Annotated in this window: 30 protein-coding genes and 3 pseudogenes (1 of these 33 running past the window's edge); 18 read left to right on the top strand and 15 right to left on the bottom strand. The window is 67.7% G+C overall.

From position 1 onward, the window contains the following. From Q0379_RS18975 to Q0379_RS18955, 5 genes and pseudogenes are all read right to left on the bottom strand, one after another. Window positions 1-338: pseudogene (locus tag Q0379_RS18975) on the bottom strand (transposase); the annotation flags it as partial. 77 nt (window positions 339-415) lie between these two features. Continuing rightward, window positions 416-1,636, bottom strand: a pseudogene (locus Q0379_RS18970) (TonB-dependent receptor plug domain-containing protein); the annotation flags it as partial. 329 nt (window positions 1,637-1,965) lie between these two features. Continuing rightward, on the bottom strand, window positions 1,966-4,458 hold the full coding sequence (gene galA, locus Q0379_RS18965) for a beta-galactosidase GalA (RefSeq protein WP_299015264.1): 2,493 nt from the start codon (window positions 4,456-4,458) through the stop codon (window positions 1,966-1,968). Window positions 4,459-4,546: 88 nt separating this feature from the next. Further along, window positions 4,547-7,204 (bottom strand): TonB-dependent receptor, encoded by a 2,658-nt coding sequence (locus Q0379_RS18960; RefSeq protein ID WP_299015261.1) that lies wholly within the window; start codon window positions 7,202-7,204, stop codon window positions 4,547-4,549. 118 nt (window positions 7,205-7,322) lie between these two features. Beyond that, window positions 7,323-8,684 carry an arabinogalactan endo-1,4-beta-galactosidase gene (locus Q0379_RS18955; protein ID WP_299015258.1) on the bottom strand — a complete coding sequence of 454 codons (1,362 nt, stop codon included), beginning with the start codon at window positions 8,682-8,684 and terminating at the stop codon, window positions 7,323-7,325. A gap of 352 nt (window positions 8,685-9,036) precedes the next feature. Between Q0379_RS18955 and Q0379_RS18950 the strand changes: the two genes are divergently transcribed. The 5 genes from Q0379_RS18950 to Q0379_RS18930 are packed head-to-tail and all read left to right on the top strand — an operon-like array spanning window position 9,037 to window position 14,618. After that, window positions 9,037-9,969, top strand: coding sequence for an iron-containing redox enzyme family protein (locus tag Q0379_RS18950; RefSeq protein WP_299015255.1), 933 nt, complete (start codon window positions 9,037-9,039; stop codon window positions 9,967-9,969). Window positions 9,970-9,978: 9 nt separating this feature from the next. Next, window positions 9,979-10,191 (top strand): hypothetical protein, encoded by a 213-nt coding sequence (locus Q0379_RS18945; protein WP_299015252.1) that lies wholly within the window; start codon window positions 9,979-9,981, stop codon window positions 10,189-10,191. Continuing rightward, on the top strand, window positions 10,188-12,920 hold the full coding sequence (gene cphA, locus Q0379_RS18940) for a cyanophycin synthetase (protein WP_299015249.1): 2,733 nt from the start codon (window positions 10,188-10,190) through the stop codon (window positions 12,918-12,920). The genes Q0379_RS18945 and cphA overlap by 4 nt, the downstream gene beginning before the upstream one ends. Next, on the top strand, window positions 12,913-13,794 hold the full coding sequence (locus Q0379_RS18935; RefSeq protein ID WP_299015246.1) for an isoaspartyl peptidase/L-asparaginase family protein: 882 nt from the start codon (window positions 12,913-12,915) through the stop codon (window positions 13,792-13,794). Before cphA ends, Q0379_RS18935 begins: the two co-directional genes overlap by 8 nt. Next, a complete protein-coding gene (locus Q0379_RS18930; RefSeq protein ID WP_299015243.1) occupies window positions 13,791-14,618 on the top strand; it encodes a cyanophycinase in 828 nt (275 codons plus the stop codon). Before Q0379_RS18935 ends, Q0379_RS18930 begins: the two co-directional genes overlap by 4 nt. A 10-nt stretch (window positions 14,619-14,628) precedes the next feature. Here the strand turns inward: Q0379_RS18930 and Q0379_RS18925 are convergent, their stop codons facing one another. After that, window positions 14,629-15,363, bottom strand: coding sequence for a Crp/Fnr family transcriptional regulator (locus Q0379_RS18925; RefSeq protein WP_299015240.1), 735 nt, complete (start codon window positions 15,361-15,363; stop codon window positions 14,629-14,631). Between the two features lie 217 nt (window positions 15,364-15,580). Here Q0379_RS18925 and Q0379_RS18920 point away from each other — a divergent pair, with 217 nt between their 5' ends. The 6 genes from Q0379_RS18920 to Q0379_RS18895 all read left to right on the top strand — a co-directional run bounded on the left by Q0379_RS18920 (window position 15,581) and on the right by Q0379_RS18895 (window position 20,258). Then, on the top strand, window positions 15,581-16,321 hold the full coding sequence (locus Q0379_RS18920) for a Crp/Fnr family transcriptional regulator (protein WP_299015237.1): 741 nt from the start codon (window positions 15,581-15,583) through the stop codon (window positions 16,319-16,321). Between the two features lie 168 nt (window positions 16,322-16,489). Further along, entirely contained in the window at window positions 16,490-16,729 is a 240-nt protein-coding gene (locus Q0379_RS18915; protein ID WP_299015234.1) for a hypothetical protein, read from the top strand. A 105-nt stretch (window positions 16,730-16,834) separates the two neighbouring features. Continuing rightward, window positions 16,835-18,199 (top strand): FAD-dependent oxidoreductase, encoded by a 1,365-nt coding sequence (locus tag Q0379_RS18910; RefSeq protein ID WP_299015231.1) that lies wholly within the window; start codon window positions 16,835-16,837, stop codon window positions 18,197-18,199. A 2-nt stretch (window positions 18,200-18,201) separates the two neighbouring features. Further along, the gene (locus Q0379_RS18905) at window positions 18,202-18,978 is read left to right on the top strand and encodes a DUF1365 family protein (RefSeq protein ID WP_299015272.1); all 777 of its coding nucleotides are present in this window, start codon (window positions 18,202-18,204) and stop codon (window positions 18,976-18,978) included. An 81-nt stretch (window positions 18,979-19,059) separates the two neighbouring features. Next, the gene (locus Q0379_RS18900; RefSeq protein WP_299015228.1) at window positions 19,060-19,623 is read left to right on the top strand and encodes a sigma-70 family RNA polymerase sigma factor; all 564 of its coding nucleotides are present in this window, start codon (window positions 19,060-19,062) and stop codon (window positions 19,621-19,623) included. Continuing rightward, on the top strand, window positions 19,620-20,258 hold the full coding sequence (locus tag Q0379_RS18895; protein ID WP_299015225.1) for a ChrR family anti-sigma-E factor: 639 nt from the start codon (window positions 19,620-19,622) through the stop codon (window positions 20,256-20,258). Before Q0379_RS18900 ends, Q0379_RS18895 begins: the two co-directional genes overlap by 4 nt. A 10-nt stretch (window positions 20,259-20,268) precedes the next feature. On the opposite strand, the gene Q0379_RS18890 is transcribed toward Q0379_RS18895, so the two are convergent. Further along, the gene (locus Q0379_RS18890) at window positions 20,269-21,039 is read right to left on the bottom strand and encodes a DeoR/GlpR family DNA-binding transcription regulator (RefSeq protein ID WP_299015222.1); all 771 of its coding nucleotides are present in this window, start codon (window positions 21,037-21,039) and stop codon (window positions 20,269-20,271) included. Between the two features lie 169 nt (window positions 21,040-21,208). Between Q0379_RS18890 and Q0379_RS18885 the strand changes: the two genes are divergently transcribed. The 3 genes from Q0379_RS18885 (at window position 21,209) to Q0379_RS18875 (ending at window position 26,158) form a co-directional block, all read left to right on the top strand. Further along, the gene (locus Q0379_RS18885; RefSeq protein WP_299015219.1) at window positions 21,209-22,753 is read left to right on the top strand and encodes a glycerol-3-phosphate dehydrogenase; all 1,545 of its coding nucleotides are present in this window, start codon (window positions 21,209-21,211) and stop codon (window positions 22,751-22,753) included. A 44-nt stretch (window positions 22,754-22,797) separates the two neighbouring features. Further along, window positions 22,798-25,143, top strand: a complete 2,346-nt coding sequence (locus Q0379_RS18880; RefSeq protein WP_299015216.1) for a TonB-dependent receptor — start codon at window positions 22,798-22,800, stop codon at window positions 25,141-25,143. Window positions 25,144-25,225: 82 nt separating this feature from the next. After that, window positions 25,226-26,158, top strand: coding sequence for an alpha/beta hydrolase (locus Q0379_RS18875; RefSeq protein ID WP_299015211.1), 933 nt, complete (start codon window positions 25,226-25,228; stop codon window positions 26,156-26,158). Window positions 26,159-26,200: 42 nt separating this feature from the next. Here the strand turns inward: Q0379_RS18875 and Q0379_RS18870 are convergent. From Q0379_RS18870 to Q0379_RS18855, 4 genes and pseudogenes are all read right to left on the bottom strand, one after another. After that, window positions 26,201-26,281 (bottom strand): annotated as a pseudogene (locus Q0379_RS18870) (hypothetical protein); the annotation flags it as partial. Window positions 26,282-26,288: 7 nt separating this feature from the next. Further along, entirely contained in the window at window positions 26,289-28,703 is a 2,415-nt protein-coding gene (locus Q0379_RS18865; RefSeq protein ID WP_299015208.1) for a TIM-barrel domain-containing protein, read from the bottom strand. 3 nt (window positions 28,704-28,706) lie between these two features. Continuing rightward, a complete protein-coding gene (locus tag Q0379_RS18860) occupies window positions 28,707-29,954 on the bottom strand; it encodes an MFS transporter (protein ID WP_299015206.1) in 1,248 nt (415 codons plus the stop codon). A gap of 200 nt (window positions 29,955-30,154) precedes the next feature. Next, window positions 30,155-31,402: a histidine-type phosphatase gene (locus tag Q0379_RS18855; protein WP_299015203.1), complete on the bottom strand. Its 1,248-nt coding sequence runs from the start codon at window positions 31,400-31,402 to the stop codon at window positions 30,155-30,157. A 171-nt stretch (window positions 31,403-31,573) separates the two neighbouring features. Here Q0379_RS18855 and Q0379_RS18850 point away from each other — a divergent pair, with 171 nt between their 5' ends. After that, entirely contained in the window at window positions 31,574-33,067 is a 1,494-nt protein-coding gene (locus Q0379_RS18850; protein ID WP_299015201.1) for a putative 2OG-Fe(II) oxygenase, read from the top strand. A gap of 131 nt (window positions 33,068-33,198) precedes the next feature. On the opposite strand, the gene Q0379_RS18845 is transcribed toward Q0379_RS18850, so the two are convergent. Beyond that, a complete protein-coding gene (locus tag Q0379_RS18845; protein ID WP_299015198.1) occupies window positions 33,199-36,126 on the bottom strand; it encodes a TonB-dependent receptor in 2,928 nt (975 codons plus the stop codon). Between the two features lie 588 nt (window positions 36,127-36,714). Between Q0379_RS18845 and Q0379_RS18840 the strand changes: the two genes are divergently transcribed. Beyond that, complete coding sequence (locus Q0379_RS18840) at window positions 36,715-37,446, top strand: 2OG-Fe(II) oxygenase family protein (protein WP_299015195.1); 732 nt, start codon at window positions 36,715-36,717, stop codon at window positions 37,444-37,446. Further along, window positions 37,446-37,994 (top strand): hypothetical protein, encoded by a 549-nt coding sequence (locus Q0379_RS18835; RefSeq protein ID WP_299015192.1) that lies wholly within the window; start codon window positions 37,446-37,448, stop codon window positions 37,992-37,994. The genes Q0379_RS18840 and Q0379_RS18835 overlap by 1 nt, the downstream gene beginning before the upstream one ends. A gap of 23 nt (window positions 37,995-38,017) precedes the next feature. Here the strand turns inward: Q0379_RS18835 and Q0379_RS18830 are convergent, their stop codons facing one another. Next, window positions 38,018-38,935: an MBL fold metallo-hydrolase gene (locus Q0379_RS18830; RefSeq protein ID WP_299015190.1), complete on the bottom strand. Its 918-nt coding sequence runs from the start codon at window positions 38,933-38,935 to the stop codon at window positions 38,018-38,020. A gap of 78 nt (window positions 38,936-39,013) precedes the next feature. On the opposite strand from Q0379_RS18830, the gene Q0379_RS18825 reads away from it, so the two are divergent. Further along, complete coding sequence (locus tag Q0379_RS18825; RefSeq protein ID WP_299015187.1) at window positions 39,014-39,790, top strand: sulfite exporter TauE/SafE family protein; 777 nt, start codon at window positions 39,014-39,016, stop codon at window positions 39,788-39,790. A 3-nt stretch (window positions 39,791-39,793) separates the two neighbouring features. Here the strand turns inward: Q0379_RS18825 and Q0379_RS18820 are convergent, their stop codons facing one another. Further along, complete coding sequence (locus Q0379_RS18820) at window positions 39,794-40,126, bottom strand: metalloregulator ArsR/SmtB family transcription factor (RefSeq protein ID WP_299015184.1); 333 nt, start codon at window positions 40,124-40,126, stop codon at window positions 39,794-39,796. Window positions 40,127-40,157: 31 nt separating this feature from the next. Beyond that, a protein-coding gene (locus Q0379_RS18815) for an efflux RND transporter permease subunit (protein WP_299015181.1) crosses the window boundary here: on the bottom strand, window positions 40,158-41,020 show its final stretch. It continues 2,350 nt past the right edge of the window; the window shows 863 of its 3,213 coding nt (coding positions 2,351-3,213); the start codon falls outside the window, past its right edge — the gene reads right to left on this strand; it ends in the stop codon at window positions 40,158-40,160.

Here is a 41,020-nt window from a genome sequence, read left to right as displayed (position 1 = left end):
GCAGGCGCGTCGGATGCTGACCTGCCAGGCCGCTCGCAGATAATCCACGAGCTGGCGGCGCCGGGCAGGTCCTAAAGCTTTCGCTTGATGACGTCCTGCAGCATCTCCTTGTCGAGCGACAGGTCCGCCACGATCCGTTTGAGCCGGGCGTTTTCATCCTCGAGTTGGCGCAGCCGCTTCATCTCCGACGGCATCAGGCCAGCGTATTTCTTGCGCCAGACGTAGAACGTCGCCTCGGAAATTCCCGCCTTGCGGCAGACCTCGCCAACCGTGGCGCCCTCGTCTGCCTGACGCAGGATAAACGCTACCTGCGCCTCACTGAACTTCGACCTCTTCATGGTCGCTCCTCGCTCCGTGGCCCATGCCGCAAAACGAGAAAATTCTAGCTCAAACCGGTCCAGTTTTTCAGGAGCAGGTCATCGTTGCTGCGATACTGCTGCTCGAAGCCCATGTCCTTGGTGCCGCTCAGCGTTTCCGACAGCAGGACCGCGGTGGCGACGGTGGGGTTGTTGTCGAAGGTGACCTTGTCGAACGGACGGTTGAACCAGTTGGTGCTGTCGTTGCGGCGCTCGAACGACTTGTTCTGCGCGTACAGCACATCGCCCGTGATGGTCAGGCTGTCGGTCGGGCGGAACTGCGCCGTCAGCTGGCCGTTGATCCGCTCACGCTCGCCTTGCGAGAAGTGGTAGCGGCTGTCGTTCGGGATGGCCACCAGGGTCGAGCCGCTGGACGGCGCGTTGGTGATCTGGGTCGCGCCGCCGTTGCGGACGAAGCCGTTGGCCGGATTGATGAAATCCGCGTAGGTGCGGATGTTCCAGTCGTTCGACGTGACGCTGCGGCTGGTGAAGTCGCGCTTCTGGTAGGCGCCGAACAGGGCGACGCCGAACTTCTTGTCGTCGTCGGTCCAGTTCAGCAGGCCCGAGACTTCCGGCGTGATCTTGTGGCCGAAGTCATCGACCTTCTTGTCCATGCCTTGGTCGTAGACGCCCTTGACGCCGATGCTGCCGCTCAGGCCGCTCTCGCGAGCGTCCAGCGGGTGGCGGGTCTTGACGTTGATCGTGGCGCCGATGCCGCCCGACGGAATGGCCGCGCGGCCGGTCTTGTAGACCTCCAGCGTGGTCACGCCTTCCGACGCGAGGTTCGAGAAGTCGAACGAACGGCTGGTGCCGCCCGCGGTGTCCGAAGACTGGTCGCCGCCGACCGTGGCGACGTTGGCCGTCGGCATGGTGCGGCCGTTCAGGGTGACCAGGTTGAAGCCGCCGCCGAAGCCGCGGACCGTGACCTGCGAACCTTCGCCGTTGGTGCGGTCGATGGACACGCCGGTGATCCGCTGCAGCGATTCAGCCAGGTTGGTGTCCGGGAACTTGCCGATGTCTTCGGCGGAGATGGCGTCGACCACGCCGCTGTTGGTGCGCTTGATCTCGATCGAACGCTCGAGCGAGGCGCGGATGCCCGTGATGACGATTTCATCGACGGTGGTGTTGGAAGTCTGCTGAGCCAGAACCGGGCTGGCGAACATGGCCGCCGTGATGGCGACACAAGAGGCAGACGCGTTCAAGCGACGAAGCCGCTTCATAGCCGTTCCCCCTAATAATGCCCTCTCTGGGGCGATGTTATTGTTACGATCCGGAAGCATTTCCCGGCCGCTCTTCTCGTTCTAGCAGCCTGATGGACAACCAGGGCACGAGAGACGAGTTAGCGGTAACATCGGTCCATCACTGCCGCAATGGCAAAATGACAGCGCTAGCAATCTTTTTTCAAGCAGTTTTTGGGGCCATTGTTACGACAAATAACGCCACTTTGACGCGTTGTTCGGCGCCGCCGAACAAGCCCATGCCTCGGCGTTCGCCAACAGGATGACTATTTCAGCACGGAAACCGGTTTCCGTGCGTAGAAACGTATTGAGACGAGCGTCGTGTTCGACGCTCGTCTCGCAAGGGCGTAGTAAATTTTCGCGTTGCGGCGTTATGCCAGCGTAAGCTCCAAGCCCGCGCTCCGGAGGCCGTCAGCGCTGATCACCACGCGTCCGCGCCCTGGCTGATTCTGCCGGGTTCGGATGATCGCCTGGGCGAGACCGTTGAACGCTTTGCGCTGGAACGCGACATCCGGCTCATGGCTGGTGGGGTTCCCGTTGCCGACGCCGATCAGGTCGATCGGACCCGAAAGCTCGAAACGGACCAGATCGTCGGCGCGCGGAACGGGGCGGCCCTTGGCGTCCAGGACCTCGACCTTCAGCACCGCGACGTCCTGACCGTCGGCGCTCAGACGGACCCGATCGGCGGTCAGGCGGAGGGCGGCGGCGGGACCCGCGGTCTCACGGCGCTGGCGCAGGACGACCTTGCCGTTCTTGTAGCCGTGGGCCTCCAGCACGCCCGGGGCGTAGAGCACGGACCATTCGACGTGGTGGTTGGCCTTCACCGCCCGCACGCCCTGGCTCTTGCCGTTCAGGAACAGCTCGACCTTGTCACAGTTGCTGTGCGCCCAGACCGCGATCGGCTGGCCCTCGCGGCCTTCCCAGTTCCAGTGCGGCAAGAGGTGCAGCAGCGGCTCGGACCGCCACCAGGCGCGGTAGTAATAGTAGTTGTCCTTCGGGAAGCCGCACGCATCCAAGGCCCCGAAGTGCGAGCTGATGCTGGGCCAGCGATTGAACGGCGTCGGCTCGCCCCGATAATCGAAACCCGTCCAGATGAAGCCGCCCGCCATCCACGGCCGATCGGCCGCGTGGCTCCACCATTTCTCGGCGGTCGTCGCCCACCAGGGGTGGTCGGTGTCGTAGGCCGGAACGTAGGACTTGGCGTCGTCGCGAACGTACTCGCCGCGCGTCGTCACCACGCTGGCGCTCTCGGTGCCGATGATCGGCACGTTGGGGAAGCGGGCGTGGAAGTCGTCCATCTTCTCGTGGCGGTAGTTGAAGCCCTGGACGTCGATGACCGCGCTGATGCCCTCGCCGAAGCCGCTGTCCATGGCCGCCGTCACGAGGCGGGTCGGATCGAGGCGGTTGACCAGGCGCTTCATGGTCGTGGCGACCTTGACGCCGCGCGCGGTGGCCTGCTGCGGCTCCTCGTTGCCGATCGACCAGAGGATCACCGACGGGTGGTTGCGGTCGCGGCGGACCAGGCGCTCCAGCTCGTCCAGCGAGGTCGGGTCGCTGGACATGCGGCGGGTCTCGTCGATGACCAGCATCCCCAGGCGGTCGCAGGCGTCCAGCAGCTCCGGCGTCGGCGGATTGTGCGCGGCGCGATAGGCGTTGCAGCCCATCGATTTCAGCTGCTCCAGCCGCCAGACCTGCAGCGCGTCCGGGATCGCCGCGCCGACGCCGGCGTGGTCCTGGTGGTTGCAGCTGCCCTTCAGCTTCACCGGCTTGTCGTTCAGGAAGAAGCCGTTGGCCGGGTCGAAGCGGATCGAGCGAACGCCAAAGCGCGTGACGAAACGGTCCACGACCGCGCCGCCGACCTTGGTCTCGGTGACCAGGGTGTAGAGGTGCGGGTTCTCGAGCGACCACAGCACAGGATTGGCCAGGGTCACGGTCTGGGACAGGCTCTGGCGCTCCCAGGCCGGCAGGCGGCCCGCGGCGGGCGCGACAGCCAGGACGGGCTTACCGGCGGCGTCCAGCACCGCGTGCGAGACCTCGAAGGCTTGAGCCGCGTCGGACTCGTTGATCAGGTCGGTGTCGATCTGGACGGTCCCGTCGACCTTGGCGCGGACGAAGACGCCCCATTGCGGCACGTGCACCGGCGCGGTCTTGACCAGCCAGACGTGGCGGTAGAGCCCCGCGCCCTCATAGAACCAGCCCTCGCCCAGGCTGGCGTCGACGCGCACGGTGATCAGGTTGTCGCCGCCGACATTGGCGATGTCGGTGATGTCGACACGGAACGGCGAATAGCCGCTGTCCTCGCGCTCGAGGATGTAGCCATTGACCATCACCAGGGCGTCGCGGAAGACGCCATCGAACTCGATCGACAGGCGCTTGCCCGCGTCGCCGGCCGGCAGGGCGAAGGTCTTGCGGTACCAGCCGACGCTGTTCTCGGGGAACTCGCGGCCCAGCGCCTTGTAGCCGTGGGCGGCGCGCAGGTCCTCGTCGTCCGGCTTGCCCGACGGCTTGTAGTCGGGATTGTTGGCGAACGGCAGCTCGACGGCCCAGTCGTGCGGCAGGGTCACCGGCTTCCAGGCGCTGTCGTCGAAGCCCTTCTGCGCCGCGGCGGCCACCCACCAGTTGGGGGCGTCAGCGCCGGCCTTGGCGTAGGTGCGCTGGTTGGCGCCGAAGCCGAAGTCCTTGTTCGGATCCGAGGCGTGGCCCAGGGCGAAACGCCAACCGAAGTCCAGAGAAGAACGCTCGCGCGGACCCAGGTCGATGCTCGCCGCGGGCGCGGCGGCCGCCGCGACGGCGTGGGACGCATTGGCCAGGAGGGCGGCGCCTCCGGCGGCGGCCAGGGCCTGGCGTCGGTTGATCTGGGCCATGGGACAAGCCTCTCGATAAGTCAAAAAAATGGGGAGGAGGCATGCGGCCTCCTCCCCAGCGCAGGGAACGTCGGGGAGGATCGACGCTCTAGAACTTGAAAGTGACGTCCATCAGGTAGCGGCGACCGTAGGAGTCGTAGCGACCGATCCGGTTCGGGTCGTTGTCGCGATACATCCGCAGCGCTTCGTTGGTCAGGTTGTTGACCTGGAAGCGGACGCTGACGGTCTCGTTGATCTTGTAGGACGAGCTGAAGTCGAGGGTCTTCTCGCTTTCCAGCGTCTGCAGGTCCGAACCGTTCCAGCCGTAGATGACCGTCATCGGCGAGTGGTACTTCCAGCCCAGGCGCGCCTCGACCGGACCGTTGGCGTACCACAGGTCGACCGTGGCGGTGTTCTTGGCGAGGCCGGTCATCCGCAGCGGATTGTTGGCCGGCGAGAACTCCTTCAGGTTCGATTCCACATAGGCGTAGTTCGAGTAGATCCCGAACTTGTCGAACGGACCCGGCAGGAAGAAGAACGGCGTCTGGAAGGTCAGCTCGACGCCCTGGATGTGGCCGCTGCCGCCGTTGGCGGGGCTGGCGACCGTGTAGGTCTGGCCGCCGAACGCGACCGGGGTCTGCTTCCAGCCGATGTAGGAGTCGACGTCCTTATAGTAGTAGGACACCGCCACCAGGGCTTCCGGCCGGAAGTAGTATTCGGCCGAGGCGTCGAACTGGGTGGCCTCGAACGGCTTCAGCTTCGGGTTGCCGGCGCTGCCGGTCCACGGCGCCCAGTTGGACAGGCTGCGGCTGGCGCGCAGTTCGTCCAGCGGCGGACGCGCGATGACCTTGGCCAGGCCCAGGCGCACGACCTTGCCGCCGCCGAAGTCCAGCTTGGCGTTCGCCGAGGGCAGGAAGTCGGTGTAGTCGTTGTCGACGTTCGCCGGGATGAAGGCGCTGGCGGTGTCCTGCTGCAGACCTTCGCTGCTGGTCTCGGTGTGGACGACGCGGGCGCCGATGTTGCCGGTGACCCAGGCGCCGGCCGGGCCGTCGGCGGCGAAGTTCAGCTTGCCGTAGCCTTCGTAGACCTTCTCCTGGACGGTCCAGCGCTCGGCCAGCTTTTCGGTCGCCTTGGAGACGTCGAAGGCGTTCGCGCCGTAGGCGATCGCGGCGATCTTGTCGATGTCGCCGGTCAGGATGGCCGGGACGTTCGCGCCGTCGCTCAGCTTGTAGCTGGTCAGCAGGCTGGCCGGGACCGTCGCGCCGGTGGGTGTCGGAGCGAAGCTGAAGTTGCTGTGGCTCTTCATGCGGTCCGAGGCGCGCGCGCCGAACTGGACGCTCTTGAAGACGCCGCCGGAGAAGTCGCGGGTGAAGTCTAGAGCGGCGGCCTTCAGCTCGTCGTTCAGGTGCTCGGGGCCGTCATACGAACCGGCGAGGTCGGCCGTCTGGCTAAGCGTGGTGTTGTCCTGACCCGTGGTGATGGTCGGGGTGACGCCGGCGCGCCAGTCGAAGCTGGTCCAGGTCGGCCAGGCCTCGAAGCGAACGGCCTTCCAGGCATTGGTGCGCTTGGCCTTCGAATAGGACAGGTCGCCCGCGACGGTCCACAGGTCGCCGGTCCATTTGCCGTTCAGGCCGCTGGCGAACAGGTCCTTGTCTTCGCTGTACTTGGCCAGCACCGTCTTGACCGGGCTGAACGGCAGGCGCGAGGCGGCGACCACCGTGTTGTTGATCAGCGTGTAGGACGCGCCCGGAGCGTTGTAGACGTCGTCGTTCCAGCCGACGTTGTTCGTACCGGTGTTCCAGTTGCCCCACTTGCCGTCGCCCCAGACCGTCTGGTCCTGGACCTCGGTGATCTTGATCTTCGAATAGAGGGCGTCGGCCTTCAGCTCGAAGTGATCGGTGGGCTTGTACTGCAGGCCGCCCGAGATCCCCTTGCGCTTCTGATCGATGCGGCTGGCCGACATCTGGGCGCCCCAGGGCGTGGCGTCCAGCTTGCCGTCGCGGTTCAGGTCGCTTGAGTAGTCGCTCGCCCCCACGGGAGGACGCGCGTTGGAGTCGTTGTAGCCCCAGCCCGTGAACGAGCCGTAGCCGTTCTTCTGGCGCTGGGCGGTCGCGCCCAGGACGATGGCGAGGTCGTCATTGATCTTGTGGACGAACGAGCCCGAGCCGCGATAGCCGGTCGTGCCGTAGTTCGGGATATCCTTGCCGCCGTCATAGAACACGGGACCGGCGCGCAGCACGAAGGCCGGACCGCGGTAGTCCAGCGGGGCGATCGTGTTGATGTTGATCGTCGCGGCCACGCCGCCGGCGATCAGGTCGGCCGACTGCGACTTGTAGACCTCGACGCCCGAGACGACCTCCGAGGGGTAGATTTCCCAGCGGACGTTGCGGTCCGGCTCGGTCGAGGCGACTTCGCGGTTGTTGATCGTGCCGAGCACCAGACGGGCGCCCAGGCCGCGGACCACCGCCTGGCTGTCGTTGCCGCGGTCGCGGGTGGCGTTGACGCCTGGCAGGCGGGCGATCGACTCGGCGATGGTCACGTCGGGCAGGACGCCGATGTCCTTGGCCGAGATCGCTTCGACGACCTTGTCGGAGCCCTGCTTCACGGCCAGGGCGTCGCGCAGGCTCTTGCGGACGCCGGTGACCACGACCTCCTCGACCTGGGCGGAGTCCGTCGCCGGAGCGGGAGCGGTTTGAGCGTGCGCGCCGGCGGCCACGAGCATGGCGAAACCGCTGGCGGCGGCGAAGAGCATGGGATGACGAGTCATGGTTTCCCCCCTGGAGGAGCGGCGCCACGCTTCGTTCGGCGGGACTGCCCTCGGGATCAGAACGAGTTTGAGCGGCTAATTATCATATCAATCTGACATGACAACCGGCTTGGTTCCATCAGTCGAGCGGAATGACCGAGGCGCGCTTGCCGACCACCGCGCTCTTGGCCTTAGCGTCCGCCACCGCCGAGACCTCGGTCGCGGTGGCGGCCGTCACCGAGGCGCCCGGCATCAGTCGCGTGCGGTAGACCCACGCGCCGCCCTCCAGCGTCATCGGTCGAGGTCCGACGCCGCCGAGGAAGTCGCCGTCGATGAAGCGCGTCGCCTCCCCGTGGGCCGTCACCTGGAACATCACGTCCACCGGCATGACGTACGGGGTCTTCAGCCAGTCGACGCTTTCCAGCGCCTGGCCCTTGAAGTCGAACAGCGCCGCGTTTTCCCAGTTGGAGCCGACGCCCCAACGGGTCTTGCACTGGGTCGAGAGCCACGCCGGCTCCCAATAGACGACGCCAACGCCGCCATTGGCGAAGACCAGCTGGGTCAGATCGGTCAGGTACTTCTTCTGACCCGCGGGCGTGGCCGGATAGCCGGCGATGAGCGAGTCCTCGCCCAGCAGGTTGGGCGAGCCGTCGGCGCCGTCGTTGGTGAACGGATAGGCGGTCTCGACCACGACGACGTCGGCCGAATAGGTATGGCGCAAGCGATTGATGGTCTGGCCCAGCTCCGCCATCGAGCGCTTGGACCACTTGCTGTAGTAGCTGATCCCGATCAGGTCGAAGTCGGTCACGCCCGCCTTGGCGGCCGCTGCGAACCAGGGCTCGACGTTCTCGGGCTGGGCGATGTGCAGCATGATCCTGGGCTTGGTCGTCGAGGCCGCGCTGGCGTCGCGCACCGCCTTGATGCCCGCGTTGAAAAGCAGGGCGTTGCGCTCCCAGTTGATCGGCTCCTTGGCCTTTTCCAGGCTGGAGACGATCTCGCCATTGGTCTCGTTGCCGACCTGGACCATGTCGGGCGCCAGGCCCTCGCGATCGAGCTCAGCCAGGGTGTCGCGGGTGAAGGCGTACAGCGCCTTGGCCTGGTCGGGCGTCGACAGCTTGGCCCAGGCCTTGGGCGCGATCTGCTTGTCGCCGTCGGCCCAGTCGTCGGAATAGTGGAAGTCCAGCAGCACCTGCATCCCAGCCTTCTTGGCCTTGGCGATGCTGCGCTTGACGTCCTTCAGGTTCGAATAGGGCGTCCAGTCCGGATTGTTCCAGATCCGGATGCGGGCGAGGTTGGCGCCGGACTGCTTGAAGAAGGCGTAGGGCTCGACGGTCCTGCCGCCCGCGCGATAGACCGCGCCGCAGTCCTCCATCTCGTTGGCGTACGAGATGTCGACGCCCAGATAGGTTTTCGGCGCCGCCCAGGCCGAGCCGAACGGCGCGGCGAAGGACAGGGCCAGCGTTGAAACGAGGGCGGCGCGGCGCAGGTTCGAGACAGACATGTTTCCTCCGTCGCGGCCACTCGACGGCCGCACAGCTTAGAATATTATTTATCGTATAATTTGGATGCAAGGCGGATCGTCTTCCGCCTGAGCCATGGCGCGGCCAAGCCGGCCGGGCGCGCGCTATCAAATGAAGAAGGCGGATCGCCGCGATTTGGCCCGCGCGCATGAATTTCCACGCGTTCTCGGCGCCTTCGAGAAACCTTCACCGACCGGCATGGAACGGCGAAGGGAGCGCCCTCGTTTGAGGTGCTCGCCGCCATCCCGCGGCCCATCCCCCTTTCCGGGAGAGGCGATCATGGTCCCGCTACGACCCGCCCGCCCCTCCCCGTCCACGCTCGGAGCAGTACGCATGTTTGGTGGCGATCGCCTTTCGCGCCTGGGTCACTTCAGCCCGCAGTTCCCCGACGCCGAAGCCCTGCACAAGGGTCTGGCGCACTGGAACCACGCCCGCCTCGCGCCGACCGCGCCCGTCGACGACTGGCGCGAAGATCTCGACCGCGAGCGCCTGATGAAGCGCCTGGAGGGCGAATTCATCGAAGCATTTCGCGCCCATGTCGCCTCGCTGGTCGACAAGCTCCCGGAGGATCCGGAAGGCTTCGTCGCCTGGTTCGAGGCGCTGAAGGACCACGGCCCAGGCCAGTGGGACCCGCTGTTCGACTGGCTCGAAGGCGAGGCCTCGCTGGAGGACATCAAGTGGTTCCTGACCCAGGAGGCCGCCGGCGAAGCGGGCTTCGACGATCTCGTGGCCATGACCCAGGTGAAGATCCCCGACCGCGCCAAGCTGGAGCTGGCCCGCAACTACTGGGACGAGATGGGACGCGGCAACGCCCACGGCATGCACGGCCCGATGCTGGAGCGGACCACCGCCACGCTCGGCCTGACGCCGACCATTGACACCACGCTGTGGCAGTCGCTCTGCCTGGCTAACACCATGACGGCCTTCGCCACCACGCGTCGCTACGTGTGGCATTCGATCGGCGCCTTGGGCGTCGTCGAGCTGACCGCCCCGACCCGGGTGTCGTGCGTGGACGCCGGCCTCAAGCGCGTCGGCGTCTCGCCCGAGGCCCGCAAGTACTTCGCCCTACACGCCCAGATCGACATCGAGCACTCCAAGGCCTGGAACGCCGAGGCGCTGATCCCGCTGGTGGCCGAGGACCCGTCGCGCGCCCGCTTCATCGCCGAAGGCGCTGTCATGCGCCTGATCTGCGGCGAGCAGTGTTTCGACACCTACCGCGCGCACCTGTGGGCCCACACCCACCCGCTCGTCTACGCGGCCGAGTGAGCGCGCGTCATGGGTGAGGACAAGCTGCTCCGGTTCGCTATCGCACCGACGACGGGCGGCGTCTGGCTCTGGCGAACGATCGAGCGCGACGGTCGCATCCGCGCCCAGGGCATCGCGCCCAGCAGGAAACTGGCGGCCGCCCTGGTCGTCCAAGACATCATCGCGGCGCGGCTGGACCAGCCGGAGCACCTCGCCGCCCCTCTCCCCGCAAAGGCGGCATGATGCGCGTCACAGAGACCGCTGTTTACAAGGGGCCCCACCTCTACGCCTCGCGGCCGATGGTCCGCATCCAGCTGGACCTGGAGCAGCTGGAGCATTGGCCGACCAATCGGATCGGGGGCTTTACCGACCGACTGCTGGCCGCCCTGCCCGGCCTCGAGGATCACGGCTGCTCCTACCAGACTCATGGCGGCCTGGTGCTGCGGATGCGGGAGGGCACCTGGCTGGGCCATGTGATCGAGCACGTCGCGCTGGAGCTTCAGAAGCTGGCCGGGACGCCGGTGACGCGGGGCAAGACACGGTCCGTCAAAGGGCGGCCGGGCGTCTACAACATCCTCTACGCCTATGACGGAGCCGGTCTGGGCCGGGCCGCCGGTCGCGCGGCGGTCGAGCTGGTTCACAGCCTGTTGCCGCGCGAGCTGCAGGGCGTCGACGGCCTGGAGCGCATCGCCGAGCCGCTGCTTGATCTTGCGCCGCCGCTATTCGACCTGCCCCGAACCCTGGAGCGTCTGAGCGCCATCGCCCGTCGCGAGGCTCTGGGTCCGACCACCCGCTCTCTCGTTCTGGAGGCGCGGCGGCGCGGCATTCCCGTCCAGCGGCTGGACGAGCACAGCCTGATCCAGCTGGGCTGGGGGGCGCGGCGCAAGCTGATCCGCGCCAGCATCACTGGCCAGACCAGCCACATCGCCGTCGAGACCGCCGGCGACAAGGCCCTGACCAAGGCGCTGCTGTCCGAGGTCGGCCTGCCGGTCCCGCGCGGCGCGGTCGTGCGGGCGGTGGAGGACGCGCTCACGCAGGCCAGCCGCATCAACGGGCCGGTGGTGCTAAAGCCGCTCGACGGCAACCACGGCCGAGGCGTCAGCCTTGACCTGCGCACGCCCGAACAGGTTCGCTGGGCCTTCGAGCAGGCGATCCAGCACGGCCGACGCGTGATCGTCGAAGAGCAGTTCGTCGGTCGCGATTACCGGATCCTGGTGGTCGGCGGCCAAGTCGCCGCCGTGGCCGAACGGGTTCCCGCGCGCGTGGTCGGTAACGGCGAGAGCACAGTCAAAGAGCTCATCGAGGCTGTGAACCGCGATCCGCGTCGCGGCGTCGGTCACGAGAAGGTCATGACCCGCATCGCCATCGACGACCAGACGCGCGACATGCTGGCCCGCGCGGGTCTGACCCTGGACGATGTCCCGCTTCCCGGCGCGGTCGTCGTCCTGCGGGCCACGGCCAACCTTTCGACCGGCGGCTCGGCGATCGACCGCACGGACGTGATCCATCCCGACAACGCCAGCATCGCCCGGCGCGCGGCGCTGACCGTGGGCCTGGACGTCGCCGGCATCGACTTCATCGCGCCGGACATCAGCCGGTCGGTCCGCGAGACCGGAGGCGGCATCGTCGAGGTCAACGCCGCCCCCGGCTTCCGTATGCACCTGGAGCCCTCGGAAGGCGCGTCGCGCGACGTCGCCAAGGCCGTGGTCGCCGACCTCTTCCCGCCGGGGACCCGCAGCCGCATCCCGATCGTCGCCGTCACCGGCACCAACGGCAAGACGACCGTGGTCAGGATGGTGGCCCGCATCGCGCGCGAAATGGGCAAGACCGTCGGCCTCACCAACACCAGCGGGGTCTACATCAACGACGAGCGGGTCCTGGCCGCGGACGCCAGCGGCCCCAAGAGCGCCCGCATGGTGCTGCGCGATCCGACGGTCGACGTCGCCGTGCTGGAGACCGCTCGCGGCGGCATGCTGCGCGAGGGCCTCGCCTTCGACCGCTGCGACGTCGGCATCGTGCTGAACGTCACCGCCGACCACCTGGGCCTGAAGGGCGTCGACACCCTGGAGGACCTGGCGGCCGTGAAATCGATCGTGGCCGAGTCCGTCTCGCGGCGCGGCGTCGCGGTGCTGAACGGCGATGACCCGCTGACCCTGCGCATGGCGCGCCACGCCGGCGGCCGCGTCGCCTATTTCACCCTGAGCGGCGGCCCGGAGATGAGCCCCTTCCTGCAGAAGCACGCGGCGCAAGGCGGCCTGCTGGTCGCCCGGGAGCCGTCGATCCACGGCGGCGAGCTGGCGCTCTACGATCGGGGCCGGCGCTGGTCGGTGATCGAGGCGGACGAGATCCCCGCGACCCTGCGCGGCCTCGCCGGCTTCAACATCGCCAACGCCCTGGCGGCGATCGCGGCGGGGCACGGCCTGGGGGCAAGCCCCGAGGTCATGGCGCGGGCCCTGCGGGCCTTCACCTCGTCGCACGCCGAGAACCCCGGACGCTTCAACGTCCACGACGCCCATGGATTCCGGGTGATTGTCGACTACGCCCACAATCCCGGCGCGATGCGAGCGATCGGCGAACTGATCGGCCGCCTGCGCTCGGACGTCGGTCGCGTGATCGGCGTGGTCAGCATTCCGGGCGACCGCCGCGATGAGGACATCCTGGAGATGGGCGCGCTATCGGCCGAGATGTTCGACGAGCTCATCTTCCGCGAACGCCCGGATGGTCGCGGCCGCCCGGCCGGCTCGGTGGTGTCGCTGCTGACCGAGGGCGCCCTGAGCGCCGGCTTCCCCAGCGATCGGGTGCACCGGATCCTAAGCGAAGCCCGCGCCGTGGAGACGGGACTGCGCATGGCCCGGCCGGGCGATCTGGTGATGGTCTTCCCGACCTCGGTGGACGCCGTCTGGAAGCAGGTGGTGGATTTCAAGCCCGCCGCCACCGCATCGATTGAGCCGGGAAAGGACGCCTATGTCTGATCGACGCTGGGCGATCATCGTCCATGGCGGAGCCAAGGACATTCCTCCCGAGCGCTGGCAGATCCACCGCGACGGCTGCCTCGTCGCCCTCGCGGCCGGCCAAGCGATCCTGGAGGCCGGCGGCTCGGCGCTGGACGCCGTCGAGGCGTCGGTGCGCACGCTGGAGGACGATCCGACTTTCAACGCAGGCTATGGCTCGGTGCTGAACGCCAAGGGCGAGGTCGAGTGCGACGCGGCGATCATGGATGGGCGGACCCTGGCCGTCGGCGGAGTGGCGGCCGTGAAGACGCTGCGCCATCCGATCTCGGTCGCCACGGCCATGCTGCCGGAGCGTCCCGTCCTGCTCGTCGGCGAGGGCGCGGAGTGCTTCGCCCGCGAGATCGACGCCGAGCTCTGCGATCCTCGCGATCTGATCGTCGAGCATCCGGAAGCCTACGATCCCGGCTGCGACACCGTCGGCTGCGTGGCGCTCGATATCCACGGCGACATCGTCGCCGGCACCTCGACTGGCGGCTTGAAGGGCGCGCGCGCTGGGCGGGTCGGTGACTCCCCCCTGCCCGGCTGCGGCCTCTATGCCGACAACGCCATCGGCGGCGTTTCGCTGTCCGGCGAGGGCGAAAGCCTGATCCGCGTGACGCTGGCCTCGCGCCTGATGCGCGCGCTGGAAAGCCTGCCGCCCGGCCCGGCGATCGAGACGGCCCTCCCCGCCCTCGCCCGCGTCGGGGGCGAGGCGGGCCTGATCGTCATCGACGCCGAAGGGCGCGTCGACTGGGGGCACAACAGCGCCCAGTTCGCCGTCGCCCACGCCACCTCGCACCGCCCGCCTCAGGCTTTCGTCAGCCGGGCCGAAGACACCGCCAAGGACGCCGAATGACCCTCGCCCACGCCAATGCCGAAGGCCCGTTGATCATCATCGGCGGCCACGAGAACAAGGATGGCGACAAGGTGATCCTGAAGGCCGTGGCCGAGCGCCTCAAGGGCGGGCGGCTCGTCATCGCCACCGTCGCCTCGCACAATCCGGAAGGCTATTTCGAGACCTACCAGAAGGCGTTCGAGCCCCTGGGGATCAAGGAGCTGGTCGAGCTCTATGTGGAGGATCGCGCCGAGGCGCACGATCCGGAAAAGCTGGCCCTGCTGGACGATGCGGCCGGCGTGTTCTTCTCGGGCGGCGACCAGCTGCGGATCAGCAGCCAGATCGGCGACACGCCGATCGAGGCCCGCATTCGCGAGATCTGGCGCGCCGGCGGCGTGCTGGCCGGCACCTCGGCCGGCGCCTCGGTGATGAGCGACACCATGATGGTGCGCGGCGCCAGCAGCGAGAGCCACCGGATCGGCGACCTGCAGATGGCGCCCGGGCTTGGCCTGGTCCGCGACGCGATCATCGACCAGCACTTCGCCGAGCGCGGCCGCATCGGCCGCCTGCTGGGCGCGGTCGCCCAGAGCCCGCGCGTCCTGGGCCTGGGCATCGACGAGGACACCGCCATCATCCTGGAGGGCGACGACTTCGACGTGATCGGCAGCGGCGCGGTCTATGTGGTGGACGCCGAGGGCGTCAGCGCCTCGAACATCGCCGAGGCGCGGGCCGAGCGAGCCTTGTCGATCTTCGACGTCCGCATGCACGTCCTGGCCCACGGCGACGGCTTCAACCTCAGGACCCGGCGGCCGCACGGCCACCCGACGCCGCCGCGAGAGAACTAGGGACGCAGTCTCAGACCGCGTCGCTCTGCAGGCGCAGATAGGTCGGATCGAACAGGGCGAAGTCGGCCAACCGGTCCCAGTCGGGAATGGTCACCTGGACGCCCTTCCACTCGATCAGCCCCTCGCGGCGCAGCTCCATCAGAACCCGGTTCACATGGATGGGCGTCAGGCCCAGCACGTCGCCGAGATCGGTCTGGGTCATCGGGATCTTCAGCTGCCCGTCGCTGGCCAGGCCCGCGGCCTCCAGCCGCCGGTAGAGCTCGCAGACCAGGTGCGCCAGACGGCTGGCGGCGTCCTGCTGGCCCATGGTCACCAGCCACTGGCGATGGATCGCGCCGTCGATCACGGTCTCCAGCCACAGCAGCCGCCCCAGGTGCGGATGCTGCTCGGTCAGGCGGCGCAAGTCGGCATGAGAAGCCGGAGCGATGACGCAGTCGGCCAGGGCCACGACTCCGTGATCCATCTGGCGCATGAGCAGGCTGTGCAGGTCGACGAAGTCGCCGGCGACGTTGATCTCGGTCAGCTGTCGCCCACCCGCCGCCGTCAGGTTGAAGCGCGCGCAGAAGCCGCTGACCAGGAAGGTGCTGTAGCTGGGCCGGTCGCCCGGCGCGATCAGGACACCGCCCGCCTTGACCGCGCGCTCGGGACCTAGAAGGCCGCTGAGCACGTCCCGCTCGACGGCGGACAGCGCGTCGCGCCGCGCCAGCTTGGTCACCAGGGGAGCGATGTTTTGCGATGAGGGCATGGCGGACGCGGCAGCTCCTTTCGAGTTCGACTGGAGCCCGCGACCGATCAAAAGATGGCCGCGGCTAACCTAGGTTAGGGTGGGACTTCGCGGGCGCGCCTAAGGCATGGCGCTCTCGCGGAGATTTTGTATTGCCGAGTTCCACCGCTCCCCGCCTCAACGAACGAGACCGCCATTTCGTTGTCGCCGCTGTCACGCCACGCTCCGGAGCATCGGCATGAACCGGCTGCTGATCGCCAGCCTCGACCGGTTCGGCCCGCTGCGCGACAGCGTGCGGGACGATCTCATGACGTGCTCGCAGGAGGCGGCGCGGTTCGAGCCCGGCCAGGTCATCGTCCCCGCTGGCGCGCGCTCGCGCCTGAGCCTGCTGGCGCGGGGTCTCGCCGTGAAACAACAGGTGCTGTCCGACGGCGGCCGGCAGATCTTCGGCGTCGCCACCCCCGGTGACGTCGTCGACCTGGGCGGTCTCTATGTGGGTCTCGACCATGAAGTCCGCGCCCTGGGCGCCTGCGAGGTGCGGATGACCACCGCGCACGAACTCCGTACGATGTTGCGCGCCCATCCCAACCTCCTGGCGGCGCTGTGCCGCGCGGTGCTGACCGAGGCCCAGCATCAGCGCAACTGGATGGTCGGCCTGGGCCGCCGCACGGCGCTGGCGCGGGCGGCCAATCTGTTCTGCGAGGTCTATTGGCGGCAAACGGCGCTGCGCTTGGCCGGCGACGGCAAGTGCGACTTCCCCGCCGTCCAGGCCGATATCGCCGACGCCCTGGGCCTGTCGGTGGTGCATGTGCATCGCGTGCTCCGCACCCTGCGCGACGACGGCTTGGCGACCCTGCGCAACGGGGTGCTCAAAATCAGTGACTGGGACGCGCTGGCCCGACTTGGCGGCTTTGACCCCGAGCGGCTGCGTCCGCAGCAGGACCCGTCGGACATCGCCTCGAGACCCGCCAGCGCCTGATCCGCGCCCTCGATCAATTGATCGGAAACAGGGCCACGGGAAAGCGCCCTCCGGCGCTGAAAGACGCCTTCATCGCGCATTGCCCACGCGCGCTCGGAACACCGGCTCCGAACCGGTCCTTGATCTGGCGTGAGATGGTCGCCCGGCGACAGTGTGCGTGGTGCGCGGATGAAGACCTACCACTTCGACATCAAGAGCGGCGCGGCCGAGACCCAAGAGGTCCTGATCGCGGACGACGATGCGACCGCCGTTCGCCAGGCGGTTCTTCTGCTTTCCGAAATTCTGCGCGACCACGCGCTGGTGGCCAAGGGCGACATCGAGGTGCGCATCCGCGTCCGCGACAGGGTTGGCCGAACGATCTGGGACGGCGCCTCGTCCCTCCACGCTATGGCCCCGCCATCCCAGTAGCGGCGCCGCCTCGAAAAACTTCACCGGGGACACGCATCCGCTCGGAGCCCTCCACCGTAGCTAGGAGCAAGCGCGCGTTTTGCGCCGAACTCCAGGAGACCGTCGATGAGGCCCTTGCACGGAGAGTTTCCGGCGAATCCTGAAGGCGTTCCCCTGCGAATCGCCGTGATCGGCGCCGGGATTTCGGGCCTCTCCAACGCCTGGCTTCTGAGCCAACGTCACGACGTCACCCTGTTCGAATCCGCCGACCGCCTGGGCGGCCACGCCCACACGGTCGAGGTCCAGACTGCCAAGGGGCCCGTCCCGGTGGACATGGGCTTCATCGTCTACAACGAGTTCAACTATCCGAACCTGACGGCGCTGTTCCGGCATCTGGGCACGCCGACCAAGCACGCCGACATGTCGCTGGCCATCTCGCTGGACGACGGCGACCTGGAGTATGGCAGCAAGAGCCTGGCCTCGCTGTTCGCCCAGCCCAGCGCGCTGCTGCGCCCGCGCTTTTGGTCGATGCTGCGCGACCTGAACCGCTTCTACCGCACCGCGCCCGGACACCTGGCGACGCTCGACCCGGTCGTCTCCCTGAGCCAGTACCTGCGCGACAACGGTTACGGCGCGGCGCTCAGCCAGGACCACCTGCTGCCGATGGCGGCGGCGATCTGGTCGGCGACCATCGAGGGCGCCGGCGAGCACCCCGCCGCGGCCTTCATCCGCTTCTTCGAGAACCACGACCTGCTGCGCTTCGTCGGCCGCCGCACCTGGCGGACGGTGGACGGCGGCAGCCGCGCCTATGTCGACGCCCTGGGCGCGGCCTTCAATGGAAAGGTTCGCCTGTCGGCGCGGATCAAGGCCGTGACGCGCTCCGACGCCGGCGTGAAGATCGTCGAGGCCGATGGGGGCGAGAGCACCTTCGACCACGTGGTGTTCGCCACCCACGCGCCCACCACCCTGTCGCTGCTGGCCGACGCCGACGCGCGCGAGCGTTCGGTGCTGAGCGCGTTCCGCTACACGACCAACGAGGTCGTGCTGCACCAGGACAAGCGCCTGATGCCGCGCCGGCGTCTGGCCTGGGCCAGCTGGAACCACCTGGGCCGGCGCGACGATCCGGCCAGCGGCTGCGTCAGCTACTGGATGAACCACCTGCAGAGCCTGAAGGGCGCGCCGCCGCTGTTCGTGACTCTGAACCCGCATATCGCGCCGCGCGAGGAACTGGTCCGCCAGGTCCGCAGCTTCGAACATCCGCACTTCGACGCCGGCGCCCTGACGGCGCAGAACGATCTTTGGAGCCTGCAGGGCGTGCGTCGGACCTGGTTCTGCGGCGCCTATTTCGGCGCGGGCTTCCACGAGGACGGCTTGCAGTCGGGCCTTGCCGTGGCCGAGCAGCTGGGTGGCGTCCGCCGCCCCTGGACCGTGGCCGACGAGAACGGCCGCATCCCGCTGCGCGCGCCGCAACGGCTGGAACAGGCCGCGTGACGATGAGCGCCTCGGCGATCTACGAGGGGGTCGTGACGCACCGGCGGTTCTCGCCCGCCTCGCATCGCCTGCGCTATCGCATCTTCATGCTGCTGCTGGACCTGGACGAGCTGTCCTGCCTGGCGGCCAGGCTGCGGGTGCTGAAGTTCGGTCCGTTCGGGCTGATGTCGTTCCGCGCCGCCGATCACGGCGACCGCTCGGGCGGCGACCTGAAGGCCTATGCTCGCGCGCGCCTGGCCGAAGCGGGCATCGAAGCCGACGGGCCCGTGCGCCTGCTCTGCATGCCGCGTATCCTGGGCTACGGCTTCAATCCGCTGAGCCTGTACTTCTGCCACCGGGCCGACGGCGAGTTGGCCGCGATCCTCTACGAGGTGCGCAACACCTTCGGCCAGCGCCACAGCTATCTGGCCGCCGCGCCCGAGCCCGGCGTCGCGCCGGTGCGGCAGAGCGCGCCCAAGCGCTTCTTCGTCTCGCCGTTCATGGACATGGACCTGACCTACGACTTCGACATCCTCCCGCCAGGCGAGGCCGTCGTGGTCAACGTCTCGGCCCGTCGCGGCGACGACGCGGTCCTGACCGCGCGATTCGGCGGAGAGCGCCGCGGCCTCACCGACGCCAATCTGCTGAAGGCGTGGCTGAAGCATCCGCTGCTCAGTTTCAAGGTCATCGTGGGCATCCATTGGGAGGCGATCCGGATCGTCGCACGCGGCATCTGGCTGCGCCCCCGCCCGCCCCTGCCGCCCGAGCCCGTCACTCTCGGCGCCGCGCCCCAAAGCTAGAGTCATCCAAACAGAGCCATTCGGCGTATCATGGACATGCATGCGACTCAGGCCGCCCAACCCAGCTCTCGACATCGCGCCGTGACGACCACGTCGCGCGACTTTGACGACTGCGTGCTGCGGATCGCGACCGATCGCGACCGCGAGGCCTTCGCGACGCTGTTCGACCACTACGCGCCGCGCGTGAAGGCGCTGCTGATGCGCAGCGGCTCTCCAGCCGCCGCCGCCGAGGAACTGGCGCAGGAGACCCTGCTTAGCGTCTGGCGGAAGGCGCACCTGTTCAACCCGGAGCGCGCCTCCTCGGCCGCCTGGATCTTCACCATCGCGCGCAACCTGCGCATCGACAGCCTGCGGCGCGGCGACGCCAGCGTCTACGCCGCCGACTTGGCGCTGGCCGCGGACGAACCCGAACAGCCCGATGCAATCCTCAGCGGCGCCCAGGACGCCGAACTGGTCAGGGCCGCGATGCGGACCCTGAATCCGGACCAAGCCCGAGCAATCGAGATGGCCTTCTTCCACGAGCAAACCCACACCCAGATCTCCCAGGCCCTGGGCGTCCCCCTCGGAACCGTCAAGGCGCGGATCCGCTTCGGCATGATGAAACTGCGCGCCTTCATCGAGCGCGACGGCGGAGGCGCCGCATGAGCCTGCGTCGCCAACCCAGCGAAGAACGGCTGCTGGCCTACGCCGCCGGCACCCTCAGCGCGCCCGAGGCCGTGGTCGTCGCCACGCACCTGGCGCTGAAGCCCGAGACGCGTCCCTGGGCCGATCTGGGCCGCGCCGTCGGCGGGGCCCTGCTCGAGGACGCCGAACCGATCGCGCTTGGCGCCGGCGCCCGTGATGCGGCGCTGGCTCTGCTAGACGCGCCGGTCGAGATCGAGACACCGGTTTCGCCGAAATCCGCTGACCCGTCCCTGCCCGCGCCCCTGCGCGACCTGCCGCTGGGCCCCTGGCGCTGGGTCGGCCCTGGCGTGCATGTGCGCAATGTGATCGGACCGCGCGATGGCGACTGCCGCGTGATCCTGCTGCGGATCGCGCCGGGCCAATGCGCGCCGCGTCACACCCATGGCGGCGTCGAGCTGACCTGCGTGATCAGCGGCGCCTACGCCACCGAGGACGGCGTCTTCGCCGAGGGCGACTTCGAGGAAGCCGATCCGAAGGTGACGCACCAGCCCCGCGTGGTCTCGCCCGAGCCTTGCCTGTGCGTCGCGGCGCTGGACGGCCAGATCGTGCTGCCCGGGCGCCTGGGTCGGTGGCTGGCGCCGTTCGTCAAGCTCTAGGACGCGCTGTTTAGCGGGGCGACGCCTCGATCACCCGCACGCCCTCGACCTCGCACTTCGCCGCCAGCTCTGGGCTGTCCAGCCGGTCGGTGACGAAGACGTGGACGTCGCCGATGTGACCGATCCGCACCGGCGCGGGACGCCCCAGCTTCTGGCTGTCGGCGACCAGGATCACGCGACGCGAGCTCTGGATGATGGTCTGCGAGACCTGGACCTCGTTGATGTCGAAGTCGAGCAGCGACCCATCCTCGTCCATGGCCGACGCGCCGATGATTGCGAAATCGACCTTGAAGTTGCGGATGAAGTCGACCGCGAAGGCGCCCACAGAGGCGCGATCCGCGCTGCGCACGCGCCCGCCGACGACGATGACTTCGATCCCCGGCGAGGCCGCCAGGATATCGACGACGTTGAGGTTGTTGGTGATCACCAGCAGGCCCGCGCGCCCTTGAAGCGCCTTGGCGACCTCTTCGGTCGTCGTGCCGATGTTGATGAACAGCGAAGCCTTCTCGGGGATCAGCGCCGCCGCGGCCGCGCCGATCGCCTCCTTGGCCTCGCGCGCCAGCACGCGCCGCGCCTCGTATTCCAGGTTGTCGACTCCCCCCGCCCCGATGACGGCGCCGCCGTGCACGCGGTTCAGCAGGCCCTGGTCGCACAGGTCGTTGAGATCCTTGCGGATGGTCTGGCGCGAGACCTGAAGCTGGTCGGACAGAGCCTCGACCGTTACCCGCCCGCTCTTCCGAGCGAGGGCGAGAATCGCCTCGTGCCGCTCCTCGATAGCCATCAACGCACCTCCAATCCTCGCTTAGCGCGTGGACGTCGTCCTTGACCAGCACGCCTTTCGGAACTTTCGCTTTCTCGCGCGCTTCTTCACATTAGGTTTCGTTTTGAATTTCGAAATTGCGACTTCGAAAGCAATACGCTAACCACACGAAAGGCATAAGGAGCCAGAGATGGAGTTCGACCTTCTGGTGGTCGGCGGGGGCGTCAACGGCGCGGGCATAGCCCGGGACGCGGCGGGACGCGGGCTGTCGGTGCTGCTGGTCGAACAGAACGATCTGGCCAGCGCGACGTCTTCGGCCAGCACCAAGCTGGTGCACGGCGGCCTGCGCTATCTCGAATATTATGAGTTCAAGCTGGTCCGCGAGGCGCTCGAGGAGCGCGAGACGCTGCTGGCGATGGCGCCGCATATCATCTGGCCGCTGCGTTTCGTGCTGCCGCACGCCCACGCCACCCGTCCCGCCTGGCTGGTGCGGCTGGGCCTGTTCCTCTACGACCACCTCGGCGGCCGCAAGCGGCTGCCGGGCTCGCGCGGCCTGAACCTGAAAGGCGCGCCCGAAGGGGCGTCGCTGCGACCGGACTATCGCAAGGCCTTCGTCTATTCCGATTGCTGGGTCGATGACGCCCGGCTGGTGACCCTGAACGCGCTGGACGCCTACGAGCGCGGCGCGACGGTCGAGACCCGCACCAAGCTGGTCTCCGCCCGCAGGGTGGGCGCGGCCTGGGAAGCGCGGCTGAAGCCCGTCGACGGCCCCGAGCGCACGGTCCGCGCCCGCGCGATCGTCAACGCCGCCGGCCCGTGGGTTTCGGAGGTTCTGACCGGCGCCTTGGACGTGAAGACCGGAAGCGGCGCGCGCCTGATCAAGGGCAGCCACATCGTCGTGCCGCGCCTGTTCGAGGGCGACCAGGCCTACATGCTGCAGAACCCGGACCGCCGGATCGTCTTCGCCATCCCCTACGAGGACCGGTTCACGCTGATCGGCACGACGGATGTCGCGTGGGACGCGCCGCCCGGGCCGGCCAAGATCTCGGCCGAGGAGGTCGATTATCTCTGCGCGAGCATCAACCGCTACTTCGCCCGCCCGATCGCGCCCAGCGACGTGGTCTGGAGCTATGCGGGCGTGCGCCCGCTGTTCGACGACCACGCCGACAACGCCTCGGCGGTGACCCGCGACTATGTCCTGGAGGTCGATGCGTCGAACGGCGAGGCGCCGGTGCTGTCGGTGTTCGGCGGCAAGATCACCACCTATCGCCACCTGGCGGATCAGGCGATGAGCCGCCTGGCGTCGTTTTTCCCCAAGGCGGGTCCGTCCTGGACGCAAGGCGCCGTCCTACCGGGGGGCGACCTGCCCGATCTCGACCGCGCCGCCCTGGCCCGGGCGCTCCGCGCCGAGTTCCCGTTTCTTCCGGAAGACCTGGCCGCACGCTGGGCGCGATCCTACGGGACGCGGGCCCGTGCGATCGCCGCCGACGCCAGGAGCCTCGCCGATCTCGGCGAGGCCTTCGGCGCGGGACTTTATGCCGCAGAGATCGACTATCTCGTCTCGATAGAGTGGGCCCGCACCGCCGAGGACATCCTCTATCGACGCACCAAGCTGGGCCTGCACCTGCCACCCGATGGCGCCGCGCGCGTGGAGGCCTACCTCCGCAAGCGCCGCCCGGGGAGCTGTTTGACCACTTCTCAAGATTGGCTTGACCAGACGGAAATAACGGTTTAGCCAGTCCACAACAAAATAAAAATCAACAACTTAGGGAGGGTATTATGCGTAAGCTGATCCTGCTTGCGAGCGCGGCGTCGTGCGTCCTGGCCGCGCCGAGCCTCGCGGCGGCGCAAGACAAGAACGAGACCACGGGCCTTGAGGAAATCGTCGTCACGGCGACCAAGCGTTCGGCCAACCTGCAGAGCGTGCCGGTGGCGGTCACCGCCCTGACGGGCGAGACGATTCAGAACCAGCGCATCAACGAGTTCGCCGACCTGACCCGCGCGGCCGCCTCGTTGACCTTGAGCCAAAGCACCGCCTCGCCGAACAACGCCATCATCCTGCGCGGCATCGGCACTTACGCCTTCTCGATCGGCGTCGAGCCCTCGGTGGCCGTCATCATCGACGACGTGCCGGTCGTCCAGCAGGCCCAGGCTTTCGACAACCTGACCGACGTCGAGCGCATCGAAGTGCTGCGCGGCCCGCAGGGCACGCTGTTTGGCAAGAACGCCAGCGCCGGCGCGATCAATATCGTCACCCAGGAGCCGTCGGTCGTCTTCAGCGGCCGGGCCTCGGCCACGGTGACCACCGACAACGGCTACAAGGCCGACGGCGCGATCTCGGGCCCGATCAGCGACAAGACCGGCTTCCGCCTGGGCGCCTACTACAATCACTGGGACGGCAACGTCGACAACCTGGCCAACGGCCACAAGCTGAACGACAACACCTCGTACGGCGTGCGCGGCAAGCTGCGGACCGAGCTGACCGACAAGCTGGTGCTGTCGCTAAACGGCTCCTACGCCAAGTCCAAGTCGGACGGCACGGCCGCCACCCTGCGCTTCATTGACCTGAACTACCTGCCGGCCGGCGCGACCACACCGGTCATTCCGAAGTACAACGGCGTCTCGATCCTGCCCGCCCTGGCCGGCATCACGCCCGGCGCGGCCAACCGCAAGACTCGCGTCGACAACGACGGCTTCACCGAGAACAAGCAGGCCAGCTTCAGCGGCAAGCTGACCTATGACCTGGGCTTCGCGAACCTGATCTCGGTCACCTCGTACCAGGACTGGAAGTATAACTTCTCGGCCGACGTCGACGGCACCAACCTGGCGGTCAACGGGACCGCGCCGAACGTGACCACCCCGATCGCGCCGGGTCTCGGGGTGAGCAATTCCGGCCCCTATCACTCGACCTCGTTCACCCAGGAAGTGCGCCTGACGTCCAAGGGCGAAGGCCCGCTGTCCTACGTGGTCGGCGCCTTCTACGCCGACGCCAAGACTACCCGCGACTTCCAGCGCGGCCCGGCCCTGATCCTGGCCAAGTGGACCGGCTGGCAGAGCACCCGCAGCGTCGCGGCCTTCGCCGGTGTGGACTACAAGTTCCCGACCAACACCACCGTCAGCGGCGCGGTGCGCCTCAACAACGAGCGGATCGAGGACAGCTTCGTCAACCTGCTCTCCAACGCGACGGTCTATGTCTCGCCGACCAGCATCGGCACCTGCGGCGCGGGCAGCCAGTTCTGCGCCGGCAGCAACGAGGACACGGTCGCCACCTGGAAGCTGTCGCTGAACCAGGAGCTCGCGCCGCGCGTCTCGGTCTACGCCAGCGCGGCCACCGGCTATAAGGGTTTCGCCTACGACATCTCGTCCGGCTACACCCCGCTTCGCACCCAGAACCCGGTGCAGCCCGAGAAGTCGAAGTCCTACGAGGCGGGCCTGAAAAGCCGCTTCCTGGACAACCGTCTCCAGCTGAACGTCGCGGCCTTCTACACCGACTACGACAACTTCCAGGCCCAGTCGTCGCAGTACATCAACGGCGCCCTGCAGCAGAAGCTGAACAACGTCGGCAAGCTGCGCACCAAGGGCCTCGAGGTCGAAGCCCAGGCCATGCCGGTCGAGTGGCTGCGCCTGGACGCCTCGGCCGCCTATACCGACGCCAAGGTGATCTCGTTCCCGAACGCGGCCTGCTATCCCGGCCAGGCCCAGACGGGGACGGGCTGCGCGCCCTCGACCAATCCGGTCGGCCTGGGCAACGTCCAGGACCGCTCGAACACCCAGCTGCCCAACAGCCCGAAGTTCAAGGTCAATCTGGGCGGCACGGTCACGCGTGAGCTGGCCAGCGATCTGACGGGCGTCTTCACGGTCAACTACCAGTACCAGAGCAAGGTCAATTTCGACCTGCTGGGCAACCCGCTGGCCGAGCAGAAGGCCTATGGCGTGCTCAACGCCTCGGCCTCGGTCGCGCGCGGCGACGTCAAGGCGACCCTGTTCGTCAACAACCTGCTGAACGAGCACTTCGTCACCGGCATCGGCGACGGCTTCGGCTCGTACGGCGTCCACTTCGTGACCCAGGTGCTGTCGCGCGACAGCGACCGCTACTTCGGGCTCAAGGTGGAAACCAAGTTCTAGGCCGTCCTCCCCGGACGAACCTCTGCGATGGGGAGCGGGCTTGGCCTGCTCCCCTTTTTTCTCCGCGCTTCAGGAGCCCCGTATGCATAACGCCCTCTCCCGCCGCCTGTTTGGCCTGATGGCCGGCGCGTCGGTCTGTCTCGCGGCCCTGGGCGCCCACGCCGCGCCGGGCGACTGGGTCAACGGCGTCTTGCCAATCGCGCCCCCGAAGGAGCCGCCGGCCTTCGCCCTGACCGTCGCGACGCCGCTGGCGAACCCGGCGCGCGAAGCCTGGGCCCGACAGGATCCCAAGCAGCGCCTCGTCTACAACGTCTCCAAGCCGACGCTGACCCTGATGCCGGGCGGCCCGACCGCAGACAAGGATGCTCCGGCGGTGATCCTGGTCCCCGGCGGCGGCTTCCAGTTCCTGGCGATGGACAACGAGGGCTACGACGTCGCCAAGCGCCTGGCGCCGCTGGGCGTGCGGGTCTTCATCCTGAAGTATCGGACCATCCCCCTCCCCGACAGCTTCGACGGCTTCAAGGCCGCGCTGGCCGGAACCTTCCAGCGCGGCGAAGGCGCCGAGGCGCGCGATCGGCAGGCGCCCTACGCCGTCGCCGACGCCCAGGCGGCGATCCGCGCGGTCCGCGAACACGCGGGCGAATGGCATGTCGATCCGAAACGCGTCGGCGTGCTCGGCTTCTCGGCCGGGGCGATGACGGTGCTGGGCGCGCTGCAGGCCAACGCGTCCGACGCGCGCCCGGACTTCGCGGGCATGATCTATGGCCCGACACAGTCCAGCGTCGTTCCGTCCAACGCACCGCCGCTGTTCGCTGCCCTGGCGGCCGACGACCGCTTCTTCCGGTCGCAGGACTTCAGCCTGATCCAGAACTGGCGCGCCTCGGGCGCGTCGGTGGAGCTGCACCTCTACAGCGCCGGCGGCCACGGCTTCGCCTCGCAGCCCCACGGCACGACCAGCGACGCCTGGTTCGACCAGTACGCGCTGTGGCTGAAGGCGATGAAGTTCGCGCCGTAAGGCTACTTTTTCAGTGTCATCCCGGAAGCCTCGCAGAGGCTATCCGGGACCCAGGGGCCGCCGCACTGCGGTTACCCCTGGGTCCCGGCTCTCCGCTTCGCTACGGCCGGGATGACACGCGGTGTGGGGGTTAGAGCTTCCAGCCGACGACGAGACGTTGGACGCCAAGGACCGACCCAGGGTCGGCGGTGACCATCGCGCCGTTCAGCGAAATCCGCCGCGTCTCGTCGCGCGGCAACACGATCCGCAGAGCGTCAGCGGGCGGAGGCGTGGGCCCCGTCCAGGCAGCGTTGATCGCCAAGCGCTCGGCGCTGGCCTCGACCTCCAGCGTCCACCCCTGCGGCTCCGCCGGATCGCGCGGCGCGGCGTTGGTCTCGTCGAAACCGCTCCAGGTCATACGGCCCGCGACGGGCGGGTACAGCAACACCGCTGGCTGCGGCTTGGCCGCGGCGAAGCCAGCCGGCGCCAGATCGACGAACACGCCCGAGCCCTCCTTCGCCAGCATCGGCGGCAGGCCGCTGAGCGGCGCGGCGAGGTCGTGCTCGACCCCGCCCGCATAGGCCTTGTCGTCGCGCAGGTCGCGCCAGGTCGCGTAAACCGGCAGGTAGGCGCGCACCGTATCGACGCCCTGGTCCAGCGCCGGCGCGACCAGCACGTTCGGCCCCAGCAGATAGGCGTCGCCGTCCTCCCAAGCGCGGGGATCTTCCGGGAAGTCCAGCCACAGCGGCCGGGTGACGGGCTCGTAGTCAGCGTGGTGGCGCCACAGCAGATCATGAAGAAGGGGCTGCAAGGCCCGCCGCAACTTCATCATGCCGACGATCGCGGGCGTGACCTCCGGATACATCCAGGGCTCGTTGACGGTGCCGTCGGTGTTCCAGCTGTGGATCGAGAAGCGCGGCATCACGATCCCGGCCTGCACCCAGCGCAGCAGCAGCTCGGGCTCGGGCGCGGGGCCGGCGAACCCCCCGATGTCGTGGCCGGTGTTGGAGACGCCCGACAGCGCCATGCCCAGCCCCATCTTCTGATTGAAGCGCAGGGTCTTCCAGGCCGTGTAGTTGTCGCCCGACCAGGTCTGGGCGTAGCGCTGCATGCCGGCCATGCCGCTGCGGGTGACCACATAGGGCCGCTCGTCCGGACGATAGGCGATCTGCGCCGCGCGGCTGGCGCGCATCATCAAGAGGGTCTGGACCGGGCGCTCGGCCGCCGCCGCGCGCGGGCTTCCGAAGCCGGCGATGCGCGCCCGCTGGTCCCAGATCTCGTACTCGTTGTTGTCGTTCCAGGTGGAGCGAATGCCATAGGCCAGCAGCTGCTCGGTCACCTGGTCGCGCCACCAGGCGGCCGCGTCCGGGTTGGTGAAGTCGACATAGCTGCCGACCTCGTCCCAGAACTGACAGACGATCGGATCGCCGTCGGTGTCGCGGACGAACCACCCCTTGGCCGCCAGCTCGGCGTAGCGGGGATGGGTGACCAGCAGGGCCGGCTTGATGTTCGGAACCAGCTCGACCCCGGCCTCGGCGTAGCCGCGCACGAAGCCCTCGACGTCCGGGAACTTGTCCCGGTTCCAGTGGAAGACGTAGCGCCGGTCGCCGATCGAGGTGTAGCCGGACGACAGGTGGAAGGACTCGCACGGGATGTCGTGACGGCTGACGCCCGCGATGAACTCGCCCATCCGCTCCTGGGCGTTCGGGGCGTCGGTATAGGTCATGGTCGAGCCGGAATAGCCGACCGCCCAGCGCGGCATCAGCGCCGGTCGCCCGGTCAGCCAGGTGTAGCGCCGCGTGACCTCGCGGGCGTCCGGGCCGGCGATCATGTAGTAGTCGAGGTCGCCGCTGGCCGCCCGCATGTAGCGGTAGTGCGGATGGTAGTTGTCGTGCTCGTGGCCGAAGTCGAACACCGGGTCGGCCGTGGTGTCGTAGAACACGCCGTGCGCCGCGCCCTCGGCGTCGACAACCAGGACATAGGGGATAGACTTGTACAGCGGATCGTCGGCCGAGGCGTCGTAGCCCATCGGGTCGAGATTGGTCAGGCGGAAGCGCCGCCCGGCGCGGTCCATCGCCCCGGCCCGCTCGCCTAGGCCGTAATAGCGCTCGCCCGGCGCCCGCTTGACGTAGTGATAGACGCCTTCGTCCCACCAGCCGAAGTTATAGGCCTGGGTCGGGCGATCCTCGGCGATGACGCGCCAGCCGCTCGGCGTTGACTGGGACCAGCGGCAGAAGAAGCCGTTCAGCGTGATCTCCAGGCGCAGGCGCGCGGTGGACAGCGTCAGGACCTCGCCGCTCTCCTCCAGCGTGAAGGCCGGCGCGGAAAAGCCCGAGACGTCCAGACGGTCACGGCCTGGTTCGGCGATGTCCGCCTGTCCGGGCGCCACGGCCCAGCTGGGCGGCGAGGTCACCGCGCCTTCGGCCAGCAGCAGGACGCGGACGATGTCCTCCTCCAGCACGAAGACATGCGCCACGGCGCCGGTATCGGCGCGCAGGGTGACGCGCGGACCGTCGCGCTCGGCCAGGGCGAAAAGCGGCGGCTGGGCCAGGGTGGCTTTGCGCATGGCTCAGGCCTCCTTCACGATGAGATGGCGGCGCATGGCGAACAGCCAGATCGCGCCGATCAGGTCGAAGACGCCCAGGCAGGCGAACAGCGGGGCGAAACCGATCCTGTCGGCCAGTTGGCCGATCGCCAATGAGAACAGCAGGCCGCCGGTCCAGCCGGCCATGCCGACCAGGCCGTTGGCCTTGGCGATGTCGCCCTTGGGGAAGACGTCCGCCGACAGGGTGTTGATCAGCACCGAGATCACCTGGTGGGCGAAACCGCCGATGGCCAGGAGGGCGATCGCCGCCATCGGATGGCCGACCAGGCCGACGAAGCCCGGCGCGATCATCAGCACCGCGCCCAGGGCGACGCCGGCGATCCGCGAGCCCTCCAGGGTCATGCCCCGCCACTTCTGCAGGAACGGCGCGAGGTAGCCGCCCAGGATGCCGCCGGCGTCGGCGGCCAGGAACGGCATCCAGGCGAACAGGGCGATGTGGGTCAGGTCCATGCCTCGCTCCTTGGCGAGGTACAGCGGGATCCAGAACGAGAAGGTCTGCCAGGCCGGCTCGGCCAGGAAGCGCGGCACGGCGATGGCCCAGAAGCGGGGCGTGGCGGCGATCGCCTTCAGGGTCGTGGCGCTGGCGACCACCGGGCGCTGGCCCTGCTCGATCTCGGCGCGCTCGGCGGGAGAGACGTAGGCCGCCTTGGCGGGCGAGCGGTAGTAGCGGAACCAGACTCCGGCGAAGACCACGCCGATCAGGCCCGTGACAAAGAACGCCGCTTGCCAGCCCCAATGTTTGGCGACCAGGGCGACCAGGATCGGCGCGATCACCGCGCCCAACGAGGTGCCGGCGTTGAACCAGCCCACCGCGACCGAACGCTCGCGGTCAGGGAACCACTCGCCGATCGACTTCATGCCGGCGGGGATCGCGGCCGCTTCGGCCATGCCGAGCAGGCCGCGGAAAGCGGCCAGGGAGAACCAGCCCTTGGCCGCGCCGTGCAGCATGTTGGACACGCTCCAGGCCAGGGCGAACAAAGCAAAGCCCGCCGTCAGCCCGATCTTGTCGATCAGCAGGCCCGCGATCGGCTGCATGACGGTGTAGGCCAGCTGGAAGGCGCCGACGATGTAGCTGTACTGCTCCGTCGTGATGTGAAGGTCTTGCTTCAACTGCGGGGCCAGCACGCCCAGGGAGTTGCGCGCGATGTAGTTGATGATCGTGCCGACGATCACCAGCAGGAGGATGCGCAACCGCGCCGAGCGCCAGGTCATTGTTCGTCCTACCCTTTTTTATTCTTATTCTGGGCGACGGGCCTTTGCCGGCGCCGGTCGCTGTCACCCCGCTTCATCCATGGCCAATGCAGATTGGCCTGTCAATTTCCAAAGAGTGGTAAGACCAATTTTGGATCGCCCACACGGAAGGCTCGGCGACCCGCGGGCAGGCCGCCGTCCTTCTCGCAGGCTCGGTAAGGTCAGCGCGTGGGCAGGTTCTTTAGCTTCCCGCCGACCATCTTCTGGAAGGTTTCCAGCGGACAGAGCGTCGGCTCGCCCGCGACGCGGCACCCGGGAATTTGGATGTACGAGAACGACGGCGGATTGCTGAAGGTGAGCGGCTGGAGCTCGCGCAGCTGGTCCATGGTTTGGGCCGTATAGAACGCCCGGACGTAGCGTTCGCCGCTCGCGGCCTTCAGAAGCTCGAAGCCCATGGCGCCGCCGGGGGGCGGGTCGTTGCGCGGATAATCGGCCGCGGTGAACTCCACGCCGAGGAAGCCGCGCAAGGCGGCGATATTGGAGTCGTGACCGACCAGCATCGTCACCTTCGGCCCTTGGTCGCCGCTCAGGGCGTCGAGAATCTTCTGGGCGACCGGGGCGGCGTAGCGCTCGGCGACATACGGCGCGCCGAGTTCGTAGTGGAATTTCAAGGTATGGAACCGCAGCATCGCCTGAATATCGGCCTTGGAGGCGCGCCCCCAGCCGACCTCGCTCATCGGCTTGCCCTCAAGATATTGGAGCAGAACCGTCTGGCCGCCCGTCGAGGCGACCGACAGGGCGCCCTCCAGCTCGGGCGTGTCGTTCTTGGCGGCTTCGAGATGCGACGGCTTCTTGGCGATGTCGCAGCCGGCCTTGGTGACCGGATCGCAGCCCAACACGCGTTGCAACACGGCGAACTCAGCGGCGCGCAGCCGCGGCTCGGCCGCGAGGCCCGGCTTCTGGCGCAGGGCGGCTTGCAGGGCGATATCGCCGTCGATGCCTTCGGACGGGTGGAAGATCAGGTCGTTGTCTTCGCTGTCCGGACGATCGACCTTCACGCCGCACCCCGGCTGCAGACCCTCGACGAACAGTTCGGCGGTCTTGATCGCCCGCTGCTTGCTGCTGGCCAAGGCGATCACGTCGCCCCCGGCCGCGCAGCCGTCACGCGGCAGCAGGCCGCGGCCGCTCAGGAAAGCGCGGTAATAGACGCCCATCAGCCGCGCGCCCTCCCCTCCCCGAGGCGTCAATTCGCCATAGGGCGAGCTCCAGCCGACCCAGGGTTGAGCGGTCGTGCCCGCGGGCGTCGCCGCGGCCTTGGTCGACGGGCGGATGCCATGACGCATCATCATCGCCACGCGCTCGAGCTTCAGGCCTTCGGTCGGGCCGCCCGCCGACGCGGCTTGCGCGACGCCCGCGCTCGACAGCGCCAATAGGCTCAAAGCCGCCACGCCCGCGTTTCGAAGCCCCATCGTCCGTTCCCCAACCGCCGATATCGAACCCATGTGTCTAGGCGCCATGCGCGACATGATCGTGACAAGAGTCGAGGCCGTCGTCGTCCCCAACGGAGGCGGCCAAGGCTTGGCTGTTGTGGTTCGCTTCCGGCGGAGACAAACAAGCATCGGACACAGCAGCGGCGCGTCATGAAAGATTCTCTGACCAACCAGGCCTGGACGCTCATCGACAGCGGCAGAGCCGCCGACGCCCTGCGCCTGACGAGCCATCACGCCCAGGCGCACCACGCGCCGCCAAGCCTGTTGATGGCCCACGCCGCCGCGCTGAAGGCCGTCGGGCGAACGGACGAGGCGCTGACCTTCAACCGCCGCGCCGCCACCGTCGCGCCCGGCGATCGCTTCGCCTGGTACAACCTGGCGGCCACCTTGGGCGACCTGACCTTGCACGCCGACGCCGAGGCCGCCGCGCGCAGAACCCTCGCCTTGGGACTCGACGTTCCCGAGGTGCGGTTGGTGCTGGGCAAGGCCTTGCAAGGCTTGCACCGCTACGACGAGGCGGAACAGGCCTTCGAAGCCGCCCTCGCCGCCCGCCCCGCCGACGCCACCGCGCACCTGGAGCTGGCCCAGCTGCGCTGGATGCGCACCGGTCGGACAGACGCCGCCCTGGCGCGTCTGGATCAAACCATCGCTCGCCAACCGACCGCCGCGAACCTGCGCATGATCCGCGGCGCGGTGCTGACCTTCGCCGGCGACCACGCTGGCGCCGACGCCACGCTGGAGGACGCCTTGGCCAGGGCGCCCGACGATCTTCTGGTCAGGATCGCCGCGGCGCGGTCGGCCGGGGCCCGGGGAGACCGCGCCCGGATGCTGCGCCACGCCCAGGAAGCGCACCGACGCGCCCCGCAGGCCGGCGAGACGCGCGCCGTCCTCTGCGAGGCGCTGCTGGCCAACGGCGGGGCCGACACCGCGGCGCGGGTCGCCGAGGAGATGGTCGCGGCCGCGCCGGACGATCAGTACGCCCTGGTGCTGCGCAACACCGCCTGGCGAATTCTGGACGATCCGCGCGGCGCGCCTTTCCGAGACTACGGCGCCCTGGTGCGCACGGACCGGCTGGACACGCCCGACGGCTGGCCAAGTCTGGATGCGTTCCTGGACGCCCTGCGCGATCGGCTCCTGGAGCTGCACGACCTGACGACCCATCCGCTGCACCAATCGCTGCGGGGCGGCACCCAGGTCCCGTCGCTGGACCGCTCGCAGGATCCCTTGGTGCGCGCGTTTTTCGAGTCCGCGCGCAAGGCCGTGAGCCGTTATGTCGAGGCGCTGGGCGCGGGGCAGGATCCGATCCGTCGCCGCCGAACCCAGGACTTCGCCTTCGCGGGCGGCTGGTCGGTGCGCCTGAAATCGGCCGGATTCCATGCGGACCACGTCCACCCGCGCGGCTGGATTTCCTCGGCCTTCTATCTGGATCTGCCCGGGCGTTTCGACGACGAGACCACGCGGGCCGGATGGCTTCAGTTCGGGCGTCCCGGATGCCTGACCGAGCCGGCGCTCGAGGCCGAGCACTTCATCAGGCCGGAGCGTGGGACTCTGGCCCTGTTCCCCTCATGTCTATGGCATGGAACGCGGCCCTTCTCGGACACAGGCCATCGGCTGACGGTCGCCTTCGACGTGATCCCCCGCTGAGGCCTCTCCAGTCGCCCTGAGCAACAGCAAAAGCAAAGCCCGCCCCGAATGAACGAGGCGGGCTTCCTATCGAGCCAGTCGCGAGCAACCTCCCCGTCGCCGAAGGCGATGGGGAGGCGCTCAAGTCTCGATCAGTAGCGCAGGCGGGCGTTCAGGAAGAACGTCCGGCCCAGCACGTCGTAGGTCGCGGGGTAACCGCTGTTCGACGGCGAGGCGTTGCCGCCCAGGATCGGATAGGCTTCCTGGGTCAGGTTACGAACACCGGCCGTGAAGGCCAGGCTGTCGGTGACATTCCAGTCGCCCGACAGGTCGATGTAGTTCTTCGCGCCGATGCGCTCGACGGTGTAGGTGCTGGCGGGGTTGTCATCCAGCACGTCGTCCAGGTGGTTCCAGACCAGGTTCACGCCGAACTGGTTCATGGTCCAGTTCACCGTGCTGCGCAGCTTGTGGCGCGGGGTCGGGTTGCCGCAGCGCGTGCCGAACTTGTCGGCGCACTTGATCGGAGCCGAGATTTCGTCCGGCGTATTCGTCCACTCCCACGTGTTGGTGTAGAGCGAACGGAACGCGAGCGAACCCCAGTCCGGCAGGCCAAGCTTTTCAAGCGTGGTGCGATAGGTGACGCTGATGTCCAGGCCCGAGGTCTTGATCGAGGCCACGTTCTGCGCGGTCAGCGAGATGTAGTCGATCGAACCATTGGGCAGGCGCCGGATGGCTTGGCAGTACGGCGAGTTCGGGTTGCCGTTGACCAGCGAGCCGTAGCAGACGTTCATCACGTTCGAGGCGCTGCCGCCGAAGCTGGCGATCGCATCGGTGATCTTGATGTCGAAGTAGTCGGCGGTCAGCGAGAAGCCCGACAGCCACGAGGGCTGGTAGGTGAAGCCGGCCGTGAACGTCTTGCCCGCTTCCGGACGCAGGTTCGGGTTGCCGCCCGACAGGGTCTGGGTCTGCTGGTTGGCGTTGATCAGACCGACGACGCTCGCCGCAACGCCCGAATTGATACAGGCCTGACGGATGGCGGCGGTCGGGGCGCCACGCGACGAGCAGGGGTCGGTGGCGGTCGGGAAGCCGTTCGATTGCGGCGCGTACAGATCGCCGATCGACGGAGCGCGGATCGCCTTGTTGTACGAAGCGCGCAGCATCAGGTCGTCATAGACCTTCCACGAACCGGCGACCTTGTAGGTCTTCGCCGGGTGCGGCTGGCCGGTGTAGTCCGACGTACGGCCGGCCAGTTCCAGGTCCAGAGACTTGACGAACGGCAGGTCCTTCAGGATCGGAACCAGCAGTTCGCCGTAGGCTTCATAGACGTCGAAACGGCCCTTGACGGGCGGGCTGGCGTTGAAGCCGGTGACGTTGCCCGCCGCCAGGTCCTGGCTGGGGCTGTAGTCGAACTCTTCAGCGCGGTATTCGCCGCCGATGGCGAAGCCGATCGGGCCGGCCGGCAGCGAGAAGAGTTTCTCCGTGTCGCCGTTGATGGTGAAGCCGCCGTACTGTTGCTCGTAGTCCTGGGCCGCGGTGATGCGGGTCTTGATGAACTCGGCGGCGGCCTTCGAAATATTGCCTTGGCCGAATAGGTTGATCGGCACGCAGCCGTTCGACGGGTCGGCGCAGCCGGTGCCGGCGGCGTTCAGCAGCAGGGCCTGCTGGATGCGGGCCAGGCTGGTGTCGCCCAGCAGCGTGTTGGTGCCGTGGGTGTTGCCGTACTGGTAGTAAACGTCGAAGCCGCCGTTGATCGCGTCGATGTCGCCCTTCAGGCCCAGTTGCATCTGGTAGCCGTAGAAGTTGAACTTCGAGATGCGCGGACCGACTTCCGTCAGGCGGCGGTTGAAGCTGCCGGTGACGGTGTCGTACAGGCCATCGCCATCCGTATCGACGTCGGTGAACGTGCCCGCGGTCCAGGAGCTCGACGCCGGGATCGTGTAAGCCGTCGATGACCCGAGGCTGTTCAGCGCGGTCTTGGCGGCCGCCGTCAGGAACGGGTTGTTGTCCAGCGTGAACCGGAAGGTGCGGCTGCCGATGGGCGTCGGGGCCAGCTGGGTGGTCACCTGGCTGTTGACGAAGTTGCCCTTGGCGTAGGCGCGCAGGCCCGGCTTGATTTCATAGTTCGCCAGCGACGTGACCGAGAAGCGCTCTTGCGGCGTCTGGACGTAGTTGACCGGGGCGAAGTTGTAGGTGTCGGTGGCGCTGCTGTAGAGGCGCACATTGCCATCGGTCAGGAACAGGGCCGAGTTGGCGGCGCTGTTGGTGACGCCCGGCAGGGTGATGAACTTGCCCGACACGAAGGGATCGACGCGGCCCGGCTCGTTGGAGCCCGAACCCGAGGGGACAAAGCCGGTCTTGGTGGCGTTGTCGCCCCAGGCCGTGTTCAGCATGCCGCCACGCTGGCCTTGGGTCAGCGCTTCGCGCTTGTTGTAGCCCAGGCTCAGAACGACATTGCCCCTACGATCGGCGAAGTTGGCGCCCATCGTCAGGTCGGCCGAATAGATCGGCGCTTCGCCATTGTCGGTCTTCGAATAGCCGGTCGAGAATTCCAGGCCTTCGAAGTCGGTCTTCAGCGTGAAGTTGACGACGCCCGAGATCGCGTCCGAACCGTAGACGGCCGAGCCGCCGCCGGACACGACGTCGATGCGCTTGATCAGCGCCGGCGGGATCAGGTTCAGGTCGACGGTGCCGGTCTGGGTGGTCGGGGTCTGGCGCTTGCCGTCGACCAGCACCAGGGTGCGGTTCGAGCCCAGGCCGCGCAGGTTGACGGTGGCGGTGCCGTTGCTGCCGTTGTTGACGGTCGAGGTGATGCCCGGGACCGCTTGCGGCAGGGTGTTCAGCAGGTTTTCGGTGTTGACGACGCCCGACTGCTTCAGTTCAGCCGCGCCAACTTGGGCGATCGGGCTCGAGGACGTCAGATCGGGACGCGCGATGCGCGAACCGGTGACGACGATTTCCTCAACCTGAGCCGGCTCTTCCGTCGACGTCTGTTGCGCCCAGGCGCCAACGGCCGGCAGCACGACGCCGCAAAGGATCGAAGACGCCAGCAGGCTCTTTCGACGGCTAACAATACCTAGCAATTCCACCTCCAAAAACTTGCGCGGCCATCGCGGATCAATGGCGAGCGCTCCCCCCCGACCCTCCAGGAACCGGGCATTGGGGGCATGGAGGCGGTGTCCGCCGCGTCGGGTCAACCGCGACCCGCGCCCTTGAAGCAAGAAATCTACGCCAGTGTCTCAAATGCGACACATTATCGCGCGCAGCGCGACTTTGCGGCTATAAAAACCCATCAATTTCAGCAAGATGGACACAACGATTCCATTACAAAATCGAAACATTACACAAAGTTCATGCTAGAATTTATTGATATTCATCAAAACTCTTCCCAGTAAAGCGATGTCTTTGATATCGATTTTCGGGCAATTAACACTCTGATAGGGCAACCGGAAAGCGACACAATTCCATCAAGAACGCCGTTGCGCGATCAGCGGTATCGGTACCAGGGCGTCGCAATACAATGCAAAGCCTAAAGATTAGGCCGAGGTTGTTTTAAGCGCCCATATTTAAGGCTGAAAAGCACACCGAGCGGTTGCGCTAGAAGAAGAAGCATCGCTTGAATATAGCGTCGGCAGATTGATGCCGTCCTTGCGTCGCGTGTCCGAGTTCGAATGGCCCTGCATCCACCCCTGAGAATCAATTCCGATCTGCCGATCGACACGTTCGCCGCGCGGTTCGCGCAGGAGGGTTACGTCCAGATTCCGGTGTTCCTCGCGCCGGATGACGCCGAGGCCGTGGCGGGACTGCTGGAGCCGCTCACCTGGAACATCGTCGCGCCGGACGAGACGGGCGAGACCCTGGTGATCAGCCCCGACGTCATCAAGAAATTCGGCGAGGCCCAGGTTCGCCAGTTCCTGCAAGGCGCCATCCGACGCGCCGGCAAAACATTCTCCTTCGTGCACATGTCGTACGCGCTGCAGGACGAATATCCTCGCGGCCCAGAAGCGCCGATCCATCGCGCGACCGAGCTCCTGGAGAGCCGCGAATTCCTGGATTTGGGCGGTCGCGTGATCGGCGCACGGGAAGTGACCGGCGTTCGGGTCCAAGCATCCTACTATCGTCCCGGCGACTTCCTGACCGTGCATGACGACAGCCACCGCAAGGACCATCGCCTGGCCGCCTTCACCCTGGGCTTCACGCGACGCTGGCGGCCGGACTGGGGCGGTCAGCTGCTGTTCCACGACGCCGAAGGAAACGTCACCCGCGGTCTTGCGCCCGGCTTCAATGTGCTGACCTTGTTCAAGGTGCCGACCGCCCACTCGGTGGCGCAGGTCGCCAGCTACGCCGAGGCCAAGCGACTGTCGCTGACGGGCTGGCTCTTGGGCGGCAAGGAGGTCGGCTGATGGGAAACACGATCATGACCCGCCCCGTCCTCCTGAGCGCACTCGCCCTAGCCCTGACGGCAAACAGCGCCCTGGCTCAGACGGCGCCCGAGCCCGACGTGATCAAGGCGCTGAAGGCCTGTAGCGCGATCAAGGCCGATGGCGAGCGGCTGACCTGCTACGATAAGGCCGCCCAGTCGGTCACCAAGGCGCAAGAGACGGGCGACGTCATCATCATCGACAAGAGGTCGGCCCGCGCCGCGCGGCGCCAGGCGTTCGGGCTGAATCTCCCGACCTTGTCGATCCTGGATCGCGGCGCCGACAAGGCCGAAACCGAAACGCTGCAGGCCGTGATCAAGACGGCTCGCCTGGACGCCGAGGGACGCCTCGTCATGACCCTGGAAGACGGCGCGGTCTGGCGTCAGATCGACGACCAGAGCCTTGGCAAGCCGCCCAAGCCTGGCGCGACCGTCGAGATCCGCAAGGCCGCCATGGGAAGCTATATGATGAAGATCGGCTCGCAGCCGGCCATGCGCGTGCGTCGCAGCGAAGCCGCCGCGGCGCGCTGACAGCCTGCCCGACCAAGAACAGGTCAGACAGCGTCGATCGGCAGCTTCAGATAGCGGACGCCATTCGCCTCCGGCTCGGGAAGTCGGCCGGCGCGGATATTCACCTGCACGGACGGCAGGATCAGGCGGGGCATGGGCAAGGTCGCGTCGCGAGCGCGTCGCTTGCCCACGAACTCGCCTTCGCTGACGCCGTCGTGGAGATGGATATTGTGGGCGCGCTGCTCGGCGACGGTGGTTTCCCAGCGAAACTCCTCGCGCGTCGGCGGCAGGTAGTCGTGGCAAAGAAACATCCGCGTCTGGGGCGGCAAGGCGAGCAAACGGCGAACCGAGGCGTACAGGGTCGCCGCGTCGCCGCCCGGAAAGTCGCAACGGGCCGAGCCGTAGTCGGGCATGAACAGGGTGTCGCCCACGAAGACGGCGTCGCCGATGACGTAGCTGACGCAGGCCGGCGTATGCCCCGGCGTATGCAGCACGACGGCCTCCATGTCGCCGATCTCGAACCGCTCGCCGTCTTCGAACAGCTTATCGAACTGGCGTCCGTTGGCTTCGAAATCCGCCCCGAGGCCGAACAGCCCGCCGAACACGCGCTGCACGGCGACGATGTGAGCGCCGATCGCGATCTTCCCGCCGAGCTTGGCTTGAAGATACGGCGCGGCGGACAGATGGTCCGCGTGCGCGTGGGTCTCGAGGATCCAAGCCACACGCAAGCGCCTGCTCTGGACGTAGTCGATGATCTTGTCGGCGCTGGCGCGGCTGGTCCGCCCCGACGCCGGGTCGAAATCCAGTACGCTGTCGATGATCGCGCAAGCGTCGGACCCCGGGTCCTTCACGACGTAGGATACGGTGAACGTGGCGGGATCGAAGAAGGCTCGCACCTCGGGCTTCACCGCGCCGTCGACAAGCGCGGCGGCGGTCTCGAGGGCGGCGTCCTGAAGCGGCATGATCGAATTCCTGGTTGAAAACCGGTTTTCATATATATATTCGAATGTTCGAATATATCAACGACCTGTGAGGCGATTGTGGACCCGCAAACGATCGTGACCGCGCTGGCGAGCGGCGTCCTTGTCGGGGCGCTTCTGGGGGTGTTCGGCGGCGGAGGTTCGGTGCTGGCCACGCCCCTGCTGCTGTACGTCGTCGGCGTCCGCGATCCGCATGTCGCGATCGGCACGTCCGCGGCCGCCGTGGCGGTGAACGCGGCGGCGAACCTGATGGGTCATTGGCGCGGCGGACGCGTGAAGTGGCCATGCGCCAGCGTCTTCGCGGCGGCGGGCCTGTTGGGCTCCTTCCTGGGATCCAGCGTCGCCAAGATGGTCGAGGGGCAGCGGCTGCTGCTGTTCTTCGCCTTCGCCATGGCCGCCATCGCGCTTTCGATGATGCGCAGACCGCGCTCCGAGGGCGATCCCGACGTCCACATCACCTGGCCGCTGGTCCGGCGACTGGCGCCGCTGGGCGTGCTGACAGGCGCGGCCGCCGGCTTCTTCGGCATCGGAGGCGGCTTCCTGATCGTGCCGGGACTGATGGCGGCGACCGGCATGACCCTCGCCAACGCCGCGGCCTCGTCGCTGGTCTCGGTGGCCCTGTTCGGCGCGGCCACCTCGCTCAACTACGCGCTGTCGGGCTGGGTCGACTGGAGGATCGCCGGCGTGTTCATCCTGGGCGGCGCGGTCGGCGGGATGTTCGGCGTGAAGGGCGCGGCCATGCTGGCCGGCCGGGCGCTGTTGGCGCGCCGGCTTTTCGCGTCCCTGGTGCTGGCGGTCGCCGCCTACGTGGCTTGGCGCGCTGTCGCGGCGCTGTAGTGGTCAGCCGGCCGTGCGGTAGATGTCCGACAGCGTACCCAACACCCGCGCGGCGTTGGGGTCGCTGAGACTGTAGTAGATCGTCTGCGCCACCCGCCGGGTGGAAACCAGGCCCTCGGCGCGCATCTTGGCCAGATGCTGCGAGGTCGCCGATTGGGCCAGGCCCGCGTGGTCCGACAGCTCCCCGACCGAGGCCTCGCCGTCCGCCAGGCGGCACAGCAGAAGCAGCCGTTGCTCGCTGGCCAGCAGCTTCAGCAGCCGCGCGGCGTCGCTGGCGCAGGCGCGCAGGTCGGCGACGTCGGACGGCGAATGGCAGGAAACGGCGGGAGCGGTCATTGGAGCCAATGTAGAAACGTGGGTTTCAGGATCAAGCGGTCTTGGCCTTCACGGGGGCGTCCGCATCGCGCACCACTACATAGATCGCCGGAATGACCAGGACCGTCAGGACGGTGGACGAGGCCAGGCCAAACAGAAGCGAGATGGCCAGGCCTTGGAAGATCGGGTCGGTCAGGATCACCGCCGCGCCGATCATCGCCGCCAGGGCGGTCAGCAGGATCGGCTTGAAGCGGATCGCGCCCGCCGTCAGCAGCACCTCGCGCAGCGGCTTTCCGTCCTCGGCGCTGTGGCGGATGAAATCCACCAGCAGGATCGAGTTGCGGACGATGATCCCGGCCAGGGCGATGAAGCCGATCATCGAGGTCGCGGTGAACGGCGCCCGGAACAGGATGTGGCCCAACACGATGCCGACCAGGGTCAGCGGGATGGGTGTCAGGATCACCAGCGGCAGGCGGAAGCTTTTGAACTGCGCGACCACCAGCACGTAGATGCCCAGGATCGCCACGCCGAACGCCGCGCCCATGTCGCGGAAGGTCACCCAGGTGATCTCCCATTCGCCGTCCCACAGCACGGTCGGACGGCTCTCGTCGGCGGGCTGGCCGTGCATGCGGATGTCGGGCTTGGGCGTGGCGCCCCAGTCCATGTCGCGCAGGCGCTTGTCGACGTCCATCATGCCGTAGATCGGGGCCTCGTAGGCGCCGGCCAGCTCGGCCATGACCATGTCGACGTCGCGACCGTCGCGACGGAACACGTGGGTCGAGCCCGCCTCGCGCTTGGCCTCGACGACTTCCGACAGTTCGACCAGGCGGCCGTTGGCCGCCCGCGCCACCGGCGTCGAGCCCAGGGTCTCGCCCCAGGTGCGGGCGCTTTGCGGCAGGCGGACCGAGATTTCCA

It is taken from the genome of uncultured Caulobacter sp. (assembly GCF_937900395.1).
In the GTDB taxonomy this organism is placed as follows: Bacteria; Pseudomonadota; Alphaproteobacteria; order Caulobacterales; family Caulobacteraceae; genus Caulobacter.
Note: the sequence above shows the minus strand (reverse complement) of the source record. Positions and strands in the feature narration are given on the sequence as shown.

Bases quoted from the DNA above. Each gene is read 5' to 3' on its own strand.
- Q0379_RS18960 (WP_299015261.1), bottom strand. From the start codon at position 7,204: ATGACTCGTCATCCCATGCTCTTCGCCGCCGCCAGCGGTTTCGCCATG.
- Q0379_RS18935 (WP_299015246.1), top strand. From the start codon at position 12,913: ATGTCTGATCGACGCTGGGCGATCATCGTCCATGGCGGAGCCAAGGAC.
- Q0379_RS18950 (WP_299015255.1), top strand. From the start codon at position 9,037: ATGTTTGGTGGCGATCGCCTTTCGCGCCTGGGTCACTTCAGCCCGCAG.
- Q0379_RS18915 (WP_299015234.1), top strand. From the start codon at position 16,490: ATGAAGACCTACCACTTCGACATCAAGAGCGGCGCGGCCGAGACCCAA.
- Q0379_RS18855 (WP_299015203.1), bottom strand. From the start codon at position 31,402: ATGGGGCTTCGAAACGCGGGCGTGGCGGCTTTGAGCCTATTGGCGCTG.
- Q0379_RS18880 (WP_299015216.1), top strand. From the start codon at position 22,798: ATGCGTAAGCTGATCCTGCTTGCGAGCGCGGCGTCGTGCGTCCTGGCC.
- Q0379_RS18860 (WP_299015206.1), bottom strand. From the start codon at position 29,954: ATGACCTGGCGCTCGGCGCGGTTGCGCATCCTCCTGCTGGTGATCGTC.
- Q0379_RS18885 (WP_299015219.1), top strand. From the start codon at position 21,209: ATGGAGTTCGACCTTCTGGTGGTCGGCGGGGGCGTCAACGGCGCGGGC.
- Q0379_RS18895 (WP_299015225.1), top strand. From the start codon at position 19,620: ATGAGCCTGCGTCGCCAACCCAGCGAAGAACGGCTGCTGGCCTACGCC.
- Q0379_RS18930 (WP_299015243.1), top strand. From the start codon at position 13,791: ATGACCCTCGCCCACGCCAATGCCGAAGGCCCGTTGATCATCATCGGC.
- Q0379_RS18945 (WP_299015252.1), top strand. From the start codon at position 9,979: ATGGGTGAGGACAAGCTGCTCCGGTTCGCTATCGCACCGACGACGGGC.
- cphA (WP_299015249.1), top strand. From the start codon at position 10,188: ATGATGCGCGTCACAGAGACCGCTGTTTACAAGGGGCCCCACCTCTAC.
- Q0379_RS18840 (WP_299015195.1), top strand. From the start codon at position 36,715: ATGGCCCTGCATCCACCCCTGAGAATCAATTCCGATCTGCCGATCGAC.
- Q0379_RS18925 (WP_299015240.1), bottom strand. From the start codon at position 15,363: ATGCCCTCATCGCAAAACATCGCTCCCCTGGTGACCAAGCTGGCGCGG.
- Q0379_RS18910 (WP_299015231.1), top strand. From the start codon at position 16,835: ATGAGGCCCTTGCACGGAGAGTTTCCGGCGAATCCTGAAGGCGTTCCC.
- Q0379_RS18920 (WP_299015237.1), top strand. From the start codon at position 15,581: ATGAACCGGCTGCTGATCGCCAGCCTCGACCGGTTCGGCCCGCTGCGC.
- galA (WP_299015264.1), bottom strand. From the start codon at position 4,458: ATGGCCCAGATCAACCGACGCCAGGCCCTGGCCGCCGCCGGAGGCGCC.
- Q0379_RS18875 (WP_299015211.1), top strand. From the start codon at position 25,226: ATGCATAACGCCCTCTCCCGCCGCCTGTTTGGCCTGATGGCCGGCGCG.
- Q0379_RS18890 (WP_299015222.1), bottom strand. From the start codon at position 21,039: ATGGCTATCGAGGAGCGGCACGAGGCGATTCTCGCCCTCGCTCGGAAG.
- Q0379_RS18955 (WP_299015258.1), bottom strand. From the start codon at position 8,684: ATGTCTGTCTCGAACCTGCGCCGCGCCGCCCTCGTTTCAACGCTGGCC.
- Q0379_RS18850 (WP_299015201.1), top strand. From the start codon at position 31,574: ATGAAAGATTCTCTGACCAACCAGGCCTGGACGCTCATCGACAGCGGC.
- Q0379_RS18820 (WP_299015184.1), bottom strand. From the start codon at position 40,126: ATGACCGCTCCCGCCGTTTCCTGCCATTCGCCGTCCGACGTCGCCGAC.
- Q0379_RS18830 (WP_299015190.1), bottom strand. From the start codon at position 38,935: ATGCCGCTTCAGGACGCCGCCCTCGAGACCGCCGCCGCGCTTGTCGAC.
- Q0379_RS18865 (WP_299015208.1), bottom strand. From the start codon at position 28,703: ATGCGCAAAGCCACCCTGGCCCAGCCGCCGCTTTTCGCCCTGGCCGAG.
- Q0379_RS18835 (WP_299015192.1), top strand. From the start codon at position 37,446: ATGGGAAACACGATCATGACCCGCCCCGTCCTCCTGAGCGCACTCGCC.
- Q0379_RS18905 (WP_299015272.1), top strand. From the start codon at position 18,202: ATGAGCGCCTCGGCGATCTACGAGGGGGTCGTGACGCACCGGCGGTTC.